Raw genomic sequence first — 57671 nt, 5'->3', positions numbered from 1 at the left:
CCATAATCGGCCGAACCTCACCGGACAGCTCGAACCCATGGCAATCGCCCGCAACGACCTTGATCTCAACGGCCTGACCATCGGCGTATCTCCCGAACGTTTCCGTGCGGTGGCCATGCCGCTGTTGTTCGACCATCTCAACGCCCAATGCGAAGGCACCATTGCGGTCAACCGCCAGGCACGCATTGTCTGGATCAACGACAAATACGCCGAGAAGATCGGCATCAGCGACCCGCGTAGCGTACTCGGCAAGGAAATCGAAGAGGTGCTGCCCGCCAGCCGCTTGCGCGAGGTAGTGGAAAGCGGTCAGCCGAGCATGCTCGACCTGATGGCCTTCGGCAGCGAGCATTTCGTCGTCACGCGCATTCCGCTTCGTGACGAGGACGGCACCCTGGTCGGCGCGCTGGGTTTCGTCCTGTTCGACCGCGCCCGACACCTCAAACCGTTGATGTCCAAGTTCACCACGCTGCAGACGCAGCTGGTCGCCACCCAGAACGAGCTGGCCAAGGCTCGCCGAGCACGCTACACCATCGCCGGCTTCATCGGCACCAGCCCGGCCGCCAGTGAAGTGAAACGCCAAGCACGGCGTGCCGCCCAGCTGGACGCTACGGTCCTGATCCGTGGCGAGACCGGTACCGGCAAGGAGCTGTTAGCCCAGGGCATCCACAACCTGTCGCCGCGTGCCAACGGACCCTTTGTTGCAGTCAACGTCGCGGCAATTCCGGAAACGCTGGTTGAAGCCGAGTTGTTCGGTACTGCGCCCGGCGCCTTCACAGGCGCTGATCGCAAAGCGCGCATCGGCAAGTTCGAAGTGGCTAACGGCGGCACCCTCTTCCTCGATGAAATCGGCGACCTGCCGTTGGCACTGCAGGCCAAGCTGTTGCGCGTGCTGCAGGAGCAAGAAATCGAGCCGCTGGGCTCCAACCAGGTCAAGCCGCTGAATGTGCGGGTGATCGCTGCCACACACATCGACCTGGAAGCCAAGGTCGCCGCTGGCGAGTTCCGCGATGACCTTTACTACCGGCTCAACGTGCTGGCGCTACAGGTGCCGCCGCTGCGCGAACGCTCCGCTGACATCCCAGCCGTAATCGAACACCTGCTCGACGACATTGCCAACCGCTCCGGTCAGGCACCCATGGAACTCGCACCGAGCGCCATCGCATTGCTGTGCAATCAGCCGTGGCGGGGCAACGTACGCGAGCTGGGCAATCTGCTGGAACGCGCCCAGCTGAGCACGGATGGCAGCCCGCTGGAAGCACGCCATTTCTCACCGCTGCTGGGCTCGACGACCACCGCCGCGCCGCAGGCTGCCGCCATGCCCAGTGAGCCGATGCTTGCTGAACCGGCACCGGAACCCAACGCCCCGCTGCAACGTCTCGCCGAAAGCGTCGCCCAGGCCGAGCGCCGTGCCTTGCAGACCGCCCTGCTCGCCTGCAAAGGCAACCGTCGCCGAGCCGCGACGGAGCTGGGCATATCCCGAGCCAGTCTGTATTCGAAGTTGCAATTACATGGTCTGAGTGAACGGTAGCGCGATAGTTAGAAGTTCGAAAAGCAATGATGGGGTGCCTTGCTGCGGCTGATGTCTGTCGTTAACGTAACTCGCCGTTAATGGTCGCAGGATGCGCGAAAAATGACATTTACGATTCGCCCGGTTAGCCACGAAGATCTGCCGGCTATCTGTGAATGGCCGCAGGACGAAGCCGAACTCTTCTATTGTTTTCCAAAAGCTCATTACCCACTCACTGAGGACCAACTGCTCGAGGCGATCGCTCAACGCGCCGAGTCGTCCGTCGTCGTCCAATTAGGCCGGCCCGTAGCATTCGCGAACTTCTACCGATGGGATCAGGGTGGGGTTTGCTCAATCGGGAACGTGATCGTTGCGCCAAGCGCGCGGAGGTCCGGGGCTGCAGGGTTCCTCGTCGACCACCTTTGCGCGGTTGCCTTCTCGAAATTTGCGGCCGCCCAGGTGCAGATCTCTTGTTTCAGCTTGAACACAGCAGGCCTGCTGCTCTATCCGAAGCTCGGGTTCGTGCCATTCGCGATCGAAGAAAGACAGAGTCGGGCCGGTGAACGCATCGCGTTAGTTCATCTCCGTCGCAACCCGCCATCGGCAGGGCAATGACAAACTGTTCTTGCCTCCGGTAGCCGCAGACGACACACCCGCTGCGGCCATGGATGGCCCGAATGACTATTGCGCCAGCCAGCCGCCGTCGACATTCCAGGCAACGCCGCGGACCTGGCGAGCAGCATCGCTGCATAGGAAGACGGCCAGCTCGCCCAGCTGTTCCGGCGTCACGAAATCCAGCGAAGGTTGTTTTTCCATCAGCAGCTCACGGGTCGCCTGGCTCGGGTCGCCGTGGGCCTGGGCCTTGCTATCGATCTGCTGCTGCACCAGCGGCGTCAGTACCCAACCAGGACAGAGCGCGTTACAGGTAATGCCTGTGGTAGCTGTTTCCAATGCCACGGTTTTGGTCAGGCCGACCAGGCCGTGCTTGGCGGCCACGTAAGCCGCCTTCTGCGCCGAGGCCACCAGGCCATGAACCGAGGCGATGTTGATGATCCGCCCCCAGTTGCGCTCGCGCATGCCCGGCAAGGCGAGGCGCATGGTGTGAAACGCCGAGGACAGGTTGATGGCAATGATGGTGTCCCAACGCTCAACGGGGAATGTTTCGATGGGAGCGACATGCTGGATGCCAGCATTGTTGACCAGCACATCGACCGATCCGAGGTCGCGCTCCGTCCGGCTGACCAAATCGGCGATCTGATCCACATCGGACACGTCAGCAGGATGGTGCAGCACTCGCGTGCCGTATGCCGAGACGCGTTCGAGGGCGGCATCAACATCGCCGAAGCCGTTGAGCATCACGTCGGCCCCGGCCTCGGCCAACTTGCAGGCAATGCCCAGGCCGATACCGCTGGTCGAACCCGTCACGAGAGCGGTTTTAGCGTTGAGTGTCATGGCGTGCTCCGATTGGGTTGCGCAACTGGAACAGCGCGGCCAAAACCGACGCGTTGATTGCCAGCAAAGCGGTCTTTACAGACCATGACGGGGGCGTTGACAGGCAAGGTGCTGGACGAGTGACTGGCACAACGGCCAGAGCGAAAAGAAGGGTCATCTGCGGTTTTCCTTGTTGTTCTTGTCGCCTCGCTCGGGATGCGTCTGCCTCAACGAGCAAAGAGAGACTTTGTCAGAGCGAAAGCCATGCCAATCCAGGCGCGGCCTGCAGAAATGGCGCCTAGGTCCCGGATTTGCTGACTTACAGCTGCCAAATCGAGGCGAGTGATCGGACGACGGGACAACGGCCAATCACGCTAATGTACAGATTCGTGTACATGCCCATTTCGACGTACCGCCTTCACGACGATATGTCCGGATGGCTGGACCCATGCCTGTCCACCCGCTCCGCGTAACGCCGCCAGACCGATTCGAGATTCACCGGGCCGCGTTTCAGCAGATCAACCAAGAAGTAATGCCGTTTTTCTGCCGGACACACCACTTAGGATGGCGCCCGGCGGCCTGGCTATGTTTGGTCAAGGCAGCCCCAGGCGGGACTTAGCGACGTTCCTTGATGCCTACAAAGCCAGCATTTGCTGGACGCGGCTGGCAAGGGTGTCGATCGCGAAGGGTTTCGTCAGGACCTGCATGCCCGGACCAAGGGAGTTGTTTCCGATAGCGGCGCTTTCTGCATAGCCTGTAATGAAGAGGGTTTTCAGGCCCGTGCGTATCTCCCGACCCGCGTCGGCCATCTGTCGCCCATTCATACCCCCGGGCAGGCCGACATCTGTGATCAGCAAGTCGATTTTTACCTCGGATTGCAACACCTTCAGCCCGCTGACACTGTCGGCAGCCTCAATCAACGTGTAGCCAAGGTCACCGAGAACATCCATCAGAAGCAAACGCACGGTCGGCTCGTCGTCCACGATCAGAATCGTCCCGCGGGCCTCGCCGGGAACGGTATTCGTCATGGTCGCTACGGCTGCGGCTTCGGTCGCTTCACCGATGTAACGCGGCAGGAAGATGGATACCTGGGTGCCGTGCCCCTTCTCTGAATCAATCCGAACCTGGCCACCGGACTGCTTGGCAAATCCGTAGATCATCGATAACCCCAGGCCTGTGCCATGGCCGATCGGCTTGGTCGTGAAGAAGGGGTCAAACGCTTTGGCGATAACAGCAGGTGTCATGCCCGTTCCGGTGTCCGCTACGCTCAGCGAGAGATACTGACCCTCGGGAAGGTCGTATGCCCGAGCGATATCACCCGCCAGCCATCGGTTGGACGTCTCGATGGTGATACGCCCACCGTCTGGCATGGCATCACGTGAATTGATGCAAAGGTTGAGGATGGCATTCTCGAGCTGGCTCGCATCGACGGACGCCGACCAGAGGTGCATACCACTGACGGTTTCTACCCGAATACCGGGACCGACCGTGCGTTGAATCAGCTCCGTCATACCCTCCATCAGCACATTTACGTCGATCGGCCGCGGGTCGAGCGTCTGGCGCCGCGAAAACGCCAGGAGACGGTGCGTCACGGCTGCGGCACGTTTCGCCGCCCCCTGAGCTGACGCCATGTATCTGTCGATATCGTCAAACCGCCCCTGGGACAACCGCAGACTCATCAACTCTAACGCGCCCGAAATTCCTGCGAGCAGGTTGTTGAAGTCATGCGCGAGCCCCCCGGTGAGTTGACCGACAGCCTCCATTTTTTGTGACTGTCGCAGCTTGTCCTCGGTCTGGATCAGCGCTGCCGTCCGCTCGGCCACGCGTTGCTCCAGGGTCTCATTGAGCGCTCTCAACGCCGCAGTTGCCCTGTCACGCTCAGCCTCGATGGACCGCCTGTGTTCGACGTCAATCAGCACACCCGGGAATTTTTGGGGCGTGCCGTCTTCTGCCAGATCAACACGTCCGTTCGCCTCGATCCAGTAATACCTGCCGTCACCACGCCGTACCCGGTACTGATGAGCGTAGGCGCCACCGCGGGTGATCACTTCAGCTATCGCAGCCTTCAGCCCCTCCCGATCTTCGGTGTGCACGGTAGCGATTATCTGCTCAAGGCTGAGCCCTTCACGGCCGAGGGCGGGGTCAAGACCAAAAGCGAGAGCAAAGCCTTCATCGACCGTGAACCGGTCGGTAGGCAGATGCCAATTCCAGGTTCCGATGATCGCGCCCGCCGCGAGGGCAAGCTGAACGCGCTGGACGTTTTCTCGCGCAAGCGATTCACTGACACGCAGGCGCTCTTCGGCACGTCGCCTCTGGGTCACATCGCTGAAGAGAATCGCAATCTGGCGCTCGGCGGGGTCGCCGACTCGAACGGCCCGAACGTCGAACCAACGCTCGAACGCTTCAGCGTAATTTTCAAAACTGGCCGGCTCCCCGGTTTTCGCAACGTGGCCGTAGGTTTCGAACCAGAACTGCTCCAGATCAGGTGCGAATTCAGTAACCCACTTGCCTCGCAGGTCGACACCCGCCTGGCGCTCGAACGCAGGGTTGGCCTCAAGAAACAGATAGTCCACGGGTTGGTCGTCCGCGTCGAACTTGACCTGGACGATCGCAAACGCCGCTTCGATAGACTCCAGTATGGTTTTGAACCGCTCCTCGCTCTGGCGCAGCGCTATTTCCACAGCGCGCATGCGGGTCAGATCAAGCATCGCGCCGATCATACGCACGGCCTCACCTTCGGCGTTGCGGATAACCTGGCCGCGGTCGATCACCTCGGCGTAGGTCCCGTCATGACGCCGGAAGCGGTATTCACCCGTCCAGGTGGTACCGCTCCCGTCGATAACGGCGCGGATCGATGAGTGGATGCGCGCGCGGTCCTCTGCATGGATGCGCTCGATCCACCAGTCTCCGGAACTGTCGACGTCCGCAAGCGGGTAGCCGTAAGCCTGCTCCAGTGCATCGTTCCAGAGCACATGATTGGTGTTCAGATCCCAGTCCCAAACGGCATCATTGGTAGCTTTTGCAGCCAGACGATAGCGTTGCTGAGACTCCTCGATGGCGCGGCCTGCCATGTGCTCACTGGTATGGTCATGCAGGATCTTCATATAGCCAAGATGGCTGCTATCTGGGCCATACAGTGGCGACATCGCCTCCGACGCCCAGAATTGTTGACCGTCTTTGCGCAAATGCCAGCGCTCGTTTGTCACACGCCCATGGCGCAGGACATCGTCCATTTCCTGCTTGGCCCGGCCTGTGGCTCGATCGGTCTCGGTAAAGATCAGCTCGCTGCTCTGGCCAAGCATTTCCGATGCACTCCACCCCATCACCTGCTCGGCGCCCAGGTTCCAGTCGGTGATGATTCCAGCTGGATCAGTCAGGATGATCGCGAGCTCGGTGATGCTGTCGAACACTGCCCGTTGGCGTGCCTCGCTACTGGTCAGCGCAGCCTGGCTGGCCGCGAGCTCTGCTGCCAGTACTTGTAGCGTCAGCGGGTCGGCCGCGCTTGCCGATTGGCAGCCCGAGCGGCAAACCGACTGATGGACGTCGCGCCGCGTCTGTTGCTCCGCGCAGATCCCTGCATTCTCAAGAACGGTGCGCAGACGCACGACTTCTGCCTCAAGCGCCTCACGGGTAAGGTCTTTCAACGCGATACCTATCTCAATCTGATAACGATGACGGACCGTTCCCCACGATCTGGCGGGTTAGACAACCTGTCTGCAGCTGTCGAGGTTAGCGCCGCACGAGCACAACCACCGGCTGATCTGTCGACAGCCTGGATCGTTCAAACGCCAAACAACGACCCAGAGGTTTGCCTGGTCGCGTCAACACGAGGAGGATCACACCGCCAGTCGATGCTGGTCGCAATCTCACCCAACCTCCACGCAGCCTGCTCCGTCCTCGAGCTCAGCACCCATCACCGCCATGGCAGTCATTGCGCGAGCTAGCCTTCATCCTGCCAACACACTATCCACCAGCGCCTTGGCCTCTTCCTGAATGCGCTTGAGGTGCGCCTCGCCCTCGAAGCTTTCGGCGTAGATCTTGTAGACGTCCTCGGTGCCAGACGGCCTCGCTGCAAACCAGCCGTTGTCGGTCACGACCTTAAGGCCGCCAATGGCAGCGCCGTTGCCCGGCGCTTCGGTGAGGATCTGGGTAATTGGCTGGCCGGCCAGCTCGTTGGCGGTGACTTGCGAAGCCGACAGCTTGCCGAGCTTGGCCTTCTGCTCGCGGTCTGCGGCGGCATCGATGCGCTGATAGACCGGGGAACCGAAGCGCTCCGTCAGCGCCTGGTAGCGCTCGCCAGGATCCTTGCCAGTCACCGCGGTGATCTCAGCAGCCAGCAGGCCGAGAATCAGACCATCCTTGTCGGTGGACCACGCACCGCCTTGCTTGCGCAGGAAAGAAGCGCCAGCGGATTCTTCACCGCCGAAGCCCAGGCTGCCGTCCATCAAGCCATCAACGAACCACTTGAAGCCCACCGGCACCTCGACCACCTTGCGGTCGATGCCTTTGGCGACGCGATCGATCATCGAGGACGACACCAAGGTCTTGCCGATGCCCGCCCCAGCGCTCCACTCAGGGCGGTGAGTGAACAGGTATTCGATGGCAACAGCCAGGTAATGGTTGGGGTTCAGCAAGCCCACCGAGCGCGCAACGATGCCGTGGCGGTCATGGTCGGTGTCGCAGGCGAAGGAGACGTCGAAGCGGTCCTTGTTTTCGATCAGCCCGGCCATGGCGTGGGGCGAGCTGCAATCCATACGGATCTTGCCGTCCCAGTCCAGGCGCATGAAGCGGAAGGTAGGATCGACACGGGTCGAAAGCACTTCGAGCGGCAGGCCGTAGCGTTCGGCAATGCGCGTCCAATAATGCACGCCGGCCCCACCGAGTGGGTCAACGCCGAACTTGAGACCGGAGTTGCGGATGGCCTCCAGGTCGATCACCTGCTCCAGACCGCCTACGTAATGTTCGATGAAATCGAAGCGTTGCGTGCTGGGTGCCTTCAACGCTTGCGAATAGTCCATTCGCTGCACGCCTTTGAGCCCGGCAACCAGCAGCGCGTTGGCGCGCTCCTGGATCCACTTGGTCACGCCCGTGTCGGCCGGGCCGCCATTGGTGGAGTTGTACTTGAAGCCGCCATCAGCGGGTGGATTGTGCGACGGCGTGATGACGATGCCGTCAGCTAGGCCGCCGCTGCGGCCGGCGTTGTATTCGAGGATGGCGTTGGAGATGGCCGGGGTCGGCGTGTATCCGGGCTCGCCGTTGGTTTCGCTGCAACCGGCGTCGATGCGTGTCTCGACGCCGTTGGCTGCCAACACTTCCAGTGCGGATACAAACGCCGGCTCGGACAGCGCATGGGTGTCCATGCCGACGAAGATCGGACCGTCGATGCCCTGCTCTCGGCGGTAGTCGCAAATGGCCTGTGTGGTCGCCAGGATATGCCACTCGTTGAAGCTGTTCTTCAGTGACGAGCCGCGGTGGCCGGAGGTGCCGAAAGCGACTTGCTGCGCGGGATCGGATGGATCAGGGCGCTCGCTGTAATACCGCGAAATCAGCCGCGGAATGTTGGTTAGGGTGTGCTCGTCGGGGAGGCGTCCTGCGTTGAGGTCGAGGCTCATCAGTCGTTCCTTTGGAAGATCAGTAGGTCATTCAGGCAGAACCCTGAGTTCTGCCGAGGGTGTCGAACGCAAAATGACGGCGGCAACCGGCACTTATCTACGCGCTTCGACCATGCACCCTCGGGCTTTGGTTCCCCACAGTTGCATCGAAAGCGCATGCGCAGCGGCGGCGCATGATAGAGCGCGCCGGCCGTGCCGCGAAGATGGCGGGTTGAGGTTCCGCTGCCGACCGAGGTCAGACGAGCAAGCTGGTCCAGGCAGAGGCCAGCAGCAACAACGCTATGCACCGATGACCTTTCTCCGGTGGAATTTCAGCGCAGTGATCTGGTTGATCGTGTTGCGAAAGTTCTTCAGGGCACCGGCATCGCCCCACATCGTCTGGAGCTGGAAATTACCGAAAGCGTCATGCTCGAAGATGCCGCCTCGGCGCTGACGACCATGAACCAGCTCAAGGCACTGGGCGTTCGCCTGTCCATGGATGACTTCGGCACCGGATATTCCTCGTTGAGCTATCTGCGAAGCTACCCGTTCGATGGAATCAAGATTGATCGAAGTTTTATCTCTGAGCTCGACCAATCACAAAGCAGCGAAGCGATTGTCCACGCCATTGTCAGCATGGGTCACGCCCTCTCGCTGACCGTGACAGCCGAAGGCATCGAGACCGTCGCTCAGCTTGGCAAGCTGACCGAGCTCGCTTGCGATCAGGCTCAGGGCTTCTACCTCGGCCGGCCCATGTCACCGCTGCTGTTCCAGCAGGTTCTGGCCGATGCCAAGATGGCAAGATGGCAAGATGGCAAGTGTCGATGCGGCGGGCGGGCGCTAAGCGCTCATGGAACCCGCACGTACAGGCCGGCCCGGAGGGCCTGGCCTTGCGCTCTCAAATAGCCCCTGTTTCAGCCTGCGCGTCCAAGGCGGCTGACACTGTTTCAGCCAGATGCTCAAGCGTGAACGGCTTGGTCATCATGCTCATGCCCGTCCCGAGAAACTCCGAGCGAATCGCGGCGTTTTCGGCGTAACCGCTGATGAACAGAACGGGCAGATCCGGCCGTTTCTGCTGGATTATTTCGGCCAATTGGCGACCGTTCAGACCGGGCAGTCCGACGTCGGTTATCAACAGGTCCAGCGTACGCAAGCCATCGAGCAAACTCAGCGCCTGCTGACCCTCTTCAGCGAGGTGCACCTGGTAGCCGAAGTCCTCCAGAGCGGCGGCGAGTAACAGGCGTACCGAATCATCATCCTCTACCACAAGGATCGTCTGCCCTCGTCCGGAGGTCAGATCCACGGACGCGGCGATCGCCCCATTCTCGACTGCAGACGACTGCGCCAGGGGGATGTACAAGGTGATCGAGGTACCGGCCCCCTCCTCGCTGGTTACCGAAACGAAACCGCTACTCTGTTGAACGAATCCGTAGACCATGGACAGACCCAATCCGGTGCCTTGCCCCAAGGGTTTGGTGGTGAAGAAGGGTTCGAATATTTTCCCCAGCACGGGCTCGGGAATACCGACCCCCGTGTCCGATACCCTGATGCTGACGTAGCGCCCCCTCTGACCACCCAGACGAGCAGCTTCCGTCTCGTCGATATCGGCTCGGCTGGTAGCAATCGCCAGAATGCCGCCATCTGGCATGGCATCACGCGCATTGATGCTTAGGTTCAACAAGGCGTTTTCAAGCTGGTTGGGGTCGACTAATGCCAAGCCGGCACGGTCATCAAGCTGCAGCTCAAGCTTGATCCGCTCCGTCAGCGTCCGTTTGAGAAGGTCGCTTAGCGATAGGATCAGTGGATTCACTGAAACGGTGCGGGCTTCGAGCGACTGGCGACGGGAGAACGCTAACAAGCGCTGGGTCAAGGCTGCCGCTCGGCTGGCGGACGTATGAGCGGCCGTCATGTAACGATCCAGATCACCGTATTGCTGCCGGCCTATACGGAGGCGCATCAGGTCCAATGCGCCGATGACACCCGTAAGCATGTTGTTGAAATCGTGAGCGATGCCACCGGTGAGCTGGCCCACCGCGTCCATCTTCATGGATTGGCGCAGCTGGTCTTCGGTTCGGGCTCGTTCTTGGCTTTCCAGCGTCAGCTTCTCCAACGCCTCTTCCAGCGCACGGGTACGGGCCTTGACCTGAAACTCAAGATCATCGTTGAACCGGCGCAGCATTTCTTCGTTCTGCTTTTCAGCATTTATATCAATGACGACCAAGGCGGCGCCTCGGATCTCCCCCTGGCTGTCGTACAGCGGTACCGCATTGACACGTGTCCATAGCTCAGGCCCGTCGTCGGGGTAGTAGCGGAAGTCAGCACCTTCCACCATTTCGCCGCGCAGAGCCCGGGCGCCTGCAAATTGATCCGGAGGGATCCGTTGACCCTGGCTATCGAGGCCCACCCATCGCTGAGCATGCCGACCATCAGTGGATGGGATTCTTCGGTTGGGAACATACCGCTCGTAGGTAGGATTACTGAGCACGGTGGCCCCGTTTGTAGCGATCAGGCAGATGCCAACGGGAAGGTGTTCGACCAGGCTCTCAAGCGTTGCTTGCTGCTCAGCAAGCTCCACGAGACGGTCTGCAATCTCGAACTGACGCAGGCGGGAGCGCCAGGCCATCGCCACGGTGCTCAGTAGAGTTGCCGGCCTTATGGGTTGTTCGAGAATGACCAGGTCCGCTAGCCATTCGGGTAACCGATCCTTGATTGCCAGAAAATCAGCGCGGGATTCGCTTTGCGTATCCGTGACCACAATAAAGGGGATGTCCGCCCCTTCACCTTGCTCGGTTAAGGCGGGCCCGCTCGCCATCGCCGACGCAAGAAATCGATCGGTAGCGATCACCGCACCCACTCGGTGATCCAGTTGTTGAAACAGACTTTCGCTATCGGAGCAGAAAGCGAGTTCATAACCCTCTTCGTCCAGTAGCTGTACCAGGCGAGAGAAATCGACGCCACAGCCGGTGCCAATCAATAGCCGCCTGGCCTCGGATGAAATGTCAGCAGTCACGTCGGTGCTCTTCCGGTAGTTAGGAGCAGGTGAGGTTTCCCTTCGCGTCCGTTTAGCACTCAAACGTCTGCTTTGAAGAATCGATAGATAAGCCGGCCACAAGGCTGAAGGCGATGCTGTGCTGGATTGCGCAAGAGCCGACAGTCGGCCCTCCACAACAGCTGGCCAGCATGGGAGTAATAACGTCGACAAATGGTACAGAGCCGGCCATGCGGGCAGAAGACACCGTGCATCCGATTCAGACAAATACCGAGTTACGACTTCAGCGCAGTCCAAACGTCGAAGAGCTCAACTTGCCCGACGATCGATGATGTAGTCACCCAGCTGAGCCAGCGGCATAGGCTTTGCGAACAGGTAACCCTGTGCCTCGTCGCATGCCGACCGCATCAGCTGCCGCAGCATATCGGCGTCCTCTACGCCTTCGGCCACGACGCGCATGCCAAGCGAATGGCACATTTCGGTCACCGCCTTGATGAAATCGAGACAGTTATCAGCCTTGGCGGTTGGGCAAAGGAAGGTCCGATCAAGCTTCACAACATCGATCGGATATTGGCGCAAATAGGCGATGCCGGCGTACCCGGTGCCGAAATCATCGATGGCAAGCCTGACGCCGATGGTTCGCAGGTTTCTCAGGAGCTGGTGCGAAGCGTCGGTGTCTTCGATCAACCCGGACTCGGTCAGCTCCAGTTCGAGACGGTGCGTATCCATCCCGGCCGCCTGCAATGCGCCGCTGACTTCGCTGCACAGCGTCGGCGATTTGAGCTGCACCGGTGACACGTTCACCGACAACATCAGCTCGGTACCGATGCGTTCGGTCAATTGCTGGATGTCTTTGCACGCCTGCTGCAGCACCCAGTTGCCGATTTTGCAGATCAGCCCCGTGGTTTCGGCGATGGGTATGAACACCGCTGGCGATACCAGCCCCTTGCTTGGATGGTTCCAGCGGATCAGTGCCTCCACACCGCATGGAACGTCATCGTCCAGGCAGATGCGCGGCTGGTAATGCAGCACGAATTCATTGCGTTCCAACGCTTCGCGCAGGTCGAGCTCGAGCGCCATGCGGTTCTTGGTCTCAATGCTCATCTCAGCCGAGAAGAACTGCATCCCGGTGCCGCCAGCATCCTTGGCGCGATACATGGCGATATCGGCGTGCTGCAGCAGTTCGTCAATGCTGGTGTCGGGGTTCGGATACAGACACATGCCCATCGATGCCGAGGGGTAGTAACGTGTGCCAAGCACATCGCAGGGCACTTGGATCGCCCGCAGCAGATCAGCTGCCAGCCGCTCGGCCGAGCGCACGCCGTCAGGTAGATGAGCCACCACCACAAACTCGTCGCCGCCCAGGCGCGCCACCAGATCACCGGACGGCAGCGCTTCGCGCAACCGATGGGCGATCTGCACCAACAGTACGTCGCCGTAGCCATGCCCCATCGAGTCGTTCACTTCCTTGAAGCGATCAAGGTCGATCAGCATGATCATCAGTTGCTGGCCTTCTGGGATGAAATTGACCAGTTCGCGCAGGTGATCATTGAGATAGGTTCGGTTGGGTAGCCCCGTCAACGAGTCATGAGTGGCCATGTGGTGCAGTCGGTGCTCGACCTGCTTGCGGTCCGTGATGTCAGTCAAGCCGCCGGACCACTCCTTCATGTTCCCGTGGTCATCGAAGATGGGCACGGCGTGACCGGTCATATGCCGATATTGGCCGTCAGCCCGGCGGATGCGGTATTCCGCGCGCTTGTTGCTATAAGTCGAACGCATTTCCTCAAGGACGACTTCAAGCGCGGGACGATCTTCCGGATGCACCGCTTCGAGCCAACCCTTCCCGCGCGATTGCTCGAACGTCTGGCCAGTGAATTCGCTCCAGTCGGGCTGTAGCTCAACGATGTCCACTTCGGGGCTGGTCGACCAGACCAAACTGTTGGTGGCCTTCACCAGCCCCTTGAAGCGGCGCTCGTTGGCTGCCATCTCTCGCTCGGCCTTGATCCGTGCCCGGTTGGCTCGATCGCGCTGCACCACCAGCGCCGCCGTATTGGCGAGCAGCGTGATCCCTTCTTGCTCCAAAGACGACGGCGCTGCGCATACGCTGCTGTAACAGGCAATGGTGCCCATCACCTCGCCGCGGTCAGAAAGAACGGGTGTGGACCAGCAAGCGCGCAGGCCGTGCTCAAGCGCCTTGTCCCGGTGCTGGGCCCAGTACGGATCGCTGGCAATATCCACGGCAACACTTGGCTTGCCGGTGCGTACCGACACGCTGCAGGTGGTTTCGTCGGAACCTGCGTCCATCGCATCGAGCGCAGCGACGAAATCTGGAGGAAGGTTGGACGCTTCAACGAATCGCAGCTTGCCATCCTCATCCAGGCGCATGATGGCTGCGCGAATGGTCCCAGCCGACTGCCTTTCGGCCGAGCGGGTAAGTTCGACCAGCACATCAGTCAAGGGCGCGCCGGCGACCGCCAGCTCCAGTGAGCGCATCTGCCCTTCGGCTATGGCCTCGGAGCGGCGGCAGTCGGTCACGTCCTGACTGACGAAGTGCAACGCCCGCAGCTCGGGATGAGCGGTGGAGCGACCGCTCACGCTGACCATTTGCACACTGCTGTCGCCGACCAGAACACGGCACTCGAAGCGCACCTCGTCACCGGTCGAGAGGGCGACAGCCACGTGCTCGGCGACCGGGTCGCGGTCGTCGGGATGGATGTGTTCCAAGAATTCGGTGAGTGAGGTGCTGCCCAATGCACAGGCATCGAGCGCATCGGTGACAGCCTCGACCGTCGCCTGGGTATCGCTTAGAGAATCGTCCAGCTCGACGTACCACTCCAGCAAGCCAGCCGATTGCAGCGTGAAAGCAAGCCGGGATTGCAGATCTGGTTGGGCCATGCTGTTATCCAAAAAGTTTGTAAAGCGAGCTTCTGCTTGGACCCATAGAGCTGGTCACCGTTCTGAGCTAGACCGATATACGCAGCTATCGTTGAATCCTCGCTTTATCAAGGGTAGTGCACGGCCCCGATAGCCCCCTGCGAAGCCTTCTATAACCGACGTTCGGTGTGGCTGGCGGGCGCTTTTACTTAGCGGGCGCGCTAAACCAGAGTCGGATCGCCCTGCTTCGCCAGCACTTCACGCACACAGCGGTGAAACAGCTGCTGCACCGGCAGCTGCCGGGCGCTGTGGCGACCGACCAGTACCAGCTCCCGGTAGAAGGTTGCGCCGCCCAGTCGCAGAACGCGGACGGTCGGCGTACTTTCTAGCCATAACCCGGCTTCTGGCACCAGGGCTACACCCAGCCCACAGGCGACCATCTTGACAATGGCATCCAACTCGTCAAGTTCCAGGCCAGGACGGACATCCAAGTGATGTTTGCGCAAGAACTGACTCACCTGCCGACCGCCAAAGGAGCTGCGGTCGTAACGTACGAACGGCTGCTCGACAAGGAGCTGCAACGGGTCATCACCGGCCACGTCGAGCGGCGTGATCAGCACGAACGGCTCGCGCTGAATCAACTCGGCATGGAGCTCCTTGGGCAGCGCAAATGGCGGACGGATCATGATCGCCAGATCGATCTCGCCGGCATCGACTTGCGACAACAGATTCAACGAGACACCGGGAACCAGCTTTGGCGCGACACCCGGCGCCTGTTCCAGCAGACGGAGCAGCACCCGCGGCAGCAGGCCGGTCTGTACCGTACCAATGGCACCGATTCGCAGTTCGCCCCGGTAGTCTTCGAGCGACTCCGGTCGACCCATCAAGCTGAACGTCTCGAGGATCTGCTCGGCCAGCGGCAGCGCCCGCAGGCCCGCTGCATTGAGATACGCCGAGCGGCCCGTTCGATCGAATAGGCGCAGGCCCAGCGCTTCCTCAAGATTTTTGATCTGGGCGCTGACAGCTGACTGGGTCAGCCCGATTCTGTGGCCCGCAGCGGCGAAGCTGCCGCACCGGGCGATCGCAAGGAAGGTTTTCAATTCGCGGATCATAGGGACCTGGATTGATCGAAATACTCGAGGCTCGACACGAACGATATCCGCTGTAGATGAGGGCGACAAATCGGCAACATGATCGTTACGGCCCCACAACAAAAGGAAGCCTTGATGAGCCTCTCCCCTTTTCACCTTGCGATCCCTGTCCATGACCTACCCGCCGCGCGTCGCTTCTATGGCGAAGTCTTCGGTCTCACCGAAGGCCGCTCGTCCGAGCATTGGGTCGACTTCGATTTTTACGGCCACCAACTGGTTATCCATGAGCACCCGCAGACGCCATCGCAGCAAGCTGCACACACCAATGCCGTAGACGGTCACGACGTTCCAGTGCCGCACTTCGGCATCGTGCTCAGCTGGCCAGAGTGGGAAGCGCTGGCCGAGCGCCTGCGCGCACGGGATACCAAGTTCGTGATCGAGCCCTATGTACGCTTTCAGGGCCAGGTCGGCGAGCAGGCAACCATGTTCCTCTTCGACCCTTGCGGCAATGCGTTGGAATTCAAGGCGTTCAAGGACATGAGTCAGCTGTTCGCCAAATGAGCTCTGCCGCTGCCAGTCATGGGTCAAGTAACGCAGCGCGGACGGACCGATAATGCCGGGAAGTACCCCGCCACGCCGTCACGCGCTCGCTGCGGCCTGCCATTCGCGCGGACTGGCGCCGGTCTTGCGGCGGAAGGCGCGAGCCAACGCCGATGGGCTTTCGTAACCCACCTCATCGGCAATCAGGGCGATCGGCCGGCCTTCGCGCAAGCGCTTCTGTGCCAGGCTGATGCGCCAACTGGTGAGGTAATCCGCCGGTGTCTGCCCGACCACCGAGCGGAAACTGGCGGCAAAGCTGGCCCGTGACATATTCGATTCGGCAGCCAGTTCGGCCACCGACCATGCACGCTCGGGTTCGGCGTGCATCAGCGTGATCGCCCGCGCTAGGCGCAGGTCTGCAAGCCCGGCCATCATTCCCGAACTCATCGTCTGGCTGGCCATCAAGTGGCGCAGCATCTGCACGATGAGCAGTTCGAACAGGCGCCCCATGACCGCCTCGCGGCCACAGTAACCGGCGACCGCTTCCTCAAACAGCCAGGCCAAGGCACCGTCGAGGATCGGCGCGTCGGCCACCGGCAGCAGCAAGACATCAGGCAACGCCGCGGCCAGCGGGTTGTTGGCCCCGCCGTCGAATTGCAGCGTCGCGCACACCAGCCGCGCGCCATCCGCTTCGTTGGCCAGCATGCGGTGCCGATACGGACGGGGAAATACCATCACCGTCGGCTCCGCCAACCGCACCTCGCTGTTGTCCGCCAGACGCAACGTCATGGCGCCTTCGCGCAGCACATGGATGTAGCCCACCTGGTCCGCAGTCTCGAAGGCCGCAACGCCACAGAGATCTCCGCTGTGATACAGGCCCGCGTGCATGCCGAAGTGGCACAGCAGACTCGATAGACGATCCATGGTTACCTGCCTCGATTAGACGATTAGTTGCATATTGAAGACGATTTGAGTCCTTTACGACAACCCGCCTGCGCATTATGACCCTGCACCTGACGCAAGTCGCTCCGAACTCCCAAGCCGTTTCCTGTGTGGGTGCTCCGGCCTGCTGAGCAGAGCCAGCCACCGCTACAACAACCCGAACCGTATCTAATCGAAAAGGTAGAACAACGTCATGACCACTGCATCGAAAACCCGCAACGCCGCAGCCGCCACCCTTCTCGCCGCCGCCACTACGCTGGGCAGCGTCGCCAGCTTCGCCGCCGACAAACCAACCGTGATTCTGGTGCACGGTGCGTTTGCCGAAGCAGCAAGCTGGAACGGCGTGGCCAGCCGGCTGATTGGTCAAGGTTATCCGGTCATCGCCGCAGCCAACCCGCTGCGTGGTGTAGCCAACGATGCCAAATACGTCTCCGACATCATCGAGCACACCTCAGGCCCTATCGTGCTGGTCGGTCATTCCTACGGCGGTAGCGTCATCACCAACGCAGTGAATGGCAGCGACAAGGTCAAGGCGCTGGTGTATGTCGCTGCATTCGCGCCGGCAACCGGCGAAAGCGCTGCCACGCTGGCCGGCAAATTTCCAGGCGGAACGCTTGGTCCGACCCTGGCCGAACCCGTTCAGCTGAGCGACGGCAACCAGGATCTCTACATCCAGCAGGATAAGTTTGCCGAACAGTTTGCTACCGATGTGCCGGCGGCCGAGGCGGCCTTGATGGCCGCTACGCAGCGCCCGATAACCGCCGCCGCGTTGAACGAAGAAAGCCAGCACTCCGCCTGGGCGTACGTACCTTCCTGGTTCGTCTACGGCACCGGCGACAAGAACATCCCCGAGGCCGCGCTGAAGTTCATGGCCGACCGCGCAGGCTCAAAGAAAACCCTGAGCATCCCCGGCGCCTCCCACGTCGTGATGACCTCGCATCCAGATGAAGTGGCTGCGCTGATCACAGAAGCCGCGCAAGCCAACGCCCAGTAACCGCTACGGCAAAAGGTCGGTCGATGAGCTTGGTTCATCGACCGGCCTCTTTGCGCCTAGGCCGCTTGTTAGACAGGGTTCGCCATCGGTCAGGGCTGTTGGACGAACGAACTTTTCACTCACGCAAGGCTAAACAAAAACCTCGATCAACCGATAACCCGACATGCCAAACGAAGCGTGTACGGCTCCAAGCCATCAGCCACGCGCGGCGTCTATTTCACCGATTTCGTACCTGTTGCGCATTGATCGCGTCAGCTCGAATGCGGAACACCCACCTGCAGACGGAAGCCCCTACCGTGCAACTCATCGATAACCGAGCGTTGATCAACGATGCCTTGAGCCAGTCTGCAGAACTGACGGGAGGACGCTTCGATCATCGCTACTGGTTGAGCAAGGTAGCGGACGTGAAGCTGCTGATCATCTCCAAGCCCGAAGTGCTTTTCGATCTTTCGGTCAAGGTGTACATCCCTTTGCCGTCAGGGCAGAAAACGCCGCTGACCTACGGCGATGGCTGGTTCAACTGGCACTTTCTCGGCAGCAAGAGCGCGGTGGTGACCATCGCCCGGGAAATCCTTTCAATCGCGAGTCGCAATCAGAAAGCACCATCGCCTGTGCTGCAGGCCTGGCTGACCCAGCTGGTGACGTTCAAGCACAGCGACCACACGATCGCCGTGCTTGAACCCGAAGCGCAGCAGGACCTGGCCGGCCGTTAAGCCGATTCCCCCGTCCCCAGCGCGGCCTCTTCATAATCGAGTTCGCGCAGCAGGGTTTGCAGCATCTGCTCGTCGATCTCGTGCCGTTTCCTCATGCGGTACATTTCCTTGCGCTGCACCGCAATGGCTTGAACGCGAATGACCCGCTCCAACGTCATGGTTTCACGGGCCTGGTTTGCTCGACCGTGATGGTCCATCAACGCTTCGATGTCGTGACGGTATGACTCGGTGACCCGCGCGGTCACCTCGCTGCGCAGCAGTGCGCTATCGGCATCCTCCACCGGGTTGGCCTGCTTCCAGCCCTCCAGCCAGCTGACCGCCGCCTGAGCAGCGAGCCGTCGTGCCTTTTTCAGCTCTTCCCTGTGTTCTTCGAAATCGTTGTTGGGTAGCTGCTTGAGGAAGTAGGGAATGCCCAGCGCACCGATCAGCAAGGACAGGATGATCACTGCCGCGGCGAGGAAGATCATCAGATCACGGCCTGGAAACGGTGTATCGCCGATCATTAACGGGATCGACAGCACACCGGCCAGGGTAATCGCACCACGCACGCCCGCAACCGCATTAAGCGCGGAAAACAACCGCAGGGGTTTGGGCTGAACCGTCCTGCCGAGCAGACGCCGTACACGGGCTTCGCTCCAGTGATAGCCATAAACGAAGGTAAAGCGGATGACCAACAGCAGCGCCATGATCGCCAGTGCACTGAATACCAGCATTGGCATGCTGTAACTCCCCTCGCCCGCTGCTTCCCATACGCGCTCCACGATACGCGGGAACTGCAGGCCCAGCAGCAGAAACACCAGGCCGTTGAAGCTGAAGTCGAGCATTTCCCAGACGCTGCGGTTCAAAATTCGGGTACTCGTCTTCACAGGCAGCATGTCGATACGGCTCTGCACCATGCCCGCTGCCACCGCTGAGAGAATTCCGGACATCCCGGCATGCTCGGCCAGGAAGAAAGCGGCGAACGGCAACAGGAGAATCATCACTACGTAGGTCGAGGGATCAAACAGATCCCGTGCGGTCATCCACTGTTTGGCCTTGCCTACCGACCAGCTCAGTCCCGCACCAATCGCGAGACCGCCCAGCGCGATGACGAAGAACTCGCCGGTAACGGTAACCAACGAGAAAGAGCCGGTGATAGCCGCAGCCAATGCGAATTTGAAGGAAACCAGACCGGTGGCGTCGTTCATCATCGCCTCGCCTTCGAGCTGATGCGCCATATGTCGCGGCAGCCGACCCTGGCCAATGGCGATGACTGCAAGTGCGTCGGTGGGCGAAAGAATGGCTGCTAACGCAAAGGCTGCGCCAAGCGGAATGACTGGCAGCAGCCAGTGAATGAAATAGCCCACCACCACCAGGATGATCAGCACGAGCACCAGCGCCATGGCGGTCATTTCCGCGCCGTGCTCGGTGAACTCGCGCTTGGGTATCTTCCAACCGTCATAAAACAGCAACGGTGGAATGAACAGCAGCATAAAGATCTCGGGCCGTAGCTCGACGCCCATGCCGAACGGTGGGAGCGCGAGCAGGCTGCCCATGATGATCTGCAGAATTGGCAGTGGCAGCGGAACGACATTGGCCAGAATGCGGCTGGCACCCACTGCAAGCAGCAGCAGGAAGATGAGGTAAAGCGTTTCCATGGGGGCGGGCTGGTCTCGACAGGAAAAATAGGCGGGGCGTGCGACCGTTGCGCACATACGACGAAAGTATAGTCAGGAGGTTTTGGAATATCCGCTTCGGCGGTCATATCCGTCCGAACTAAACGCTGCGAACTCGACGCCCGGTGTGCTAAAGCACAGACGTCACCGTGCCGGCACCCCGTCACGCCTCGGGGAGGCTTTTCTGAATCAACAGCCGCACCGCCCGTCGAAAAAGTCCAAGCCGCCATACAGAGTGTCCAGCAGCGACGACAACGCGGACCCCAATGTCCCGTGGACTGGACAGAACACACCTCAGCCGCAGCGCTGTGTTCAGCCTGATCGTCTTCATGCTAGAGCGGTCCGGCTGCAATCTTGTGACCGGTCATCGGCGGTTGAACCTTGCTCTGTTGAGCTGGCACAGCTTTGGCTCAGCCACTACGCCCGGCCAGTGGTTCTCGGGCATCACCTCGTGGCGTCAGTCATGAAGGCATGACAACAAGAACAAGGAAACCCACATGAAAGCATCCCGTGCAAAGCATTTTCGCAGCGCAGCCTCTCCGCGGCTGCTGTTGGCATCGCCCGCCCTGCTGGCGTTGGTGATTGCCGAGCCAACCCTAGCCGCTAACTGCAGCGAATTATCCGGTGCGCAAATCCCTGCTTCGGCGATCGCTCTACCCACATCGGGCGCGAGGGTCACAGCCGCGACCCTGAACCCAGGCGGTGGCAGCGCACCACAGACGTTTGGCCCACATTGCGATCTGAGCGTGGAAATCGCTCCGGTCGACCCAAGCGCACCCAGCATCAAGATGCGCATCGTCCTGCCTGAACAATGGAACAGCAAAGCGATGATGTATGGCGGTGGCGGCTACAACGGCACCGTCCCCAATGTTGCCGGCAACGTCCCGGCCGGGCCGATCGACCAGCCGACGCCACTGGGCCGCGGCTATGCGGTATTTGCCAGCGACTCGGGCCACGTCGCCAACCCGGTTCATCCGGGTGACTTCGCCTGGAACGAGGAAGCCTTGGCCAACTACGGCCACGACGCCCTGAAAAAAACCCGAGATACGGCGATGTACCTGATCGAGCAACGTTATGGTCAGCCACCGGTTCGCAGCTATTTTGCCGGAGGCTCCACAGGGGGCCGAGAGGCGCTTGCAGTGGTGCAGCAGTGGCCGAAGGATTTTCAGGGCGCAATCGTGCTCTACCCGGCCTACAACGCCGCCGCACTGGATTTGCAGTTTGGCCGCATTACCCGCGCGTTGGCTGCGCCAGGCGCCTATCCCAGCCTGGAAAAGCGTGCCGCGCTACTGGAAGCCGCGATGCAAGCCTGTGACGGGCTCGATGGCGTGCGTGATCGGGTGATCAGCCACCAGGCGGCGTGCAACGCCCAATTCGATCCAGCAACAGCCAAGCTCAACGGCCGTCCCTTGCGCTGCCGTGACGGGGCTGACACAGGTAGCAGCTGCCTGTCCGACGCGCAGATCAATGCGCTCAAGGTGTTCGATACGCCGATTCGTTTCAGTCAGCCATTGGCCAGCGGTGAACGCGGCTATCCCGGCTTCAATACCTGGGGCACCGACCTGGGCCGTCCCGGCGAAGGCCTGCAACTGGTGGTCAATCGGCTTGGCCTCAACACGCTGCAGCCCGACTATCCGATGCCGGTACACGGCACGGGCTTCGCCGAAGGCGCGCCCTACCATTCAGGGTTCTGGGACGAGTGGGTGCGCTACTTCGTGACCCGCAACCCGGCATTCAATTCCCTGACTCTGGACCCGACCGACCTCGGTCCGTGGCAGGCGCGAGTCGATGCACTGTCGCTGCGTCAGGACGTCAACCAGACCGATCTGTCGGCATTCGTTGCCAACGGCGGCAAGATTCTGATGGCCCATGGCACCTCGGATCAGCTGGTCAGCACCCGCGCCACGGCTGAATATTACCGGCGCGTGCAGCAGGACATGGGCGTCGGACAGACCCGCCGGTTCATGCGCTACTACGAGATTCCCGGCTACGCACACGCGGCCAGCACCGTCTTCAATGCCGCCTGGGATTCACTGACCGCGCTAGAGAACTGGGTCGAACGCGGCGTTACACCCAAGCGTCAGGTCGTCACCGACACCGTCGCCGTACCCGGTCGCACCCGCCCGCTTTGCGAATACCCAGGCTGGCCGAAGTACAAGAGGCGCGGCGATGTTAACGATGCCTCCAGCTTTGTCTGCGTGAAGAGCCACATAGGCCTCAACTAGAGCTGCATCGAAGCCGCGCCCCACACATCATCTGGTAAGCGCGGCGACCGGCTTCCAGCCGATTGGACAGCGTTTGGCCTGCCCTGACGAACATGTCCAGCCAGACAGACAGTGCTGCCCTACCCGTTTTGTGGCCGTGCGGTCCTTGAGGTAGTGACTGCAGGGCTCTGGCTAGGGCTCGCCGCCCGATAACGGTGGAATGCCGCCACTGCCGGTGCGCCTGGCACGGCATTCGCTATTCACTGAAGGGAAACCTGGCGACACCGAACCAATAACAACAAAAGGAAGCACCATGACAGACCTCCGCAATTTCGCCCGCAACCTGCTCTGCGCCAGCGTTGCACTGAGCATCACCGGCCCGGCTAGCGCTGCGTTCCTCGATGACAGCAAAGCCAGCGTCGAGCTGCGCAACTTCTACATGAACCGTGATTTCCGCCAGAGTGGCGCACCGCAGTCTGAGGCGGACGAGTGGGCCCAAGGCTTCATCATGAAAATCGAGTCGGGCTACACCGACGGGCCAGTCGGTTTCGGCGTGGATGCGCTCGGCTTGCTGGGCGTCAAGCTCGACTCCAGCCCGGATCGCTCCGGCACCGGCATCCTGCAGCGCGATTCGTCCGGTCAGCCGTCTGATGACTACGGCACCGCCGGGCTAACCGCCAAAGCGAAGATGTCCAACACGACCCTGCACGTCGGCACCCTGCAGCCGATCATCCCGGTGGTGATGCGCAACGACAGCCGCCTACTGCCCAGCATCTACCGTGGTGCCTGGTTGCAGAGCAAGGAAGTCGACGGGCTTACGCTCGACTTCGGCATGCTTGACCGCACCAGCTATCGCGACTCGTCAGATTACGAAGAGATGACGGTATTCACCGCGGGAGCACGCAACATCGTGTTGGGCAATGCCAAGACCAGCGACGAGTTCTTGTTCGCTGGCGGCAAATACCAGTTCAGGCCCGAACTGACCGGTAGCTACTACTACGGCGGCCTGGATGGCATCTACAAGCAGCACAACACGCAGCTGGTCCACATCATGCCGCTCGGTGAGAACCAGAGCTTCAAGACCGACCTGCGCTATGTACGCTCCACCGATGACGGTGGCAGCAACGTCGACAACAATGCCTTCGGCGCGCTGTTCACCTACAAGATCGGCGGCCATGGCTTTACTGGCGGTTACCAGACGTTGAGCGGCGACACTGGCTTTGCGTACGTCAGCGGCGGCGACAACATGCTGATCAACCTGTTGCAGATCAATGACTTCGGCAACGAAGACGAGAAGTCATGGCAGGTTCGCTACGACTATGACTTCGCTGCTGCTGGCATCCCCGGGCTGAGCCTGATGACCCGCTACGTGTCCGGTGACAACGTCAACCTGGCCGGCGGCGGCGAAGGTGAAGAGTGGGAACGCGATACCGATATCGCCTATGTGGTCCAGAACGGACCGTTGAAGAACCTCGCCATGAAAGTGCGTAACGCCACGGTACGCAGCAACTTTGGCAACGACATCAACGAAACTCGCGTGATCCTTAGCTACACCCTGGCGCTCTGGTAAGCGTCCTGAGCAGCACCGCAATACCTCCTCGTTGATCCTTTACCGGGCCCTTGCGGCCCGGCTTTTTGCATTCAAATCAACCTTGCGTGGCTCAATCGCAGAGAAACGCCATTACCGGCCGGGTGAACGCGTCGCTCGCCTCGACATTGGACAGGTGCGCAGCATCCAGTTCAATCAGCCTCGCCCCGGCGACATGCGCTTGGATAAAGCGCCCGTGCTCGGGCGTCGTGACCGGGTCCTTGCTGCCGCAGACAACCAGCGTTGGCACCTTGATCGCCCCCAGCTGCTCGCGGTAATCGGCATCACGCACGGCCGCGCAGTTGGCGGCATAGCCGGCTGGTGAGGTGTTGGCGACCATCTGAGTGATGCGACCCACCTCGACGGGATGCTGCGCCGCAAAGTCGGGCGTGAACCAGCGTGCGACAGACGCGTCACGCATGTCGCGCATGGCCTGCTCGCCACCGTGCAATACGCCGTCGATACGCTCGTTCCAGACCTCATCGGTGCCGATCTTCGCGCCCGTGTTGCAGAGCACCAGGTGGGTTAGGCGTTCACCGGCATGGATACCCAGCCATTGACCGATCAGGCCGCCCATGGACAGACCGCAGAAGGCGAAGCGATCGATGAACAAGGCATCGACGAGGTCGAGCACATCCTGTCCGAGCTGCGCGATGGTGTAAGGGCCAGGCGTGACGGACGAGCTGCCGTGACCGCGGGTGTCATAGCGCAGCACGCGAAAGTGTTGGCTGAACGCGGGGACCTGTGCATCCCACATCGCCAATGTCGTGCCCAGAGAGTTGGAAAGCACCAGCACAGGCGCATCCACCGGGCCATCGAAGCGGTAATTAAGTTCGCCATCGGCGAGTTTGATGCTGGGCATGGGAGCCCTCCTGAACGTCGAGTTAGAGGTGGCAGCGCACGTACAAGGAAGATGCTGTGCCTGCAATCACACCAGTGCCGTGACGCGGCAAACGCCGTTGCGGATAGCGCTGGTGGGCTGAAGCCCACCCTACTGATCCTCCTGGAAGTCGGATTTATAGGTATCCGCGAATGAGTAAGACGGCCGTTGTACAAATCATGCCGAGGCCAAGCCCATCACAGTTGTGAGAGCAATGGTGGGCTGAAGCCCACCCTACCAGCGCGCAGCACAGTTTCTGTAGGGTGGGCTTCAGCCCACCACGGCGCGCCTCTTAAACTCTCTCAACCGCCAAAGCCAGCCCCTGCCCCACCCCCACGCACATGGTCGCCAGCCCGAGCTTGCCGCCGCTCTTCTCCAGCGCATGCACGGTCGTCAGTACCAGCCGCGCGCCGCTCATGCCCAGCGGATGACCGAGGGCAATGGCGCCGCCCTGCGGGTTGACCTTCGGGCTGTCATCTTCGAGGCCGAGATCACGGGTGACGGCGAGCGCCTGGGCGGCGAAAGCCTCGTTGAGTTCGATCACATCGAAGTCGCTCACGGCCATGTTCAGCCGCTCGCACAACTTGCGCACTGCCGGCACCGGACCGTAGCCCATGACGCGTGGCGCGACACCCGCGCTGGCCATGCCGAGCACCTTGGCGCGCGGCGTGAGCCCGTATTTCTGCACGGCTTCGGCGCTGGCAAGAATCAGCGCAGCAGCGCCGTCGTTGACGCCCGAGGCATTGCCTGCGGTGACGGTTTTGTCCGGGCCATTGACCGGCTTGAGTTTGGCTAGCGCCTCGGCAGATGTATCCGGACGTGGATGCTCGTCGGTGTCGACCACGGTGTCGCCCTTGCGGCCTTTGATCACCACCGGCACGATCTCTTCGGCGAAGAAACCAGCCGCCTGCGCCTTGCCGGTGCGCTGCTGGCTGCGCAGCGCGAAGGCATCCTGGGCCTCGCGGCTGATCCTGTGCTCCTCGGCGACATTGTCCGCGGTCTGCGGCATGGCATCGACGCCGTACATCTCCTTCATCTTGGGATTGATGAAGCGCCAGCCAATTGTGGTGTCCTCGATTTTCTGGGTCCGGCCGAAGGCGGTATCGGCCTTGCCCATTACGTAGGGCGCGCGGCTCATGGACTCTACGCCGCCGGCAATGGCCAGCTCCATCTCACCGCAGGCTATCGCCCGGAAAGCGCTGCCCACCGCGTCCATGCCCGAAGCGCAAAGACGATTGAGCGTCACACCCGGCACCGTTTCCGGCAGGCCGGCTAGCAGCGCGGCCATACGCGCGACGTTGCGGTTGTCCTCGCCGGCCTGGTTGGCGCTGCCCATGAAGACTTCTTCGATGGCCGCCGGGTCGAGCCCGGGGTTGCGTTCGAGCAGCGCCTTGATTGGCGTGGCAGCCAGATCGTCGGTTCGCACAGCGGCCAACGCGCCGCCGAAGCGGCCAATGGGCGTGCGGACTGCATCACAGATAAAGACGTCGCGTGTCACTCGTCACCTCCAGCTTGTCCATGGGCGGCAGCGGTGCGTGCCTCCAGGGCGCGCAGCGCTTGCAATTCAGTTTCGGTCGGTGCCGCGGTTTCGCCCAGTTGAGCGGCGAAACGAATGGCCCAGCCGGTGTTCTCGGTCACCTGTTCGCGGGTCACGCCCGGATGCAGCGAGGTCACCACGAATTCGTTCGACCCCGCTTCGGGCTCCATGATGCAGAGGTCAGTGATGATCCCAACCGGGCCATTGCCGGGCAGCCCGAGCTGCTTACGGTGCTCACCGCCCTCGCCGAAACCGACCGAGGTGATGAACGCCAGCTTGTCGACAAAGGTGCGGTGCGACTGCTTGAGGATGATCAGCACCTTTTTCGCCGACCCGGCAATTTCCGGCGCACCGCCCGCCCCTGGCAAGCGAACTTTCGGTTGGTGATAGTCGCCGATCACCGTGGTGTTGATGTTGCCGTACCTGTCCACCTGGGCAGCACCGAGAAAGCCCACATCAATACGTCCGCCTTGCAGCCAGTAGCGGAAAATCTCTGCGGTGGGGACCACGGTGTCGGCGGTCTCCGCCAGTTCGCCGTCACCAATGGAAAGCGGCAGTACCGAGGGCTTGGCGCCGATCGGGCCGGACTCGTAGATCAGCACCACGTCCGGCGCATGGGTCAGGCGCGCCAGATTGGCCGCCTTGGAGGGCAAACCAATCCCGACAAAGCACACGCTGCCATTTCCCAGGCGACGCGAGGCGGCCACGGTCATCATTTCGTTGGTGCTGTAGTCATGGACCTGAGCGCTCATCACTTGGCCTCCTGCTGCGCGGCCAGCTTGGACTGGAACGCTGGGAAATCTTCGGTACCGCGAATGAATTCATCGAGCCAGGCAGTGAAGGTGTCGCGGTCACGGGCAATCGGGTCCCACTGCTGGTAGAAGCGGTTGTCGCGCTCGTAGTAGCCATGCGCGTAGGACGGATGCGCGCCACCGGGCACCAGGCACACAGCACTCAGGGCCCAGCTGGGCAAGACGCAGGCATTCATCGGCGCCTGCAGGTCGTCGACGATCTCCTCGACGGTGACGATGCAGCGCTTGGCGGCCAGGACCGCTTCCTTCTGCACGCCCAGAATGCCGGCAATCAGTACGTTGCCCTTGCGGTCGGCCTTTTGCGCGTGGATCACGGTGACGTCCGGGCGGACGCTGGGGACCGCCGCCAGCGTTTCGCCAGTGAAAGGACAGTCGATGAATTTGATCATCGGGTTGACCTTCGGCAGATCGGAACCGAGGTAGGCGCGCAGCACGGCGAACGGCAGGCCGGACGCGCCGGCGACATAGGCGTTGGCCAGATCCGCATGGCTGCGTTCTTCAATTTCCAGCGGCAGCGGCCACTGCTTTTCCACGGCGTCACGCAGGCGGTGCAGCGAGCCGACGCCGGGATTGCCGCCCCAGGAAAACACCAGCTTCTTCGCGCAGCCCGCGCCGATCAGCAGGTCATAGACCAGATCAGGGGTCATCCGTACCAGAGTCAGGTCTTTCTTGTCCTGGCGGATAAGCTCGTGGGCGGCGGCGGTGGGAATCAGGTGCGTGAAGCCTTCAAGCGCAACGGTATCGCCGTTGCTGACGAAGCGATTCACTGCTTCGCGAAGGGACAGGAGTTCGGCCATGGGTCTGTCTCGTGTAGATAGCGAATGCGCGTGATGCGCTTGCAACCCACACTAGCCATCGAGCCCCAGCAGAACAATCCGATGATCGACTAGCTGTGCGATTAGCGAACACAAACCGTTAACCCTCCCAAGGCTGGTCTGCCCTTGGCCAACCGTCGTATCAGTGGAACAAACGGGTACTCAGTTCCTTGCTAGCTTCCAGCAAAACCGGCAGGAAGCGCGTTTCGAGCTCCTGCTTGGTCATGCGGCTGGCGTGGGTACCAACGTTTAGCGCGGCCAGCACTTGTCCAGCGGAATCCTTCAGCGGCACGGCCAGCGAACGCAGGCCAACCTCCAGCTCCTGGTCAATGATCACCCAACCCTGCTGCCTGATCTCGGCGATCGAGGCACGGATGGCTTCAGGCGTATGCAGTGTGCGGCTGGTCTTGACCTGCAGGTTGGCGTGTTCCAGATAGTCGTCCAGCGCGGCATCGTCCAGCGCCGCCAGCAGGATGCGGCCCATTGAGGTGCAGTACGCAGGCAGCCGGCTACCCACGCTGAGGTCGACTGATATCAGCCGCTGTGGCGTGGCAGAACGCGCCACGTAGAGCACTTCATCGCCTTCCAGCGTGGCCATGGAGCAAGCTTCGTGCAGTTCGTTGCTGAGCCGATCCAGAATCGGCTGGGCAGTCACTGCCAAAGGTGTTGATGAGAGGTACGCATGGCCGAGCGTCAGCACCTTGGGTAGCAGCGAATAGGTGCGTCCGTCGGTGGTCGCGTAGCCCAGCTTGATCAGCGTGTACAGACAACGCCGCACTGCCGCACGGGGGATCTCTGTGCGGTGGCTGATCTGGGCAATGGTCAGATGGCGCTTGCGTTCCTGAAACGCATGAATCACCGCCAACCCCCGCGCCAGGGAGGTCATGAAGTTCGGGTCGCCAGTCAGGGCCTCAATGCGTTTGGCCGGCGACGCAACGATGGCCGGCGCCATGGACGGGAGATTGAAGCGGGATTCGTCGTTCACGGCGGGCGTCCTTGGCGGATAAGCGATGGGCGATTATCGACCAATAGCTCGATAGTCACAAAAGCACATCCACCACAACGCAACAACTACTACGGAATCAGTCCGGTTTGGCTTCTGTATCGCTCGGCGCAGCACCGAACTCACTGACAGCGATGCCCGTGAGGTGCCGGAAAAGGATGAATCAGGGCCGATATCCACAGGTCGGCCCCGCCAAGAGGTGTACGAAGCGTCCGAGCCTGTCACAAGGCCTGCTTCGGCTATTAGACGGAGAAGCGGCCAACGAGCGCCCGAAGCCCGACGGCAAGCTGCGCCAGTTCCTGGCTGGCAGCGCTGGTCTGGTTGGCGCCGGCCGAGGTTTGCATGGAAAGGTCGCGGATGTTCATCAGATTCCGATCCACTTCACGAGAGACCTGCGCCTGCTCCTCGGACGCACTTGCAACAACCAGGTTGCGCTCGCTGATGGTGGCGATCGCGGCGGCGATCTGATCCAGTGCTTGGCCTGCAGCCTGGGCCACGACGAGGGTCGAATGCGCTTGCTGATTGCTTTGCTGCATAGCCCGCACCGCACTTTCGGTTCCGTGCTGGATGCCCCCAATCATCTCTTCGATTTCCTGAGTCGACTGTTGAGTGCGGTGCGCCAGGGCACGTACCTCATCAGCAACGACAGCGAAGCCACGTCCGGCATCACCGGCACGCGCAGCCTCGATGGCAGCGTTAAGTGCCAGCAGGTTAGTTTGCTCTGCGATGGCGCGGATCACGTCCAGCACCTTGGTGATATCACGCACCTTGTTTGCCAGTTCGCCCACCTGACCGGCCGTGGTGGTGACGCCTTGTGCCAGATCGTTGATGGATTGCACGGTGCGGCTCACCTGCTGCTGCCCCTCCCGACCAGACTGCTCCGATTGCTTGGATGCTTCGGCGGTCGCCACCGCGTTGCGGGCGACTTCATCGACTGCGGCCGTCATCTGGTTTACAGCCGTAGCGGCCTGCTCGATTTCGCTGTTCTGCTGGGCCAGGCCGCGGCTCGAATCCTCTGTAACCACGTTGAGTTCTTCGGCGGCAGCCGCAAGCTGTGTGGACGAGTCTGAAATGCTCATGATGGTTTCACGCAGACGGGCCTGCATGCGTTTCATCGACTCCAGGAGGCGAGCTGGCTCGTCCTTGCCGACCACCGCGATGGTCTTGGTGAGATCACCTGAGGCTACGATCTCGGTAACTCGTACGGCTTCAGCCAAAGGCTGAACAATGCTGCGAATCAGCAGCCAGGCCAGAAGCGCCGTGACCAACATGGAGACGATGATCGCAGCGATCACGGCGATGCGCGAACTGTCGTAGGCTTCGGCCGTAATATTGGCTGCAGTGCTTACACCTGCGTTGTTGAAGTCGCCAAGGGCCATGAGGGTTTTCATCAACGCGTCGGCATTAGTCAGCAACGTCGTGTTTAGGTAGTCACGTGCATTATCGAGACGCCCTTGGTCGACAAAGTCGATTATCTGCTGTTGATCGTTTTGATAGATGGAATAAGCCCGCGTGAATGTCTCGAACAGACGCTGTTCCTCTGCACCAACAATAAAGCCTTTGTAGGTATCAGTGAGCTGCCCCACGTGTTGTTTCAGCTCAGCTATGTTTGCTTTGTTTTTGGTCAGCGCTGCCTGATCTGTGAGCACCAGCAATCGAAGCGTAAAAATCCGTTGACGCAGGACCGACTGGTTTATGTCTTTCAGCGTCGACAGAGAAGGCATCCAATTGAGATTGATTTCATCCGCAGCGCTGTCCATCTTCGCCATCTGCATCAATGAGAACGCACCGATGCAAAACAGCAGAAGTGCGACTAGGCCGAAGCCAAGCGCAGCGCGGGGGGCAATACCGATATTTCGCAGAGACATGAGTCACTTATCCTTGAATGAGGCAACTGCGCACCGAAGGCGTCGACGCCTTGGTGCTGGCGGACCGGCCGCACCAGTCCATGCTCACTTATCGGTAGAACCCGCTGGTTCTTCACTGCCGCTGATCTACTTATTGAAATAAACCAGTTGATGGCTAGTGGAGGTTCTGGCCATCAATAACAACCCTTTCGCAGCCTGCTGGATACCCCGTATCAGCACGTAACGCATCGGCGATAGCCTGCGCCGCCACCGAAAGCTCGTGGCCGGGCTTGGTCAGGATGCCCACCGGCTTCTCGATCACGGGATCGCTCAGCGCCACGCAGCGTGCGCCGAGTTCGAGCATCTGCGCCCGACATAACGCCGGCACGGCGCTGACACCCAGGCCGCTGGCGACCATACGTCCGACCGTCGCCAACTGATGACTCTCGAACTGAACCGGCAACTGACGACCGCGCGGACGCAGATGGTCTTCGAGCATGACGCGCACCGTCGATGGCCGCTGCAAGGTAATGAAGGGATGCTCGAGCAACGCGTCCCAGCTCACTTCGGCCTGGCTTGCCAGCACCGAATCGGCCGGCACCACCGCCACGAAACGGTCGGTGTACAGCGGGGTGAATGTCAGCGGCGTGCTGGGTTCAGGCTCGAAGGCGATCCCGATTTCTACCTGGCGGTCACGAACCATTTCCATCACCTGCTCGTTGATCACGTCATGCACGGTGACGCTGATCGAGGGGTAGCGGTCGCGAAAGGTGCGCAGTACGGCTGGCAGCAGATTACCGGCGAAGGACGGCATAGAGGCCAATGCCACCCTGCCCTGCTTCAAGGTGAAACGCTGCCGCAGCTCGTCTTCGGCGTTGTCCCAGTCGGCCAACAACCTGCGTGCCAGTGGCAGCAGCGCTTCACCCTCGGGCGTCAGGCTCACCGCGCGCGTGGTACGGCTGAACAGGCGACCTCCGAGCCCGTCCTCCAGCGCCTTGATGGTCAGGCTCAGCGCCGATTGCGACAGGTGCAGCCGCTCGCAGGCCTGAGCGAAGCTCAGGGTGTGGGCCACAGCGAGAAACGCACGGAGTTGTTTGACGGTCATCGAATCGGATCCGGAGAGCGCATGACGGCGCTTTGTTTTGTTTTATCAATCAATCGCGCTTAAAAATCAACTTAACAAATCCGTCACACAAGGGAACACTCGATTGCAGCTCACCAAAAACAACCCAACAACAAAAAGGAATCGTTTATGGCTGGTTTCGACAAGCGCGTGAATTCCTATGCCGAGGCGCTCGACGGGCTCGAGGACGGCATGACCGTTCTGGCCGGTGGCTTCGGTCTGTGCGGCATTCCCGAGAACCTGATCGCCGAGATCAAGCGCAAGGGCACCCGCGACCTGACGGTGGTTTCCAACAACTGCGGCGTCGACGGCTTCGGCCTGGGTGTGCTGCTGGAGGACCGGCAGATCCGCAAGATGATCGCCTCCTACGTGGGCGAAAACGCGTTGTTCGAAAAGCAGCTGCTGGATGGCGAGCTGGAGGTCGAACTGACGCCTCAGGGCACGCTGGCTGAAAAGATGCGCGCAGGCGGCGCCGGCATTCCCGCCTTCTACACCGCTACCGGATACGGCACCCCCATCGCCGATGGCAAGGACGTGCGTGAATTCAACGGCCGTCCGCACATCCTCGAGCACGCCATCACCGGCGACTTCGCCATCGTCAAAGGCTGGAAGGCCGACCGCTACGGCAACGTCATCTACCGCCACACCGCGCAGAACTTCAACCCGCTAGCAGCCGCCGCCGGCAAGATCACGGTCGTTGAGGTCGAGGAAATCGTCGAGCCCGGTGAGATCGACCCCACCCAGATCCACACGCCCGGCATCTACGTCGACCGCATCATCTGCGGCACCTTCGAGAAGCGCATCGAAAAGCGCACCGTCCGCACTTAATCAAAAGAATAAGAGGAATCGACGATGGCACTTTCCCGCGAACAAATGGCCCAGCGCGTCGCCCGTGAGCTGCAGGACGGCTTCTACGTGAACCTCGGCATCGGCATCCCGACCCTGGTCGCCAATTACGTGCCCGAGGGCATGGAAGTAATGCTGCAATCGGAGAACGGCCTGCTCGGCATGGGCGCGTTTCCCACAGAAGAAGAACTCGATGCCGACATGATCAACGCCGGCAAACAGACCGTCACCGCACGCGTCGGCGCTTCCATTTTCAACTCCGCCGAATCCTTCGCGATGATCCGCGGCGGGCATATCGACCTCACCGTGCTCGGCGCCTTCGAGGTCGACGTCCAGGGCAACATCGCGTCCTGGATGATCCCCGGCAAGCTGGTCAAAGGCATGGGCGGCGCCATGGACCTGGTCGCCGGCGCCGAAAACATCATCGTACTGATGACGCACGCCTCCAAGGATGGCGAGTCCAAGCTGCTGCCCAAGTGCACGCTGCCGCTGACTGGCGCCGGCTGCATCAAGCGCGTGCTGACCGATCTGGCCTACCTGGAAATCGAGAACGGTGCCTTCGTCCTCAAGGAGCGCGCGCCTGGTGTGAGCGTCGAGGAAATCGTGGCCAAGACTGCAGGTGAACTGGTGGTGCCGGATCACGTACCGGAGATGACGTTCTAGATACGCATGCATTGTTTTGGGAACGCAAGCCAGACCCATCGCGATTGTGGGAGTTAGCGGCGCGTGATCGCCAGCAAGCTGGCTCCTACGGAGTGTGCGAGTTCGGCACGCATGCGTTGACCAGCTCCGTGATTTAGAAACCGACACACCGGCATCACAACAACATCCAATTCAACTGGAGCCCGAACATGCAAGACGTCGTTATCGTCGCAGCAACCCGTACCGCCATCGGCGCCTTTCAAGGCAGCCTGGCCAACATCGCCGCGCCTGATCTGGGCGCAGCGGTAATCAAACGCTTACTCGAACAGACCGGGCTGAATCCCGCCGAAGTAGATGAAGTCATTCTCGGCCAGGTGCTCACTGCCGGTTCCGGACAGAACCCCGCCCGTCAGGCGTCGATCAAGGCGGGCCTGCCCCATGCAGTGCCATCCTTCACCCTGAACAAGGTCTGCGGCTCGGGCCTCAAGGCCCTGCACTTGGCGACGCAGGCGATTCGCTGCGGCGACGCCGAGGTGATCATTGCCGGCGGTCAGGAAAACATGAGCCTGGCGCCCTACGTGCTGCCCAAGGCCCGCACCGGGTTGCGCATGGGCCACGCCGAGCTGGTCGACTCGATGATCAGCGACGGCCTCTGGGATGCCTTCAATGATTTCCACATGGGCATCACCGCCGAGAACCTGGTCGACAAGTACCGGATCAGCCGCGAAGCCCAGGATGCCTTCGCCGCGTCATCGCAGCAGAAGGCTGTCGCAGCCATCGAGGCCGGGCGTTTCAAGGACGAGATCACGCCCATCGAGATTCCGCAGCGCAAAGGCGACCCCCTGCGCTTCGACACCGATGAGCAGCCCCGTGCCGGCACGACCGCCGAGTCGCTGGCCAAACTCAAGCCGGCGTTCAAGAAGGATGGCTCGGTTACCGCCGGCAATGCCTCCAGCCTCAACGATGGCGCCGCTGCGGTACTGCTGATGAGCGCAGACAAGGCCAAGGCCCTCGGTTTGCCGGTGCTAGCCACGATCAAGGCCTACGCCAATGCTGGCGTCGACCCGGCAATCATGGGCATCGCGCCGGTATCGGCCACCCGCCGCTGTTTGGACAAGGCGGGCTGGTCACTGGACCAGCTGGACCTGATCGAAGCCAACGAGGCCTTTGCCGCCCAGGCGCTGTCGGTCGGCCAGGAACTTGGCTGGGATGCCGAGAAGGTCAACGTCAACGGCGGCGCGATTGCGCTGGGACATCCCATCGGCGCGTCGGGCTGCCGCGTACTGGTCACGCTCCTGCACGAAATGATCCGCCGAGACGCGAAGAAGGGCCTTGCCACGCTCTGCATCGGTGGCGGTCAGGGCGTCGCGCTGGCCCTCGAACGTCACTAAACGGACAACGCCGGCTTATAGAGGAGGACCGACACCCCGCCGTGCAGGCTCACCAAACCTTAGCAATAACTCGGCGCACGCCACGCACGTGCGCCACCTATAAAAGAAGAACAACACAGGATCAACGACCATGCTCAGTTCCGTTACCGCTTTGAGCGTCAAGCTCATTCAGCGATACCTACCCTCACCCTTCGTTTTTGCGATTCTCCTCAGCTTGATCGTGCTTGCCGCAAGCATGCTCGTCACCGGCCAGGGCCTGCCCTCAATGGCGAAACACTGGGGCACCGGCTTCTGGAACCTGCTCACCTTCGCCATGCAGATGGCGCTGATTCTGGTGACCGGCCACGCCCTGGCCAGCGCACCCGCCATCCATCGCCTGCTCGCAGGCCTGGCACGGACCGCACGCACACCGGGCCGCGCCGTGGTGCTGGTCACACTGGTGGCCTTGGCCGGCTCCTGGATCAACTGGGGTTTCGGTCTGGTGATCGGCGCGGTGTTCGCCCGCGCGCTGGCACGTGAAGTAAAAGGCGTCGATTACCCGCTGCTGGTCGCCGCGGCATATTCGGGTTTTCTGGTCTGGCACGGCGGCCTGTCCGGTTCAATCCCGCTTTCGCTGGCCACCGGCGGCGCAGATCTGGAGCGCATGTCTGGCGGTGTCGTGACGACCGCCATCGGCGTCGGTGACACCTTGTTCACTGCCATGAACCTGACGATCATCGCGCTGCTGGTCATCGGTTTGCCGATCCTTAACTGGGCCATGCATCCGAAAGACCCGAAGGTCGCGGACCCGGCGAAACTGCTCGATCCCGCCCATGAGTCCCTGCCGCGCAACACCCTGGCGCAGCGCATGGACGACAGCCGTACCCTCAACCTGATCATCATTGCGCTGGCTGTGGTCTATTTCGGCTACTACTTCGCCGAGAACGGCTTTGCCCTGACGCTGAATATCGTCATCGGTCTGTTCCTGTTCATCGGTCTGGCACTGCACGGCTCGCCGGAGCGCTACATGCGCGCGGTGCAAGACGGCATCGGTGGCATCAGCGGCATCGTCATCCAGTTCCCGTTCTACGCGGGCATCATGGGGATGATGATCGGCGCCAATGCCGAAGGGCTGTCGCTGGGTCGGCAGATCACCGACACCTTCATCGCCTGGTCATCGGCCGATACCTTCCCGGTGCTGGCTTTCCTCAGCGCCGGATTGGTCAACGTGTTCGTGCCGTCGGGTGGCGGTCAGTGGGCGGTGCAAGGGCCAATCATGCTGCCAGCCGGCCAGGCGCTGGGAGTGACGCCAGCCGTCACGGCCATGGCGATTGCGTGGGGCGATGCCTGGACCAACATGATCCAGCCATTCTGGGCGCTGCCCATTCTTGGCATCGTCGGGCTCGGTGCGCGCGACATCATGGGCTACTGCCTGCTGATGCTGGTTTATTCGGGCATCGTCATTTCAGGCTGTTTGTATTTCTTTGGCTGATGCGAAGTCCGGTAGGGTGTATGTCGCTTTTTACATCCACCGTGACGCCGCTTAGTGGATCGTCACCCGGTGGATCGGTGAAGCGTGATCCACCCTACGTGAGCATGGAGATGGGTGGGCCAGGGTGCTTTATCTGTAGCGCTTTGACCGGCTGCCTCTACTTCTTCGGTTGTTAATAACTAAGGACGGCACTTTGAGGGCTGACCTGCGCAAATGAAACCCCACCAATGCGGGGTTTTCCTTGAGATCGATTTGAGCGATCTCGCGAGATTAGGCTGCGTCAGATGCGGAACTGGCGCACCAACCCACCCAGACGTTCACCCACATTGGCCAGGTTGCGTGCGGTCTGGGCGCCCTGCTGAGTTTCTGCCGCAACGTTCTCAACGGCGGTGGCGATTTGATGGACGCTGCGGTTGATCTCTTCAGCCACTGCGGTTTGCTCTTCCGCCGCGCTGGCGATTTGCGCGTTCATGCCGTTGATTGTGGCGATCAGGTGAGCGATGGCATCCAACGAAGCGCCTGCCTGGTTGGCCTGGGCACTGCTGGCATCACCCGCTTCGCTGGAGCGACCCATGGCAGCGACGGCCTGTTTGGCGCCGGTCTGCAGGCGATCGATCATGCCCTGGATTTCCTGGGTGCTCTGCTGGGTGCGGCTGGCCAGCGCACGAACCTCGTCGGCTACGACCGCAAAGCCACGCCCCGCCTCACCGGCACGCGCCGCCTCGATGGCAGCGTTAAGCGCCAACAGGTTGGTTTGCTCGGCGATCGAACGGATCACGTCGAGCACACCCACGATGGCATGCACGTCCTGCTGCAGCGCATCCAGTGAAGTGCCGCTGCTGCGGATTTCTTCAACCAGCGAGTGAATCTGGCGAATGCTGGAATCCACCACGGCTTTCGCCTGTTGGCCTTCCTGATCGGTCTGTTGTGCAGCTTCAGCGGCGCCTTGGGCGCTATGGGCGACTTCCTGCGCCGCGGCTGACATCTCGTTGATTGCCGTGGCGACCTGATCGGTTTCCTGGCGCTGGGTCTCCATGGCTTTCTCGGAGCGCTGTGCCTGGGAAGCGACCTCGGCGACCATGCCGGTCAGTTGGCCGGTCAATTCCGCGACCTGGCTGACCATGGTGTGGATCTTGCCGACAAAGCGGTTGAACGAGCCGGCCAGCTGGCCCAGTTCGTCATTGCGATCTTCCGGCAGGCGGTGAGTCAGGTCACCATCACCAGCGGCGATGTCATCGAGCTGGGCGCGAATAACCTGGATCGGCTTGACGATGGAGTTGCTGATTACCACGCCAGCGATACACAGCGCTGCCAGCATCACGCCAGCGATGACCAGAATGCTGGTAAGGATCGAGTTGACCCGGCCATCGATTTCGACCCTCACCTTGCTCAAGGCCGACTCGATATTGTCCAGGTTGATCGCCGTACCCAGCGCTAGGTCCCACTTGGGCAGGTAGTAGCTGTAGGCAAGTTTCGGCACCGATACCTTGTCGTTACCGGGCAACGGCGATGAGTAATTCACGAAGTAGGTGTTGTTTTTCGCTACGGCCACCAACTCACGATTGATGTAGACGCCGTTGGAGTCGCGGCGGTCGCTCAGGTTGGAGCCCACATCCACCGGACTCTCGCCGCGGAACAGCCGAACCACGTTCGAGTCGTGGCCGAAGAAGTAACCGTCTTTGCCGAACTTGATCTTCCGGAGGATGGCGATGGCCTCCGCGCGGCTAGCCAGATCCCCTTGCGCAGCCGGCTCGTAGAGGTGAGCCACGCTGCTCACACCGATCCGCATGTAATCCTCGAGTCGTGTCCGAGCATCGTCGATCATCCGCTCGCGGACGGTCTCGATCTCTTCTTCGGCCAAGGAGTTGAGGATTTGGGCAGCCGCACCGCTGAGAACCAACGCGAACAGCGTGACGGGCGCCAGTGCGAGAAGCAGGACTTTGATTTTCAGCGTGAGACGCATGGGTGTTATCCAAGATCTATGGGTACTGGCGGGTCATCGGCGGACTGGGCGGGAACTTGACGCCGAGAAAACGGCTCTGGTTGATCAAGCGACGAACAGCACGCTTTCCGAAAAAAACAGCAATGGCAGCGCTTCCCTTCTCAGCCCTGACTTTCCATGAGCCGCGGACAGCCGAAACCAAGCGCCCTCCATCAGTGCGCGATTTTGGTGCGTGCGGCAACCTGACGCGTCTACTTCCCAACCGTTTTCCAAAATCTCAGCAAACGCCTCTACGACGGCCGTTTCGCTTGATTTTCTTGGATTTTCCGCCCGTCCGGATTGGTTATCCGAAAGGATGAACTGCGCAACTTTCTCTAACAACTCTGTGTCGCAGTTAGCAGACCATGCACAGGTTTTGTGTATTGACAATTGTTCGCAACATAGCTGCCTTCCGGCTGGCGCGGGTGACTTCCAGTAATACGCCAACGGCTCCTGTTCGGTATGGAGTGGGTCGACGTTCACCGTTCCGAGGGACGGTTGTTAATTGTTCAGGGATAGGGAAAAAGAACGATGCTCTTCAATTCAATGGTGTTCATCGCCGGGTTCCTTCCGGTGGTGCTTTTGGGCTTCATTCTCCTCGCAGGCTCCGGCAGACAACGTTACGCCGCGATCTGGCTGACGCTGGCATCACTGGTGTTCTATGGCTGGTGGAACCCCGCTTACATGCCGCTGCTGGTGGGCAGCATGGTCGTCAACTACCTGATTGGTGGTTACCTGATGCGGCGGCCATCGCGGAGCCTGCTGGTTCTCGGTGTGGCGGCCAATGTCGCGTTGCTGGGCTACTACAAGTACACCGGCTTTCTCTTTGGCACGCTCGACAGCGCCTTCGACCTCGGATGGTCCGTGGGCGACATCATCCTGCCGCTGGCGATCTCGTTCTTCACGTTCCAGCAGATCGCCTATCTGGTCGACGCGCACGACGGCGAGGTCGCCGAGCATGATTTCGTCAATTACTGCCTTTTCATCAGCTTCTTTCCGCAGCTGATTGCCGGCCCCATCACCCATCACGGCGAAATGCTCAAGCAGTTCAACGACAGCAGCACCTTCCGCCCGCGGCTCGACAATATCTCGCTGGGCCTGACCGTCTTCGTGCTCGGCCTGTTCAAGAAGGTGATCCTCGCCGACCCGTTGGGGGAAAACGCCTCGCCAATCTTCGCGATCGCCGCCGATGGAACGGTGCCTTCGTTATACGACGCCTGGTACGGCGCGCTTAGCTATACGTTGCAGATCTACTTCGACTTTTCGGGCTACAGCGACATGGCGATCGGCCTGGGATTGATGTTCGGCCTGCGCCTGCCGGTCAATTTCAACAGCCCGTTCAAGGCGCATAACGTCATCGACTATTGGTCGCGGTGGCACATGACGCTGACGCGCTTCCTCACTGCCTACATCTATAACCCCATCGTGATGCGCATCACCCGCGCACGGATGGCCGCCGGTAAGCCGTTGCCACGGCGAGGCAAGATGAGCCTCGGGACCTTTGTCGTGCTGATCGCCTACCCCACCGTGCTGACCATGTTCATCTCGGGCGTCTGGCACGGTGCGGGCTGGCAGTTCGTGGTGTTCGGACTGTTGCACGGCTTCTATCTGGTCGTCGTCCACGGCTTCCGCGCCTACAAGGCTCGCCGTGGTTTGCCGCTGGACAGCGACAAGCTCTGGCATCACACCGGCGCAGTCCTGTTGACTTTCCTCTGCGTCGTCGTGGCGATGGTGTTTTTCCGGGCCAACAGCGTGACCGCGGCGATGGCGATACTGTCAGGCATGGCTGGCTTGAGCGAACTGAGCACCAAGTTCGATAAGTCCGACTACCTCACCGTCGCCGTGCTGCTCGCCTTTGTCTGGTTCATGCCCAACGTGCAGCAATGGATGGCCGGCTTCCGTACTGCCCTGGACGCCCAACCGCGCGAGAGCTGGCTACTGCGCTGGTTCCCGATCGCGGTATGGAGCCCGACGCCGGTCATCGGCTTGGCCGTGGGCGTGCTGGGCTTCTTCGCCCTGGCCGTGGCGTTTTCCGTGGCCCCTACCGAATTCCTCTATTTCCAGTTCTGAAACCGTCTACAAGTAAGGAGTGACACGCTAATGGATCAGCTTCTCTGGTTAGCGCAACACCCTGATCTTGGCAGCGCCATCGGCGAGGCCAAACGCGAAGCCGACCCCTTCACGCGTCTGGATCTGGCGGCGGAGCTGGCCGGCTACCGCCGCGATTTCACGCTCACCACCCGACTGGACCGGCTCGCTAGCGAAGGCTTGCGTGCGCTGGCGAACGGCGAAACGGCCAACAGCGGGCTGCGACCGTTGCGCATCGCCCTGCTGTCATCGCATACCGTGGATCATCTGGTACCGGCGATTCGTGTCGCGGGCCTGCAGCGTCGCCTGGCGCTCTCGGTGCACGTCGCGCCCTATGGCATGTACCGACAGGCGCTGCTGACGGACGACGCCGAGCTCGCCAACTTTGCCCCACAACTGATCGTCCTGGCGCTGGATGCGCGAGACGCGCCCCTGCAGTTGCCGCTCGAAGCCTCGCAGGCAGACGTCGACGCCGCGGTCGCCGAACGGGTCGACGAGTTGCGCCTGCTGTGGCGCCGGGCACGCGAGCGCTATGCCGCCCAGGTCGTCCAGCAAACCATCGTGCCCGCCGACCCTCCGATCTTTGGTTCATTCGAAGCGTTGGTTCCGGCCTCGCCCTACGCGCTCATCGATCGCCTCAATACCGCGATCCGTGCCGCAGCCCGAGAAGACGGCGTATTACTGATGGACCTTGCCTGGGAAGCCGCCCGTGGCAGTTATGGCGACGGCCTGGCCGAACCGGTGCGCTGGTATCAGGCCAAGCAATTGGTCAGCCCGAACCTGGCGCCGCTGTATGGCGACCAACTGGCTCGCATCGCCGCCGCCAGCCTCGGTCTGTCGCGCAAGTGCCTGGTGTTGGACCTGGACAACACCCTGTGGGGCGGCGTAGTCGGTGACGATGGCGTAGACGGCATCCATCTCGGCCAGGGTTCGCCCAGCGGCGAAGCCTTCCTCGCGTTCCAGCGCTACGCAGCACAGCTGGCGCGCCGCGGCATCATCCTCGCGGTGTGCAGCAAGAATGATCTGAGCGTGGCCGAAGCGGCGTTCAATCATCCCGAGATGGCGCTCAAACGCAGCGACATCGCGGCCTTCGTCGCCAACTGGGAAGACAAGGCTGGCAACCTGCGCCGCATCGCCTCGATGCTCGACATTGGACTCGACAGCCTGGTGTTCGTCGATGACAACCCCGCCGAACGCGACATCGTGCGTCGCGAGCTGCCGGAAGTCGCGGTCCCGGAACTGCCGGATGACGTGGCCGACTATCCGGCACGCGTCGCCGCCGCCGGGTACTTTGAGGCCGCCTCCTTCACCTCGGACGACGCCACACGCGGGCGCAACTATGCCTTGAACGCTGAGCGCAAAGCGGCAATGAGCCAGGCCACCGACATGGAAGGCTATTTGCGCGGACTGGAGATGGTGCTGACCGCCACCCCGATCGGCGCCGCCGAACTGGCCCGCAGCACGCAGCTGATCAACAAGACCAACCAGTTCAACCTCACCACGCGCCGCTATAGCGAAGCGGAGGTCGAGCGCATCGCCAGCGACCCGGCGGCGGTGGCTCTGGCAATCCGCCTGGCTGACAAGTTCGGTGATAACGGCCTGATCAGCGTTGTCCTGGCGCGCCCGGATGCGGCCGTCGCTAGCGACGAGCTGCTCATCGACAGCTGGCTGATGAGCTGTCGCGTACTGGGTCGCCAGGTCGAAGACGCGGTGCTCGATGTGCTGACCAACGCCACCACCGCTGCCGGCTATCGCGCACTGATCGGTGAGTACCGGCCAACCGAACGTAACGGCATGGTCGCGGAGCATTTCCCCCGTCTGGGTTTCGTCCAGCATTCGGCGCCCGATGACAGCGCCCGCGAGGCCACCTTCTGGCGTTACGAACTCACATCCCCCCGCACACCCCGCCATTTCATCGAGGTATTGGCATGACCGAAGCAGAAGTACTCAAGCAACTCACCCCGGTTTTCCATGATGTGTTCGATGACGACAGCATTGTGCTGTCGCCAGAAATGACCGCCAACGACATCGAGGGCTGGGACAGCCAGACCCACGTGATGCTCACGGTTGCCGCCGAACAACGCTTCGGCATCAAGTTCAAGACGGCGGAGCTCGAGTCGCTGCGCAACGTCGGCCATTTCGCCCAAGTCATCAGCGCTAAGCTGGAGGGGAAATAATTCATGATCCAGACAGCAGATGTGCCCAGGGACGGGAGCAATGCCGAACAGGGAGCAACCAGCGCGGCCAGCGTGCCGGGCCGGGTGCGTTCGCGGTATCTGCTGTCGTTGTTTGCCGGGCTGTTCGGCGCACTGGCGATATTTTGCCTGACGCTGTTCGCGCTGAACCGGACCGGCAACCTGCCCCCCCCAGCGTTCTCCAATATTTCCTGTGTCGATGAAAAACTCAGCTTCCTGCGCGACAACCCGATCCAATCGCCGAATCTGCTGATCATCGGGTCTTCCGTGGCCTGGCGCCACGTGGACGGCCATGTGCTGACCGAGGCATTGCCCGGGGTGCGCCCCATGAACGGCGCCTTTTGTGGATTGTTCGCCAACCAGTCGACCTACGTGGGGCATTGGTTGCTAGACCGGCAGCCCAGCATTCGCAGTGTGGTGATGATTGCCGACCCACAGGATTTCGCCGGTTGCTGGCGTGTACCTACAGCGGTGCTCAACCGTGAGCACGTCGACCCTTACGTTTATGAAAACGCCTCACCTTGGGGCCACTACATGCGTTACTTCTCGCCGAAGTCGTTGGCGCGCAACGCGTTGACGGTCAAGGCTCAGCGCGCCGGAGAAATCGAGTGGGACCCGCTCGTGTTCAATCGCTTCGGTGATGGTCCGCTGGTCACCAGCAATACCCGTGAGCTGTTGTACGGCCGCCCGGAGCCCTTGGATGCCAGCTGCTTCGCGGCCCTGGGCAAGATGAGCGCGCGCCTGGCGCAAGAAGGTCGAGAGCTGATGGTCGTCTCCACACCGCTGCACCCGCAGTGGAAGGAAAAGTACGATCCAGACGGTACGTTCCTGGCCGACTTCGACAAGCAAATCATGGAAACCCTCAACGCCACTGGTGGCACCTACTGGAATGCCGACAAAGACTGGGACACGCCGGTGTCCTCCTTTGTCGACGCGGTACACCTGCGCTGGTCAGTGGTGCAGGGATTCACCGCAGCCCTGGCCGAGCAGATGCGCGACGCTGCAATCGCGCCTGTCCCATCCTCGACGCTGGAAACCGCGAAGCTGCCCTGATTGGCTGCCCTCGAAATCAAAAAGCCCGGGCTGTCTGCACACGCCCGGGCTTTTTGCTAAATACACTGGCGTTAAGGAGGCATCACGCGACCGCGACATTCGCCAAAGCCGATGGACGCCTGTCCATCTCGACGGCAACGTGCCTTGAGGATGATTTCGTCACCATCTTCCAGAAAGGTGCGAGTTTCGCCGCTGGGCAGTTCCAGAGGCTGCTTGCCGCCTTGGGTGATCTCCAACAGGCTGCCAAGGCTTTCAGGGCTGCTACCGGACAAGGTGCCGGAGCCGAACAGATCGCCGGGTTGCAGGCTGCAGCCGTTGACGCTGTGGTGCGCGACCATCTGCGCCACGGTCCAGTACATGTTCTTGGTGCTACTCAGTGCGATGCGCTGTGCAGGTTGACCCTTGTCGCGCATGGCCTCGGTCAGCAGCAGCACTTCGAGTTCGATATCCAGCGCGCCCTGCTGCTGGTCCTGCTCATCAAACAGGTACGGCAGCGGCTGCGGATCGCCTTCGGGCCGCACAGGTTGCGCACAACGGAACGGCTCAAGTGCTTCCGGCGTTACCACCCATGGCGACACGCTGGTGGCGAAGCTCTTAGAGAGGAACGGGCCAAGCGGCTGATATTCCCAAGCCTGTAGATCGCGCGCCGACCAATCATTGAGCAGGCAGAACCCGGCGACGTGACTGCTGGCTTCACCGATCGGGATCGATTCGCCACGGGCATTGCCTGCGCCGATCCAGATGCCCAGTTCCAGCTCATGGTCGAGCCGCTTGCTCGGGCCAAAGCTCGGCTCGCTGGCGCCCGGCGGCATGGTCTGGCCGTTGGGACGCTTGACGGTTACGCCGGACACATCAACCGTCGAGGCACGCCCGTGATAGCCGATGGGCACGTACTTGTAGTTGGGCAGCAAGGGGTTGTCCGGGCGGAACAGTTTGCCGACGTTGTTGGCGTGGTGGATGCCGACATAGAAGTCGGTGTAGTCGCCCACCTTGGCCGGTAGATGCATCTGGCAGCGGTCCATGGGCTGCAGTAACGACTCGCCCATGCCCTGGAGACGTTCACGCTGCGCGCTGCCCTCGCCGAGCATTCCCAGCAGTGCCCCTCGCAGCGCTTTGCGTGCAGGCGCTCCGAGCGCAAAGAAAGTGTTGAGGCTGCTGATGCTGGCCGCTTTCGCCGCTTCTAGCGCCTGGCCATCGAACAAGCTGGCTTCGCAGGCGGCGCGCAAGTCGAGAATGTAATCACCAATGGCGACGCCACCGCGTGGCTGGTCGCCGTCACGGCTGAATATGCCCAGGGGTAGATTGGCGAGGGGGAAATCCGAATGGCCATTGGCCGACTCGACCCAGCTGCGTTGCTCTTGTTGTGCGGTCATGTCATTTCCCGTTTTTATCGAATGTCTTGGTCAGGCCGGCCCAGCAGCTGTCGTAATCGCTCTGCAGCTGCGGGCTTTCCAACGCTTGACGGGTGGCACGGAGCACCTGGCTGGTCTCAAACATAAAGGCCATGGTGTTCTCGATCTTGTGCGGTTTGAGTTCGGCCTTGATCGCCTGTTCAGTGGACACATGATCCGGGCCGTGGGCGCTCATGCAGTTGTGCAACGAGGCACCGCCCGGCGAGAAGCCATCGGCCTTCGCGTCGTAAGCGCCATCGATCAGCCCCATGAACTCGTTCATCAGGTTGCGGTGGAACCATGGCGGGCGGAAGGTGTTCTCCGCCACCATCCAGCGCGGCGGGAAGATCACGAAGTCGATATTGGCCATCCCGTGAACCGCACTGGGTGACGTGAGTACGGTGAAGATCGACGGATCGGGATGATCGAAACTGACGGTGCCGATGGTGTTGAAACGGCGCAGGCCGTATTTGTACGGCACGTTGTTGCCATGCCAGGCAACCACGTCCAGTGGGGAGTGATCCAGTTCGGTTACCCAGAGTTCACCGAGAAACTTCTGCACCAGCTGCACCGGCTCGTCGCGCTCCTCGTAACGCGCAACCGGCGTCAGGAAATCGCGCGGGTTAGCCAGACCATTGCTGCCGATCGGCCCCAGGTCAGGAAGGCGCAGCGCACAGCCATGGTTCTCACAGACATAGCCGCGCGCCGTCGAATCCAGCAGTTCGACCCGAAACCGCATACCACGCGGAATCACTGCAATCTCCAGCGGTGCGACTTCAAGCACCCCCAACTCCGTGACCAGCTTCAGCGCACCCTGCTGCGGCACGATCAACAGCTCGCCATCGGCATTAAAGAACACCCGCTCCATCGACTGATTCGCCGCGTACCGGTAGATGCTCGCCCCGGCAGGCTGGTTGGGTTCGGCATTGGCCACGACGCACGTCAGGCCATCGAGGAAATCAGTCGCGGTCTCGGGAAAGGGTTGCGGATTCCAGCGCAGTCGATTCGGCGTGACTGGACCCAGCTCTGCGCTGAGTTGCCGCTCCAGGCGCTGATAGTGGCCGTGATGGGCCGATGGTCGAATACGGTACAGCCAGGTTCGCCGTGCTTCACTGCGCGCCACCGTAAAAGCGGTGCCGGAGAGCAATTCGGTATACAGGCCGTAGGGCACTTTTTGCGGCGAATTCTGCCCGACCGGCAATGCACCCGGCAGGGCCTCGCTGCTGAACTCGTTGCCGAAGCCGGACAGGTATCGAGAGGTTTCGCCCATTTGTTGTTGTGGTTGCATAGCCGTCTCTCATTTCGCGTAATGCGTTTACGCAAAAAGTAATTTGAACTCACCAGGGCGTCAAGTTATAAACAGCGCCTCGATAAGCGAGCCCGCACAAACAGGCATTTGAATTCATGGCAGACAGCAACGCGGACACGGCGCCACGGCGGCAGAAGGTACAGGCCGCAGAGGTAGGTACTGACATTCTCACTGCCCTGGCCGAGCTGGCCCCGGCGACCTCCTTATCGCGCCTGGCCGAACATGTCGGCATGCCTGCCAGCAAGGTCCATCGCTATTTGCAGGCCCTGATGGCGAGCGGCTTCGCCGAGCAGGATCCCCTGACGAACCATTACGGGCTGGGCCGCGCCGCGCTGTTCGTGGGCTTGGCCGCGTTGGGCCGACTGGATGTCGTCAAACTGGCAACGCCGCATCTGGCGCAGCTGCGTGATGAACTCAACGAAACCTGCTTTCTTGCGGTTTGGGGTAACCGCGGTCCGGCCGTCGTGCATGTCGAACAGGCGGTCCGTGCCGTGACGCTGGTGACACAGGTGGGCTCGGTGCTGCCTTTGCTGGGCTCATCGACCGGGTTGGTGTTCAACGCCTTCATGCCCAACGCCGAGACTGCGCAATTGCGCGAAGAGGAACTGAAGCTTCCCTCGGCACCCAGCCCTGCAGCCCTGCTCGCTGCCATGAGCGAACTGCAACGCACCCACATCCAGCCCGTGCACGGCCTGTTGATGGCTGGCGTCAACGCACTCTCCGCGCCGCTGTTCAGTGGCGACCAGCGGTTGGCAGGCGTGATCACCATCGTCGGTGGCGAGCCGGGCTTCATGGCCGAAGCGGATGGCGAGGCGGCAAAGCGACTGCTGACAGTGGCGCGCAAGATCAGCGCGCGGATGGGTGCCTAACGGAAAACAGAAGGACCGGCAGCAGCGAATGCTCCTGCGTCAATGGCGCAAATTGACTGGTGGCTGGCAAAGGACTAGCGTTCGTCTGTCTTTTCCAGACCCCGGAGGCATCATGGATATTCAAATCCGACCGCTTACGTCGTTCGAAGGCAGCAGCTGGGAGGTTCGCTTGAACCGAAACAAGGTCACGTTTCGCAGCGAGTCCGAGGCCCGAGCTTTCGTTCAGCTCCTCGAGTCGCGCCTATCAGCGCCCCATCAGCTACCCGACGTCGCCGCTGACCTTCAACTCCACAGCCGAGCTGGCTGATCGCATCAGGCAGGGTTGCATGTAGCAGTGCCAGCACCCCTGCCTTCCTTTGGCTAACGTCCGTCGAAACCAACCTCAGATACGCAGCGCGACACCCAGTCGCAATTCGCGGCCAGGCTCGTAACTGCTGCGTATGCCTTCATAGCCGGGAATGTTTTCAAAATCTTCGTTGCTGGCGTGATCCAGGTACTGCTTGTCGAACAGGTTCTTCAGCGTCAGGTTGAATACGAGTCGGTCATCGCTTAAGGCCGACCACTGGGCATAAAGGTCGTGCACGCCGTAACCGGGTTTGTCGAGCGTGCCCACACCGGTCCGCAGCGAATCGACAGCCGTGACGAAGCGGCCCTGCCAGCCGAAACTCAACCTGTCGGTTGCACGGTAATCGGCGAAACCTGTCCAGGTGTCGCCCAGAGTCGTGCCGAGTCCGTTGTGCTCGTAGACATTGAGCTCCTCACCGTCCAGCTCGACATCGTTGTGGTGGTAGCTCAGCCCGACGCTCAGCTGCTGCCAGTGGTAGGCGCTCTGCAACAGCATGCCCTGCGTCTGTAGCGTGCCCCCGTTCACGTAGAGGTTGGGACGGCCGCTCGGGTCGTAGATTGCATCCCGAACACGGGTGTCATAAACCCGCCCGGACAACTCCAGCCCGCCTTGGCGATACTCGAAACCGACTTCATTGGTGCGTGCCTTCTCGGCGTCCAGCTCCGGGTCGTTGCCGGAAGCATCGAGCTTGAACGCATCCCGTACCTGCACGCCACGTAAAGCCTGCGCATGGCTGGCAAGCAGGGCCAGTTCTGGAGTCAGCTGATACCGAAGACTCACGTTGGGGCTGAAGCCCGAGTCCGAAAAATCCTGCCCGTCACGGTCGTCGAGGCGGTAACGGTCGTAGCGTAGGCCTATGCCCAGCAGCAGCTTTTCGGTGGCCTGATAGCTGTCCTGTAGATAGAAGCCCAGCACGTCGCCGTTCTCTTCATCCAGATCTCGATCGCCATCCGGCCCCAGGCGGGTGCGGTCATCTCGATAATCGACACCATAGGTCAGTCTATGGGCGCCCAGTTCGCTGGTGTTGCGCATGTCCAGCCCAGCGCTGGTGGTATCGCCAATGTAGAGGCCATAGCGACCGTCTTGCTGCAGCTCGGTGGAGGTGTGGTAGGTCGTTACTTCGACATCGAGCAAGTCGTTGCTCAGCGGGTTCCAGCCGTAATTGAACGTCAGCGTTTCCCGCTCCGCCTCAAGCGGGAACAGGGGGTTGAAGCCGCTTGGAATCCACTGCGGACGCTGGCTGCGTTCACCCTCGTCAGTCCGTTTTTCGTAAGCCAGGCGCAACGTCTGCTCATCCGTCAAGCGGCCCACCAGCTTGGCGAACCCCAACTGTTGACGCGCACCGGTGCCGAGTACATCCCGCCCGTTGCCATCTTCGTAGTCGTTCTGGTCCTGGTAAGTCGTCACCGCCATGGCCGACCAGGCGTCGTTGAACCGGCCGAACAAGCTGGTGCTGGATTTATAGCCTTCGGCATTGCTGAAGTAGGTGCCTTTGATCAGGCCGCCGACGCGTTCCCCGGCACGCAGCAGATCGTCCGGGTCTTTGGTCACGAAACGGACGGAGCCACCCAGTGCGCCTGGTCCTGCGGTTGCGTCGCCCGTGCCGGGCTGAACTTCGGCTCGCTTGAGAAGCTCCGGCTCAATTCCGATGCGCCCCGTATGGTGGAAGGTCTGGCCCGGCTGGTTGGCGCCGTCGATGGTGATGTTCAACAGCGTGTCTTCGAGGCCTCGGAGGTAGAGCTTCTGAGCGACACCCGGGCCGCCCCCGACAGACACCTCCGGGCTGGCCTCGAATACATCCTGTAGGTCAGCAGCTTGATAACGCTCTAGCTGCTCGGCTTCGACGCTGTCGCCTTGTACGTGGCGAGCAATCACCTCGCTGCCGGTCAGTTCCAACGGCTCCTTGGTTTGCGCTTGCGCCTGGCAGGGCATGGAGACAATCAGCGCAGCAAAGGACAGCGAACCGAGAAGCGATAGCGGGATAGGACAGTGTTGCATGAAGAACCTCGAACCATTAATGCGAACGTTTCGTATTAACGATTCTCACCCACAATACCCTGCCCGCGTATCACTTTTACAACTGTTACGTTGTGTCCCCAGGGCGAGGCAACCAGATGGTCATGCACAACCCGCCTTGCTCGTGATTTGTCGCAGCCAGACGCCCACCGATCGCGCCAATCTGCCGTTGGGCCAAAGCCAGCCCCAGGCCAAAACCCGGGCGATCACCGCTGACCCGCTCGAACGGCTGAAAAATACGTTCAAGCCACTGCGATGGTACGCCCGGGCCCTGATCGATGATGTCCAGCCGATAGCTCTGGGCTTCGGCTTGAAGCTCAACCCACACTTTTTTGCCTGGCGGTGTGTGATCGAGTGCATTGCGCACGATGTTCTCGATCGCTTGGCCAAGCGCGCGGTGGCAGCTGCCAACCAGCTCCGCTTCGGCGGGTAGCTGCGTTTCAATTTGACGATCCGGATATTCGAAGCGCGCATCGTCGAGAATGCTGTCGAGCAAGTCCGTCAGATCCAGCGTTTCGTCACGCAGCGTTGGCCGCTCCGTCTCGAGCCAACTGAGCGTCAGCGCATCCTCGACCAAGCGACGCATTGCCGAACAGTCCTGGCGAATGCGCGGCAGCAATGCAGCAGTGTCGCCGCCCTGCTCCGCCAAACTGACCGCCATCTCGATGCGTGCCAGCGGCGTTCGAAGCTCATGGGACATTTCGGCCAGCCGCTGACGCTGATCGATGATCAGTCCGCCGATGCGCTCAGCCATGGCGTCAAAGGTCTCGGCTACACCTGCAAGCTCGTCGCGTCTTGAACCCAACAGCGCACCCGCACGGGCGGTGTAGTCGCCTTCGCTGAACTGTCGGGTGGCCTGTTCCAACCTCCGCAACGGTTGCATCAAGTGGCGATAGAGCAACAAACAGCCACAGACCAACAACACCAGGGGCAGCACCAGTTCGAGTAGCAGCCGCGCTGGATACCAGTAATGCCCTGGGCGCATGCGCTGCGGCAACTGGATCAGGAAGCGCAGCTGCCCATCAGCGAATGGCACGTCCATGATCGGATTTTCCTGAAAGTAGAGATGGATCTTCCAAGACGGATCCCGCCCAAGGCTGAACTCCCGCATGAAGCGCTCGGACAGTTCACTACCGGCAAGGGCGTGCAATTGCGGATCGATGATCGCCGCCCAGGTTTGCTCTTGCTGCTGAAGCGTCTGCAACCACTCTCGCAAAGCCTTTTCGTCGCCGGCACGGTATAGGACTTCGGCCTGCGCGCCGTACTCACGCAGCGTGCGTTGATGCTCGGCGTCAATGAAGCTCATCTGCTCCTCTGCCTGACCGCTCAAGCGCGCAATGACCCAGAACAACGCTACGCTTCCCAGGGCAACGCCGAGGCACAACTTCCAGAACAGTCGCCGGTTCATTGGAAGCTGTAACCACGACCGTGGAGCGTCTGCAGGCGATCGGCCGCCAGCCCGGCTTCGGTCAGACGGCGACGAATGCGGCTGACATGCATGTCGAGGCTACGGTCGTAGCCGCTGTGCTCGCGTTCGAAAACAACCCGGTACAGATAAGGTTTGGTCAGCACCTCGCCAGGCTGCAACATCAGTTGCCATAGCAGCCGGAACTGCAAGGGCGTCAGTGCCCGGTCCTGCTCTCCAACGCGGGCACGTAGCGTGTGTCGATCCAACACTAGGGCATCGACGTTCAACGAAGACGGCTGTACGGCTCGGCTCTCGGCGCTACGCGTACGCCGCAATATGGCATCGATGCGTAGCTGCAATTCGGTCGGGTTGAAGGGTTTGGCGAGGTAATCATCCGCCCCATGACGCAACCCTCGAATTCGCTCCTCTTCAGCACCGCAAGCGGTCAGCATGATGACCGGCGTTTGTTGCTGCTCGCGCAAGCGACGTAACACGGAGAAACCGTTCATGTCCGGCAGCATCACATCCAGCAAAATCAGGTCCGGCGCGTTAGCCAATGCCATCGCCAAGCCACTCTCACCCAGCTGGCTCAAGCGCACCGTGTATCCCTGCAAACGAAGCAACTCTCCCAGTTGCGCGCTCAGCACCTGATCATCCTCGATGACCAACACTTCAGCCAGAAACGCCCCCATCTCGACTCCCTGTCGGGTGAGTTACACCCATCGCCAGAAGATAATAATTCTCATATAGGGTAAGGCAAGTTGTCCGGCCGGGCTATCAACGCGTGCCGCTATTGCCATTGTCCGCTCCGCCCGTCTTCATGGCTGAGCCGGATGGCGATGCGGCAAAACGCAGCGAGAAGTGACACCAGCGATAACGAGCGCTTAGTGCTGCAACGGCAAATACGGACTGTTTGTTGATTCGAGAGTATTGCGCGGGGCCAGCGTTAGTTAATCTCTGCCGGTGCCCCATCAGATTGAGGGGAAGATCCTGCTGAAGACGCGAAGCAAACTCTGTTTCGACCAGTTTGCTTGGCGGTGTATAGCGCATCGTCAGCCCGGACAATCAAGCGACTGGAGTCATCGACTGCTGGTATGGCGGACGCAACCCCTGCGCTGACCGTGATTCGTACCGGGCCGCGGTCTGTTGGAATAACGGCATTCTCAACCGCCACCCGCAGCTTTTCAGCGACGAGCATGGCGCCTTCTGCGTCTGTATGAGGAAGAATCAAGCCGAACTCCTCTCCTCCGAGCCTGCCGAATACGTCATGCGTGCGGAGCACGGCGCTGCAGAGCGACGACAATTCTTTCAATACGACGTCGCCAATCGGGTGCCCGTACGTATCGTTCACCTGTTTGAAGAAATCGATGTCAAGCAACACCAGGCTGAGAGGTGCGTCGTGGCGCAGCGAACGGCCTAGTTCGCTTTCCAAGGTTTCAAGAAAATCACGCCGGCTTCGAGCCCCTGTCAGCAGATCGATGCTGATGATCTTCTGCAGCGAGTCATGTGCACGCTTTAGCGCCGCGGTGTTTTTTAGATGCCGCTGCGTAGCGAAGTAGAGAAACGAAGCGAAAGCGAGCAGCAAGATCGAAATTGCAGCGGCACAGAAAATCAGGAATTGACGTCGTTCACGAGACGCTGCCAAGTATTCAGCGGGTGAAAGCTGGACGATGACAACCAGGCCGGCTTCCTTCAGACGTCGATACGCGGTCAGGCGATCAAGATGGTCGATGGCGCTCGGTCCTCGATAGAAGCCTTTATCGGGTTTCGTGCTATCGAAATAGGGACGATCCCCAGGCACTACCATCCCGTCCAGGCGCGCATCAAGGTTAATCGAAGATGCCGCCGCGCGCGGCACCCGGTCCAGACCGACCAGAGCGATCAGCCCATGGCTCCCGATGTTGATCTGTTTGTAGAAATCGGTGAAGAACGTAACCGGGATCGAAAGAACGACCACCCCGGAAAATTTTCCGTCATTAATGACCGGTCTGGTTAATTGTATGGACCAGATTCCCGAGACGCGGCCGAGTATCGGTTTACTCACGAACAGCTGGTCTTGCCCAAGGTTGTCTCTGTGCACGCGAAAATGTTCGCGATCGCTCAGGTCGACTTTTTTGGCCAGCGAGTCCAGAGACGAGCCAACCAACCATCCCTCTGCATCTATCAGTGCGAGCTGGCCGACCAGAGTCTCGTACCGTGGAAGTTTTGTTTTGGCTATCGTCTGAAACGCGTCAGGGTCCTTTACCAGCTCCTCACGCACGTCCTGTATCAAGGCGTCGGCGTAACGGACGACACTGTGTACATGCTCTTCGAACGCTATCGCCAGATTCATCGCGTCATTGCGCGCGGCTTGTTCTACCAGCTCACTTTCATGTTTTAGCCAAGCGTTAAGGATGGCCCACATAGGAACCAGCGTCGCCAATAGCGCAGCGATAACCACGAGCCCGGCCTGAGCCTCGGTAGAGCGACGTCGGAACAATTTCAATCTCCAGAGCGGCGTCTAGTACCGTTAGGCAAGTACGCGTCCACCAAGCCAGCGAAATACCTGTAGGGCTATCGAATGACAGCGCTATAGAGCCGTAGAGTCAAAATGCTATCACTCTTAATCAAACCGTCAAAAAAAATTTCCTAGAGATGTTACCGCATGGCTAGCGGAAGGAGGACAGACGGATTCTTGGACCTAGGCATCCAGGCACGTCGGCCTCACGCTGGCCGGAACGCCGTAGCCTTTTTCCAGGCTCATTCACCACGTGTCGAGCTGCACACGCTCTGGACTGGTAGTGGCGATGGATCAGACTTTCGTCCTCAGGCTCGTTCGCGCGGCGCCCGCTCAAGAATCGCCTCATCGAGTCGAAGCAGTCGAACAGCTCGATCCTGCAACAGAGCGTCAATGGGGCTGGAAGGTGGTAAGCGCAGCAAGGATCCGGTCACGTTGAGCACCAGCGCTTCACGGGTGAAAACCTCCGCGCCCAGGGAATAGAACGCGGCGATAAGCTGGCGTAACCCCAACGGTAATCTCCACTGCGCTCGAAGGGCTGATCCAAAGCTGGCGGAGCGTTCGCGCAAAGCGCAGTGAATTTCGTCCTCCGTCAGTTCACCACCGCTATCCAGCCACTCCTGCAAGCTCCTGAGCAGAGCAAGCTCGCCGATGTTGTGCAGCAGCCCGGCCGTGTAGGAGAGCTCCGTGTCGAGCTTGAGTCTGCTTGCAAGCCAATGAGCAAGCTCGGCGGCGCGCTGGGCATACTCGGCGCTGGAAGCTGCCTGATGCTTTAAGCGGGGATCCGACAAGGTGGCATTGTTCTGCACCGCGAGCTGCAAGGTTAGATTCAGTGCTCGCTTTACACCAAGGCGCGGCAAAGCCTGGCCAAGCGTCTTGCACACAGCGCCGTTGTGCTGCCCAGCACTGTTGGCGATGGATACCAGGCGCGCCGTGATCTGAGGATCTGACGATAGCTTCGATTCCAGCACCGCGAGGTCCCAGTCTTCCGTCTGCATGCAGGCCGCGACGGCAACCTGCACCGGTTCCAAAACCGGCGCACCCGCGTTGTTGGAGCGCATTCTGTCTAGAAAGTCGCTTAGCGTCCCCGTTGCGCTGGCAGCCTGTGTGCTTACTGTGCGAGGACCGGGCAAAAGCGAGTTCAGGCGAATCCGCAAGTCGGCCAGGCTGTAAGGCTTCTTTAAATAGGCCTTCGGTGCCAACGGACGCACGGCACGCACGCTGGTCCCGTCCACCCGATCACTGATGACGATGGCGGGCAACAGCCGCGTCGCTTGGTGATTGCGCAGCTCGTGCAATAGATTCCGAGCATCCAATTGCGCCAACTCACCGTCAGCTATCAAGAAGCTCGGCGGTTGCTTTCGGCAGACCCTGAGTGCCGCCTGGCCATCATTAACCTGAACAGTCCGGATTCCTGGACGAAGTGCTGCGACCAGGCGGGCAAGCTCGTCAGCGCGCCATGGCTCGTTATAGGCAATCAATACATAGGACAGGTTCACTGAGACGCTCACGCTACCGCTCCGTTAACAATGACCAGTCGGCACGCAGAAGCGCGGGCCGAGCGGCCGGTGGCGGGCGTAGCTTTTTTGCAATACTGCTCGAGACATACGCTCAGCGTCGCAACGCCGCCACCTACGACGCCAGCATAAAGCCATGCATCACAATGTAATTGACGGGGGGCAACACCGACCAATATCGCCGGTTTTTAGGAGGCGCGAGTGATAGGCCAACACGCCTCGCCGAGGACAGCAGCCCGGCCCAAGATAGCGATACCTGCGAGCAAACGGCGCCCAGGCTCGGAACACGATCTCATGATCGCGGCTGCTCTCCCTCGGCCAGGCAATGAACCTTTTATAGCGTCAGGGCAACGGGTTCCCTAACCCCGGCTCGTTCGGGTCGATATCGGGCGTGCTTTTCGGCGGGCCTGAGGGCCGGGTGCCCTTGTCATGTCCAGAACCGGGTTGGACATCTGGATTATCGGTAATGAAATCAGGCTCAGGAGAATGGCTGGGGTTCTGGTCCTGGCCCGGCACCGGTTGCTGATCGTGGGGTCTGTCAAGCGGATCGATACTCATGGAACACCTCCCGTTAACCATATGTGGTTCCAAGATTCGATGCAGTTGCGGGTGATTGGTGCCAGCCGCAGGTCGTGCCGCAGAGTTTGTCCAAACCGCTCATCCACCTTGGTGGCATTTGCCATTGTTGCGGGCACCACGCAGCGCCAATATCCGGACAACCCAATAACAACAAGATCCAGGAGCCAGCCATGCGCGACCATGCCACTGCGGCCAGCGAATTCGACTTTCAGCAGACGGTCTCGGCCATCCTCAGCGGTGATCTCTCCGCCCTGAATGCCTGCGTCGAGTGTTGTGACCGTCACGCCGACTCGGACAAGGTCGCGCTTATCTGGGAAGGCCGCGACGGCCAGCGAGCCACCTGGACCTTCGCACGGCTCAAGGAAGCCGCGGCACGCTTCGCCAATCTGTTGGACAGTTATGGCATCAAGCCGGGCGATACCGTTGCCGGCCTGTTGCCACGCACCCCCGAATTGCTAATTACGATCCTCGGCACATGGCGCGCTGGCGCTATCTATCAGCCGCTGTTCACCGCCTTTGGCCCCAAGGCGGTTGAGCATCGAGTCAAGGAATCCGGCGCCAAGCTGGTCGTCACCGATGCCGCCAACTGCGAGAAACTGGACGCCATTGAAAGCGCCCCGCGCCGCTTGGTCGTAGGCGATGGCGCCGACGACTTCTGGACGCAGGTCAATCGGCAATCGAGCGCATTCGCGCCGGTGCTGCTGGCGGGTGACGCCCCCTTCCTCGCCATGTTCACCTCCGGCACCACCGGGCCGGCAAAGCAGCTGCATGTGCCGCTCAAGGCCATCGTCGCGTTCGTCACCTACATGCGCGATGCAGTCGATCTGCGACCCGAGGACAATTTCTGGAACATCGCTGATCCTGGCTGGGCGTACGGCCTGTATTACGCCGTCACCGGGCCGCTCGCCATGGGCCATTCGACCTTGTTTTACGAAGGCGGCTTCACCGTCGACAGCACCTGCCGCGTCGTCAATGAATACAAGATCACCAACATGGCCGGCTCACCCACCGCGTTCCGCCTGCTGTTGGCGGCCAAGGACGAGGTCGAAGGCAAGATCAAGGGTCGCCTGCGCGCCGTGAGCAGCGCAGGCGAACCGCTCACCCCCGAAGTGATCCGCTGGTTCAGCAGCGGCCTTGGCTGCACGATCCACGACCATTACGGACAGACCGAACTCGGCATGGTCCTGTGCAACCACCATGCGCTGAGCCATACCGTGCGCATCGGCACGGCGGGCTACGCGATGCCCGGACACCGCGTCGTGGTCATCGATGATCAACAACGCGAGCTGGAGCCCGGCAAACCGGGAATGCTCGCGCTGGACCGCAACCAGTCTCCCCTGCTCTGGTTCAACGGTTATGCGGGCACCCGCACCAAAGCCTTCGTTGGGCATTACTACCTGAGCGGTGACACCGTCGAGCTCAATGACGACGGCAGCATCAGCTTCGTTGGCCGCGCCGATGACGTGATCACCACATCCGGCTACCGGGTCGGCCCTTTCGATGTGGAAAGCGCCCTGGTAGAACACCCGGCCGTGATCGAAGCGGCGGTGATCGGCAAGCCCGATCCGGAGCGCACCGAACTGGTGAAGGCCTTCGTTGTGCTGCATGCGAGCCACGATGCCGACCAAGCATTGGCCGACGAACTGCAACAACACGTGCGGCAGCGCCTTTCCGCCCACGCCTACCCGCGCGAAATCGAGTTCGTCAGCGAACTTCCGAAGACCCCGAGCGGAAAAATTCAGCGATTCCTGCTGCGCGACCGGGAAAAGACAGCGCAGCAACCCACGACAGCAGCAGCGAGCTGAACCCAGAAGGCCGGCACCTTACAACCTGGCGGCGTCAGGCTGCCGCCAGTCAATGCTATCGGCGTGGCGTAAGCCTTCGGCGGCCCAGCGTGGCCGCTTCTTTTTGGCAGCCGCCCCATGACGGCTGGCAA

Annotated in this window: 43 protein-coding genes and 1 pseudogene; 19 read left to right on the top strand and 25 right to left on the bottom strand. The window is 61.0% G+C overall.

Features of this window, described 5'->3' with window-relative positions; all coding sequences use genetic code 11:
- Nucleotides 1-37 precede the first annotated feature (37 nt).
- Both ACIGHL_RS17180 and ACIGHL_RS17175 read left to right on the top strand, forming a co-directional pair.
- The gene (locus ACIGHL_RS17180) at nt 38-1528 is read left to right on the top strand and encodes a sigma-54 interaction domain-containing protein (protein ID WP_446697682.1); all 1491 of its coding nucleotides are present in this window, start codon (nt 38-40) and stop codon (nt 1526-1528) included.
- A 102-nt stretch (nt 1529-1630) separates the two neighbouring features.
- The gene (locus ACIGHL_RS17175; RefSeq protein ID WP_446697673.1) at nt 1631-2122 is read left to right on the top strand and encodes a GNAT family N-acetyltransferase; all 492 of its coding nucleotides are present in this window, start codon (nt 1631-1633) and stop codon (nt 2120-2122) included.
- A 66-nt stretch (nt 2123-2188) separates the two neighbouring features.
- Here the strand turns inward: ACIGHL_RS17175 and ACIGHL_RS17170 are convergent, their stop codons facing one another.
- The 3 genes from ACIGHL_RS17170 to pgm form a co-directional block, all read right to left on the bottom strand.
- Nucleotides 2189-2959, bottom strand: a complete 771-nt coding sequence (locus ACIGHL_RS17170) for a 3-hydroxybutyrate dehydrogenase (RefSeq protein ID WP_127839423.1) — start codon at nt 2957-2959, stop codon at nt 2189-2191.
- 614 nt (nt 2960-3573) lie between these two features.
- A complete protein-coding gene (locus ACIGHL_RS17165) occupies nt 3574-6594 on the bottom strand; it encodes a PAS domain-containing hybrid sensor histidine kinase/response regulator (RefSeq protein ID WP_499176388.1) in 3021 nt (1006 codons plus the stop codon).
- 291 nt (nt 6595-6885) lie between these two features.
- Nucleotides 6886-8550 (bottom strand): phosphoglucomutase (alpha-D-glucose-1,6-bisphosphate-dependent), encoded by a 1665-nt coding sequence (pgm, locus tag ACIGHL_RS17160; protein ID WP_128120796.1) that lies wholly within the window; start codon nt 8548-8550, stop codon nt 6886-6888.
- 192 nt (nt 8551-8742) lie between these two features.
- On the opposite strand from pgm, the gene ACIGHL_RS17155 reads away from it, so the two are divergent.
- Entirely contained in the window at nt 8743-9435 is a 693-nt protein-coding gene (locus ACIGHL_RS17155) for an EAL domain-containing protein (RefSeq protein ID WP_342210446.1), read from the top strand.
- On the opposite strand, the gene ACIGHL_RS17150 is transcribed toward ACIGHL_RS17155, so the two are convergent.
- The 3 genes from ACIGHL_RS17150 to ACIGHL_RS17140 all read right to left on the bottom strand — a co-directional run bounded on the left by ACIGHL_RS17150 (nt 9428) and on the right by ACIGHL_RS17140 (nt 15504).
- Complete coding sequence (locus tag ACIGHL_RS17150; RefSeq protein WP_446697671.1) at nt 9428-11539, bottom strand: response regulator; 2112 nt, start codon at nt 11537-11539, stop codon at nt 9428-9430. The two genes, ACIGHL_RS17155 and ACIGHL_RS17150, sit on opposite strands and share 8 nt — an antisense overlap.
- A 288-nt stretch (nt 11540-11827) precedes the next feature.
- A complete protein-coding gene (locus ACIGHL_RS17145) occupies nt 11828-14413 on the bottom strand; it encodes a bifunctional diguanylate cyclase/phosphodiesterase (RefSeq protein ID WP_128120797.1) in 2586 nt (861 codons plus the stop codon).
- Between the two features lie 200 nt (nt 14414-14613).
- Nucleotides 14614-15504 carry a LysR family transcriptional regulator gene (locus ACIGHL_RS17140; RefSeq protein WP_446697670.1) on the bottom strand — a complete coding sequence of 297 codons (891 nt, stop codon included), beginning with the start codon at nt 15502-15504 and terminating at the stop codon, nt 14614-14616.
- Between the two features lie 114 nt (nt 15505-15618).
- Here ACIGHL_RS17140 and ACIGHL_RS17135 point away from each other — a divergent pair, with 114 nt between their 5' ends.
- Nucleotides 15619-16044, top strand: a complete 426-nt coding sequence (locus ACIGHL_RS17135) for a VOC family protein (protein WP_128120799.1) — start codon at nt 15619-15621, stop codon at nt 16042-16044.
- Between the two features lie 78 nt (nt 16045-16122).
- On the opposite strand, the gene ACIGHL_RS17130 is transcribed toward ACIGHL_RS17135, so the two are convergent.
- Nucleotides 16123-16947, bottom strand: a complete 825-nt coding sequence (locus ACIGHL_RS17130) for an AraC family transcriptional regulator (RefSeq protein ID WP_045426843.1) — start codon at nt 16945-16947, stop codon at nt 16123-16125.
- Between the two features lie 211 nt (nt 16948-17158).
- On the opposite strand from ACIGHL_RS17130, the gene ACIGHL_RS17125 reads away from it, so the two are divergent.
- On the top strand, nt 17159-17959 hold the full coding sequence (locus tag ACIGHL_RS17125; protein ID WP_128120800.1) for an alpha/beta fold hydrolase: 801 nt from the start codon (nt 17159-17161) through the stop codon (nt 17957-17959).
- 296 nt (nt 17960-18255) lie between these two features.
- Nucleotides 18256-18672 (top strand): hypothetical protein, encoded by a 417-nt coding sequence (locus ACIGHL_RS17120; protein WP_128120801.1) that lies wholly within the window; start codon nt 18256-18258, stop codon nt 18670-18672.
- On the opposite strand, the gene ACIGHL_RS17115 is transcribed toward ACIGHL_RS17120, so the two are convergent.
- Nucleotides 18669-20309, bottom strand: coding sequence for a Na+/H+ antiporter (locus ACIGHL_RS17115; protein WP_446697669.1), 1641 nt, complete (start codon nt 20307-20309; stop codon nt 18669-18671). The genes ACIGHL_RS17120 and ACIGHL_RS17115 overlap by 4 nt on opposite strands.
- 515 nt (nt 20310-20824) lie before the next feature.
- On the opposite strand from ACIGHL_RS17115, the gene ACIGHL_RS17110 reads away from it, so the two are divergent.
- Together ACIGHL_RS17110 and ACIGHL_RS17105 are read left to right on the top strand one after the other, a co-directional pair.
- Nucleotides 20825-22552, top strand: a complete 1728-nt coding sequence (locus tag ACIGHL_RS17110; RefSeq protein ID WP_446697668.1) for a tannase/feruloyl esterase family alpha/beta hydrolase — start codon at nt 20825-20827, stop codon at nt 22550-22552.
- 292 nt (nt 22553-22844) lie between these two features.
- A complete protein-coding gene (locus tag ACIGHL_RS17105) occupies nt 22845-24101 on the top strand; it encodes an OprD family porin (protein WP_128120803.1) in 1257 nt (418 codons plus the stop codon).
- A gap of 91 nt (nt 24102-24192) precedes the next feature.
- Here the strand turns inward: ACIGHL_RS17105 and pcaD are convergent, their stop codons facing one another.
- The 8 genes and pseudogenes from pcaD to ACIGHL_RS17065 form a co-directional block, all read right to left on the bottom strand.
- Entirely contained in the window at nt 24193-24981 is a 789-nt protein-coding gene (pcaD, locus tag ACIGHL_RS17100) for a 3-oxoadipate enol-lactonase (protein WP_216706819.1), read from the bottom strand.
- Between the two features lie 310 nt (nt 24982-25291).
- On the bottom strand, nt 25292-26497 hold the full coding sequence (gene pcaF, locus ACIGHL_RS17095; protein ID WP_128120805.1) for a 3-oxoadipyl-CoA thiolase: 1206 nt from the start codon (nt 26495-26497) through the stop codon (nt 25292-25294).
- Nucleotides 26494-27288: a CoA-transferase subunit beta gene (locus ACIGHL_RS17090; protein WP_128120806.1), complete on the bottom strand. Its 795-nt coding sequence runs from the start codon at nt 27286-27288 to the stop codon at nt 26494-26496. Before ACIGHL_RS17090 ends, pcaF begins: the two co-directional genes overlap by 4 nt.
- Nucleotides 27288-28145: a CoA transferase subunit A gene (locus ACIGHL_RS17085; RefSeq protein ID WP_128120807.1), complete on the bottom strand. Its 858-nt coding sequence runs from the start codon at nt 28143-28145 to the stop codon at nt 27288-27290. The genes ACIGHL_RS17090 and ACIGHL_RS17085 overlap by 1 nt, the downstream gene beginning before the upstream one ends.
- 160 nt (nt 28146-28305) lie before the next feature.
- On the bottom strand, nt 28306-29115 hold the full coding sequence (locus ACIGHL_RS17080) for an IclR family transcriptional regulator domain-containing protein (protein ID WP_177327104.1): 810 nt from the start codon (nt 29113-29115) through the stop codon (nt 28306-28308).
- 293 nt (nt 29116-29408) lie between these two features.
- On the bottom strand, nt 29409-30245 hold the full coding sequence (locus tag ACIGHL_RS17075; RefSeq protein WP_500137057.1) for a methyl-accepting chemotaxis protein: 837 nt from the start codon (nt 30243-30245) through the stop codon (nt 29409-29411).
- An 18-nt stretch (nt 30246-30263) separates the two neighbouring features.
- Nucleotides 30264-31034, bottom strand: a pseudogene (locus ACIGHL_RS17070) (MCP four helix bundle domain-containing protein); the annotation flags it as partial.
- A gap of 154 nt (nt 31035-31188) precedes the next feature.
- The gene (locus ACIGHL_RS17065) at nt 31189-32118 is read right to left on the bottom strand and encodes a LysR family transcriptional regulator (protein WP_128120810.1); all 930 of its coding nucleotides are present in this window, start codon (nt 32116-32118) and stop codon (nt 31189-31191) included.
- Between the two features lie 147 nt (nt 32119-32265).
- Here ACIGHL_RS17065 and ACIGHL_RS17060 point away from each other — a divergent pair, with 147 nt between their 5' ends.
- The 4 genes from ACIGHL_RS17060 (at nt 32266) to ACIGHL_RS17045 (ending at nt 36486) form a co-directional block, all read left to right on the top strand.
- On the top strand, nt 32266-32964 hold the full coding sequence (locus ACIGHL_RS17060; RefSeq protein WP_128120811.1) for a CoA transferase subunit A: 699 nt from the start codon (nt 32266-32268) through the stop codon (nt 32962-32964).
- 24 nt (nt 32965-32988) lie between these two features.
- Entirely contained in the window at nt 32989-33645 is a 657-nt protein-coding gene (locus ACIGHL_RS17055) for a CoA transferase subunit B (protein WP_064482413.1), read from the top strand.
- 188 nt (nt 33646-33833) lie between these two features.
- Nucleotides 33834-35015, top strand: coding sequence for an acetyl-CoA C-acetyltransferase (locus ACIGHL_RS17050; RefSeq protein WP_128120812.1), 1182 nt, complete (start codon nt 33834-33836; stop codon nt 35013-35015).
- A 130-nt stretch (nt 35016-35145) separates the two neighbouring features.
- Nucleotides 35146-36486, top strand: coding sequence for a short-chain fatty acid transporter (locus tag ACIGHL_RS17045; RefSeq protein WP_128120813.1), 1341 nt, complete (start codon nt 35146-35148; stop codon nt 36484-36486).
- 280 nt (nt 36487-36766) lie between these two features.
- Here ACIGHL_RS17045 and ctpM read toward each other — a convergent pair whose 3' ends face one another.
- On the bottom strand, nt 36767-38449 hold the full coding sequence (gene ctpM / locus ACIGHL_RS17040; protein WP_128120814.1) for a methyl-accepting chemotaxis protein CtpM: 1683 nt from the start codon (nt 38447-38449) through the stop codon (nt 36767-36769).
- 549 nt (nt 38450-38998) lie between these two features.
- Here ctpM and ACIGHL_RS17035 point away from each other — a divergent pair.
- From ACIGHL_RS17035 to ACIGHL_RS17020, 4 genes are read left to right on the top strand one after another with little or no spacing between them, the layout of a single operon-like run.
- Nucleotides 38999-40537, top strand: a complete 1539-nt coding sequence (locus ACIGHL_RS17035) for an MBOAT family O-acyltransferase (RefSeq protein ID WP_128120815.1) — start codon at nt 38999-39001, stop codon at nt 40535-40537.
- Between the two features lie 30 nt (nt 40538-40567).
- Complete coding sequence (locus ACIGHL_RS17030) at nt 40568-42487, top strand: HAD-IIIC family phosphatase (protein WP_128120816.1); 1920 nt, start codon at nt 40568-40570, stop codon at nt 42485-42487.
- Nucleotides 42484-42732, top strand: coding sequence for an acyl carrier protein (locus ACIGHL_RS17025; RefSeq protein WP_128120817.1), 249 nt, complete (start codon nt 42484-42486; stop codon nt 42730-42732). Before ACIGHL_RS17030 ends, ACIGHL_RS17025 begins: the two co-directional genes overlap by 4 nt.
- A 3-nt stretch (nt 42733-42735) precedes the next feature.
- Nucleotides 42736-43803 (top strand): hypothetical protein, encoded by a 1068-nt coding sequence (locus tag ACIGHL_RS17020; RefSeq protein ID WP_241509185.1) that lies wholly within the window; start codon nt 42736-42738, stop codon nt 43801-43803.
- A 71-nt stretch (nt 43804-43874) separates the two neighbouring features.
- Here ACIGHL_RS17020 and fahA read toward each other — a convergent pair whose 3' ends face one another.
- Nucleotides 43875-45176: a fumarylacetoacetase gene (gene fahA / locus ACIGHL_RS17015; RefSeq protein ID WP_128120818.1), complete on the bottom strand. Its 1302-nt coding sequence runs from the start codon at nt 45174-45176 to the stop codon at nt 43875-43877.
- 1 nt (nt 45177) lies between these two features.
- Nucleotides 45178-46464: a homogentisate 1,2-dioxygenase gene (gene hmgA, locus ACIGHL_RS17010; RefSeq protein WP_181690019.1), complete on the bottom strand. Its 1287-nt coding sequence runs from the start codon at nt 46462-46464 to the stop codon at nt 45178-45180.
- A gap of 134 nt (nt 46465-46598) precedes the next feature.
- On the opposite strand from hmgA, the gene ACIGHL_RS17005 reads away from it, so the two are divergent.
- Together ACIGHL_RS17005 and ACIGHL_RS17000 are read left to right on the top strand one after the other, a co-directional pair.
- A complete protein-coding gene (locus ACIGHL_RS17005) occupies nt 46599-47372 on the top strand; it encodes an IclR family transcriptional regulator (protein ID WP_128120820.1) in 774 nt (257 codons plus the stop codon).
- A 112-nt stretch (nt 47373-47484) separates the two neighbouring features.
- Complete coding sequence (locus ACIGHL_RS17000; RefSeq protein ID WP_128120821.1) at nt 47485-47679, top strand: hypothetical protein; 195 nt, start codon at nt 47485-47487, stop codon at nt 47677-47679.
- 75 nt (nt 47680-47754) lie between these two features.
- Here the strand turns inward: ACIGHL_RS17000 and ACIGHL_RS16995 are convergent, their stop codons facing one another.
- The 6 genes from ACIGHL_RS16995 to ACIGHL_RS16970 all read right to left on the bottom strand — a co-directional run bounded on the left by ACIGHL_RS16995 (nt 47755) and on the right by ACIGHL_RS16970 (nt 55714).
- Complete coding sequence (locus ACIGHL_RS16995; protein ID WP_128120822.1) at nt 47755-49716, bottom strand: TonB-dependent receptor domain-containing protein; 1962 nt, start codon at nt 49714-49716, stop codon at nt 47755-47757.
- An 85-nt stretch (nt 49717-49801) separates the two neighbouring features.
- Complete coding sequence (locus ACIGHL_RS16990) at nt 49802-51142, bottom strand: HAMP domain-containing sensor histidine kinase (RefSeq protein ID WP_128120823.1); 1341 nt, start codon at nt 51140-51142, stop codon at nt 49802-49804.
- On the bottom strand, nt 51139-51834 hold the full coding sequence (locus tag ACIGHL_RS16985; RefSeq protein ID WP_128120824.1) for a response regulator transcription factor: 696 nt from the start codon (nt 51832-51834) through the stop codon (nt 51139-51141). The genes ACIGHL_RS16990 and ACIGHL_RS16985 overlap by 4 nt, the downstream gene beginning before the upstream one ends.
- 254 nt (nt 51835-52088) lie before the next feature.
- Complete coding sequence (locus ACIGHL_RS16980) at nt 52089-53621, bottom strand: sensor domain-containing diguanylate cyclase (protein WP_320415307.1); 1533 nt, start codon at nt 53619-53621, stop codon at nt 52089-52091.
- 326 nt (nt 53622-53947) lie between these two features.
- On the bottom strand, nt 53948-55150 hold the full coding sequence (locus ACIGHL_RS16975) for an HDOD domain-containing protein (RefSeq protein ID WP_128120825.1): 1203 nt from the start codon (nt 55148-55150) through the stop codon (nt 53948-53950).
- Between the two features lie 348 nt (nt 55151-55498).
- Entirely contained in the window at nt 55499-55714 is a 216-nt protein-coding gene (locus ACIGHL_RS16970) for a hypothetical protein (RefSeq protein WP_128120826.1), read from the bottom strand.
- A 191-nt stretch (nt 55715-55905) separates the two neighbouring features.
- Between ACIGHL_RS16970 and ACIGHL_RS16965 the strand changes: the two genes are divergently transcribed.
- Entirely contained in the window at nt 55906-57540 is a 1635-nt protein-coding gene (locus ACIGHL_RS16965) for an AMP-binding protein (RefSeq protein ID WP_446697667.1), read from the top strand.
- Nucleotides 57541-57671: the final 131 nt, after the last annotated feature.

The sequence above is a fragment of the Pseudomonas sp. NPDC077451 genome, from assembly GCF_044543345.1.
Lineage (GTDB): Bacteria > Pseudomonadota > Gammaproteobacteria > Pseudomonadales > Pseudomonadaceae > Stutzerimonas.
This window is presented reverse-complemented; position numbering and strand designations above follow the sequence as displayed.

Bases quoted from the DNA above. Each gene is read 5' to 3' on its own strand.
- ACIGHL_RS17030 (WP_128120816.1), top strand. From the start codon at position 40,568: ATGGATCAGCTTCTCTGGTTAGCGCAACACCCTGATCTTGGCAGCGCC.
- ACIGHL_RS17050 (WP_128120812.1), top strand. From the start codon at position 33,834: ATGCAAGACGTCGTTATCGTCGCAGCAACCCGTACCGCCATCGGCGCC.
- ACIGHL_RS16965 (WP_446697667.1), top strand. From the start codon at position 55,906: ATGCGCGACCATGCCACTGCGGCCAGCGAATTCGACTTTCAGCAGACG.
- ACIGHL_RS16985 (WP_128120824.1), bottom strand. From the start codon at position 51,834: ATGGGGGCGTTTCTGGCTGAAGTGTTGGTCATCGAGGATGATCAGGTG.
- ACIGHL_RS17035 (WP_128120815.1), top strand. From the start codon at position 38,999: ATGCTCTTCAATTCAATGGTGTTCATCGCCGGGTTCCTTCCGGTGGTG.
- ACIGHL_RS17055 (WP_064482413.1), top strand. From the start codon at position 32,989: ATGGCACTTTCCCGCGAACAAATGGCCCAGCGCGTCGCCCGTGAGCTG.
- ACIGHL_RS17145 (WP_128120797.1), bottom strand. From the start codon at position 14,413: ATGGCCCAACCAGATCTGCAATCCCGGCTTGCTTTCACGCTGCAATCG.
- hmgA (WP_181690019.1), bottom strand. From the start codon at position 46,464: ATGGGCGAAACCTCTCGATACCTGTCCGGCTTCGGCAACGAGTTCAGC.
- ctpM (WP_128120814.1), bottom strand. From the start codon at position 38,449: ATGCGTCTCACGCTGAAAATCAAAGTCCTGCTTCTCGCACTGGCGCCC.
- ACIGHL_RS17170 (WP_127839423.1), bottom strand. From the start codon at position 2,959: ATGACACTCAACGCTAAAACCGCTCTCGTGACGGGTTCGACCAGCGGT.
- fahA (WP_128120818.1), bottom strand. From the start codon at position 45,176: ATGACCGCACAACAAGAGCAACGCAGCTGGGTCGAGTCGGCCAATGGC.
- ACIGHL_RS17115 (WP_446697669.1), bottom strand. From the start codon at position 20,309: ATGGAAACGCTTTACCTCATCTTCCTGCTGCTGCTTGCAGTGGGTGCC.
- ACIGHL_RS17090 (WP_128120806.1), bottom strand. From the start codon at position 27,288: ATGAGCGCTCAGGTCCATGACTACAGCACCAACGAAATGATGACCGTG.
- ACIGHL_RS17085 (WP_128120807.1), bottom strand. From the start codon at position 28,145: ATGGCCGAACTCCTGTCCCTTCGCGAAGCAGTGAATCGCTTCGTCAGC.
- ACIGHL_RS17130 (WP_045426843.1), bottom strand. From the start codon at position 16,947: ATGGATCGTCTATCGAGTCTGCTGTGCCACTTCGGCATGCACGCGGGC.
- ACIGHL_RS17125 (WP_128120800.1), top strand. From the start codon at position 17,159: ATGACCACTGCATCGAAAACCCGCAACGCCGCAGCCGCCACCCTTCTC.
- pcaD (WP_216706819.1), bottom strand. From the start codon at position 24,981: ATGCCCAGCATCAAACTCGCCGATGGCGAACTTAATTACCGCTTCGAT.
- ACIGHL_RS16990 (WP_128120823.1), bottom strand. From the start codon at position 51,142: ATGAACCGGCGACTGTTCTGGAAGTTGTGCCTCGGCGTTGCCCTGGGA.
- ACIGHL_RS17060 (WP_128120811.1), top strand. From the start codon at position 32,266: ATGGCTGGTTTCGACAAGCGCGTGAATTCCTATGCCGAGGCGCTCGAC.
- ACIGHL_RS17180 (WP_446697682.1), top strand. From the start codon at position 38: ATGGCAATCGCCCGCAACGACCTTGATCTCAACGGCCTGACCATCGGC.
- ACIGHL_RS17065 (WP_128120810.1), bottom strand. From the start codon at position 32,118: ATGACCGTCAAACAACTCCGTGCGTTTCTCGCTGTGGCCCACACCCTG.
- ACIGHL_RS17075 (WP_500137057.1), bottom strand. From the start codon at position 30,245: ATGAGCATTTCAGACTCGTCCACACAGCTTGCGGCTGCCGCCGAAGAA.
- ACIGHL_RS17110 (WP_446697668.1), top strand. From the start codon at position 20,825: ATGAAAGCATCCCGTGCAAAGCATTTTCGCAGCGCAGCCTCTCCGCGG.
- ACIGHL_RS17140 (WP_446697670.1), bottom strand. From the start codon at position 15,504: ATGATCCGCGAATTGAAAACCTTCCTTGCGATCGCCCGGTGCGGCAGC.
- ACIGHL_RS16970 (WP_128120826.1), bottom strand. From the start codon at position 55,714: ATGAGTATCGATCCGCTTGACAGACCCCACGATCAGCAACCGGTGCCG.
- pgm (WP_128120796.1), bottom strand. From the start codon at position 8,550: ATGAGCCTCGACCTCAACGCAGGACGCCTCCCCGACGAGCACACCCTA.
- ACIGHL_RS17045 (WP_128120813.1), top strand. From the start codon at position 35,146: ATGCTCAGTTCCGTTACCGCTTTGAGCGTCAAGCTCATTCAGCGATAC.
- ACIGHL_RS17105 (WP_128120803.1), top strand. From the start codon at position 22,845: ATGACAGACCTCCGCAATTTCGCCCGCAACCTGCTCTGCGCCAGCGTT.
- ACIGHL_RS17135 (WP_128120799.1), top strand. From the start codon at position 15,619: ATGAGCCTCTCCCCTTTTCACCTTGCGATCCCTGTCCATGACCTACCC.
- ACIGHL_RS17005 (WP_128120820.1), top strand. From the start codon at position 46,599: ATGGCAGACAGCAACGCGGACACGGCGCCACGGCGGCAGAAGGTACAG.
- ACIGHL_RS17175 (WP_446697673.1), top strand. From the start codon at position 1,631: ATGACATTTACGATTCGCCCGGTTAGCCACGAAGATCTGCCGGCTATC.
- ACIGHL_RS17000 (WP_128120821.1), top strand. From the start codon at position 47,485: ATGGATATTCAAATCCGACCGCTTACGTCGTTCGAAGGCAGCAGCTGG.
- ACIGHL_RS17020 (WP_241509185.1), top strand. From the start codon at position 42,736: ATGATCCAGACAGCAGATGTGCCCAGGGACGGGAGCAATGCCGAACAG.
- ACIGHL_RS17080 (WP_177327104.1), bottom strand. From the start codon at position 29,115: ATGGCGCCGGCCATCGTTGCGTCGCCGGCCAAACGCATTGAGGCCCTG.
- ACIGHL_RS16995 (WP_128120822.1), bottom strand. From the start codon at position 49,716: ATGCAACACTGTCCTATCCCGCTATCGCTTCTCGGTTCGCTGTCCTTT.
- ACIGHL_RS17025 (WP_128120817.1), top strand. From the start codon at position 42,484: ATGACCGAAGCAGAAGTACTCAAGCAACTCACCCCGGTTTTCCATGAT.